The 57,671-nt window shown below is 63.4% G+C and carries 55 protein-coding genes (1 of these 55 running past the window's edge); 37 read left to right on the top strand and 18 right to left on the bottom strand.

The genetic code is table 11. The features are described 5' to 3' along the window. Positions 1-245: 245 nt before the first annotated feature. Genes CH302_RS27890 through CH302_RS27910 form a run of 5 tightly spaced genes read right to left on the bottom strand, consistent with a single transcriptional unit; the run spans position 246 to position 3,659 of the window. Entirely contained in the window at positions 246-1,067 is an 822-nt protein-coding gene (locus CH302_RS27890) for a cytochrome c biogenesis CcdA family protein (RefSeq protein WP_094610769.1), read from the bottom strand. Beyond that, positions 1,064-1,633: a TlpA disulfide reductase family protein gene (locus tag CH302_RS27895; RefSeq protein WP_094610768.1), complete on the bottom strand. Its 570-nt coding sequence runs from the start codon at positions 1,631-1,633 to the stop codon at positions 1,064-1,066. The genes CH302_RS27890 and CH302_RS27895 overlap by 4 nt, the downstream gene beginning before the upstream one ends. Positions 1,634-1,692: 59 nt before the next feature. Then, the gene (locus CH302_RS27900) at positions 1,693-2,322 is read right to left on the bottom strand and encodes a TlpA family protein disulfide reductase (protein ID WP_094610767.1); all 630 of its coding nucleotides are present in this window, start codon (positions 2,320-2,322) and stop codon (positions 1,693-1,695) included. Between the two features lie 55 nt (positions 2,323-2,377). Next, positions 2,378-3,025: a vitamin K epoxide reductase family protein gene (locus CH302_RS27905; protein WP_094610766.1), complete on the bottom strand. Its 648-nt coding sequence runs from the start codon at positions 3,023-3,025 to the stop codon at positions 2,378-2,380. Beyond that, positions 3,000-3,659, bottom strand: a complete 660-nt coding sequence (locus CH302_RS27910; protein WP_094610765.1) for a DsbA family protein — start codon at positions 3,657-3,659, stop codon at positions 3,000-3,002. The genes CH302_RS27905 and CH302_RS27910 overlap by 26 nt, the downstream gene beginning before the upstream one ends. A gap of 136 nt (positions 3,660-3,795) precedes the next feature. On the opposite strand from CH302_RS27910, the gene CH302_RS27915 reads away from it, so the two are divergent. From CH302_RS27915 to CH302_RS27925, 3 genes are read left to right on the top strand one after another with little or no spacing between them, the layout of a single operon-like run. Next, positions 3,796-4,194, top strand: coding sequence for an ArsR/SmtB family transcription factor (locus CH302_RS27915; RefSeq protein WP_094610764.1), 399 nt, complete (start codon positions 3,796-3,798; stop codon positions 4,192-4,194). Next, positions 4,187-6,394 (top strand): heavy metal translocating P-type ATPase, encoded by a 2,208-nt coding sequence (locus CH302_RS27920; protein WP_094610763.1) that lies wholly within the window; start codon positions 4,187-4,189, stop codon positions 6,392-6,394. The genes CH302_RS27915 and CH302_RS27920 overlap by 8 nt, the downstream gene beginning before the upstream one ends. A 48-nt stretch (positions 6,395-6,442) precedes the next feature. After that, the gene (locus CH302_RS27925) at positions 6,443-6,742 is read left to right on the top strand and encodes a DUF3703 domain-containing protein (protein ID WP_094610762.1); all 300 of its coding nucleotides are present in this window, start codon (positions 6,443-6,445) and stop codon (positions 6,740-6,742) included. 9 nt (positions 6,743-6,751) lie between these two features. Here the strand turns inward: CH302_RS27925 and ccsB are convergent, their stop codons facing one another. From ccsB to lnt, 3 genes are read right to left on the bottom strand one after another with little or no spacing between them, the layout of a single operon-like run. Next, positions 6,752-7,714 carry a c-type cytochrome biogenesis protein CcsB gene (ccsB, locus tag CH302_RS27930; protein ID WP_094610761.1) on the bottom strand — a complete coding sequence of 321 codons (963 nt, stop codon included), beginning with the start codon at positions 7,712-7,714 and terminating at the stop codon, positions 6,752-6,754. A gap of 4 nt (positions 7,715-7,718) precedes the next feature. Next, entirely contained in the window at positions 7,719-9,344 is a 1,626-nt protein-coding gene (resB, locus tag CH302_RS27935; protein ID WP_051364853.1) for a cytochrome c biogenesis protein ResB, read from the bottom strand. Positions 9,345-9,371: 27 nt separating this feature from the next. Beyond that, positions 9,372-10,847 (bottom strand): apolipoprotein N-acyltransferase, encoded by a 1,476-nt coding sequence (gene lnt, locus CH302_RS27940; RefSeq protein ID WP_255139220.1) that lies wholly within the window; start codon positions 10,845-10,847, stop codon positions 9,372-9,374. 238 nt (positions 10,848-11,085) lie between these two features. Here lnt and lspA point away from each other — a divergent pair, with 238 nt between their 5' ends. After that, positions 11,086-11,652 carry a signal peptidase II gene (gene lspA, locus CH302_RS27945; protein ID WP_255139164.1) on the top strand — a complete coding sequence of 189 codons (567 nt, stop codon included), beginning with the start codon at positions 11,086-11,088 and terminating at the stop codon, positions 11,650-11,652. Positions 11,653-11,829: 177 nt separating this feature from the next. On the opposite strand, the gene CH302_RS27950 is transcribed toward lspA, so the two are convergent. Further along, positions 11,830-12,753 (bottom strand): cation diffusion facilitator family transporter, encoded by a 924-nt coding sequence (locus CH302_RS27950; protein WP_094610814.1) that lies wholly within the window; start codon positions 12,751-12,753, stop codon positions 11,830-11,832. 197 nt (positions 12,754-12,950) lie between these two features. Between CH302_RS27950 and CH302_RS27955 the strand changes: the two genes are divergently transcribed. From CH302_RS27955 to CH302_RS27990, 8 genes are all read left to right on the top strand, one after another. Then, positions 12,951-14,975, top strand: coding sequence for a cytochrome c oxidase assembly protein (locus tag CH302_RS27955; RefSeq protein WP_094610813.1), 2,025 nt, complete (start codon positions 12,951-12,953; stop codon positions 14,973-14,975). Positions 14,976-15,626: 651 nt separating this feature from the next. Next, positions 15,627-16,289 (top strand): M23 family metallopeptidase, encoded by a 663-nt coding sequence (locus CH302_RS30780; RefSeq protein ID WP_255139222.1) that lies wholly within the window; start codon positions 15,627-15,629, stop codon positions 16,287-16,289. Positions 16,290-16,314: 25 nt separating this feature from the next. Further along, positions 16,315-16,668, top strand: a complete 354-nt coding sequence (locus CH302_RS27965; RefSeq protein WP_032370891.1) for a BlaI/MecI/CopY family transcriptional regulator — start codon at positions 16,315-16,317, stop codon at positions 16,666-16,668. Beyond that, positions 16,665-17,621 carry a M56 family metallopeptidase gene (locus tag CH302_RS27970; RefSeq protein WP_094610759.1) on the top strand — a complete coding sequence of 319 codons (957 nt, stop codon included), beginning with the start codon at positions 16,665-16,667 and terminating at the stop codon, positions 17,619-17,621. The genes CH302_RS27965 and CH302_RS27970 overlap by 4 nt, the downstream gene beginning before the upstream one ends. An 86-nt stretch (positions 17,622-17,707) precedes the next feature. Then, on the top strand, positions 17,708-19,480 hold the full coding sequence (gene ctaD, locus CH302_RS27975) for an aa3-type cytochrome oxidase subunit I (RefSeq protein ID WP_094650285.1): 1,773 nt from the start codon (positions 17,708-17,710) through the stop codon (positions 19,478-19,480). A gap of 91 nt (positions 19,481-19,571) precedes the next feature. After that, the gene (locus tag CH302_RS27980) at positions 19,572-20,171 is read left to right on the top strand and encodes a copper resistance CopC family protein (protein ID WP_141215893.1); all 600 of its coding nucleotides are present in this window, start codon (positions 19,572-19,574) and stop codon (positions 20,169-20,171) included. Positions 20,172-20,181: 10 nt separating this feature from the next. Next, a complete protein-coding gene (locus CH302_RS27985) occupies positions 20,182-21,144 on the top strand; it encodes a cytochrome c oxidase assembly protein (RefSeq protein ID WP_032370888.1) in 963 nt (320 codons plus the stop codon). 32 nt (positions 21,145-21,176) lie between these two features. Then, positions 21,177-21,467 (top strand): DUF4229 domain-containing protein, encoded by a 291-nt coding sequence (locus CH302_RS27990; RefSeq protein ID WP_052053811.1) that lies wholly within the window; start codon positions 21,177-21,179, stop codon positions 21,465-21,467. Between the two features lie 72 nt (positions 21,468-21,539). On the opposite strand, the gene CH302_RS27995 is transcribed toward CH302_RS27990, so the two are convergent. After that, positions 21,540-21,959, bottom strand: a complete 420-nt coding sequence (locus CH302_RS27995; RefSeq protein WP_094650287.1) for a hypothetical protein — start codon at positions 21,957-21,959, stop codon at positions 21,540-21,542. Between the two features lie 117 nt (positions 21,960-22,076). Then, positions 22,077-22,253: a hypothetical protein gene (locus tag CH302_RS30370; RefSeq protein WP_155288467.1), complete on the bottom strand. Its 177-nt coding sequence runs from the start codon at positions 22,251-22,253 to the stop codon at positions 22,077-22,079. Between the two features lie 57 nt (positions 22,254-22,310). On the opposite strand from CH302_RS30370, the gene CH302_RS28000 reads away from it, so the two are divergent. From CH302_RS28000 to tcmP, 5 genes are all read left to right on the top strand, one after another. After that, complete coding sequence (locus CH302_RS28000; protein WP_230598328.1) at positions 22,311-22,778, top strand: TniB family NTP-binding protein; 468 nt, start codon at positions 22,311-22,313, stop codon at positions 22,776-22,778. Between the two features lie 1,534 nt (positions 22,779-24,312). Then, positions 24,313-25,002 carry a ParA family protein gene (locus CH302_RS28005; RefSeq protein ID WP_032370995.1) on the top strand — a complete coding sequence of 230 codons (690 nt, stop codon included), beginning with the start codon at positions 24,313-24,315 and terminating at the stop codon, positions 25,000-25,002. Between the two features lie 225 nt (positions 25,003-25,227). Continuing rightward, positions 25,228-25,881: a ParB/RepB/Spo0J family partition protein gene (locus CH302_RS28010; protein ID WP_329946442.1), complete on the top strand. Its 654-nt coding sequence runs from the start codon at positions 25,228-25,230 to the stop codon at positions 25,879-25,881. A gap of 320 nt (positions 25,882-26,201) precedes the next feature. Continuing rightward, positions 26,202-27,365 (top strand): site-specific integrase, encoded by a 1,164-nt coding sequence (locus CH302_RS28015; protein WP_094610756.1) that lies wholly within the window; start codon positions 26,202-26,204, stop codon positions 27,363-27,365. Positions 27,366-27,710: 345 nt separating this feature from the next. After that, complete coding sequence (tcmP, locus tag CH302_RS28020; RefSeq protein WP_176458350.1) at positions 27,711-28,859, top strand: three-Cys-motif partner protein TcmP; 1,149 nt, start codon at positions 27,711-27,713, stop codon at positions 28,857-28,859. On the opposite strand, the gene CH302_RS28025 is transcribed toward tcmP, so the two are convergent. After that, positions 28,856-29,608 carry a DUF5131 family protein gene (locus tag CH302_RS28025; protein WP_094610811.1) on the bottom strand — a complete coding sequence of 251 codons (753 nt, stop codon included), beginning with the start codon at positions 29,606-29,608 and terminating at the stop codon, positions 28,856-28,858. The two genes, tcmP and CH302_RS28025, sit on opposite strands and share 4 nt — an antisense overlap. Before the next feature lie 1,628 nt (positions 29,609-31,236). On the opposite strand from CH302_RS28025, the gene CH302_RS28035 reads away from it, so the two are divergent. From CH302_RS28035 to rraA, 12 genes are all read left to right on the top strand, one after another. Then, positions 31,237-32,415, top strand: a complete 1,179-nt coding sequence (locus CH302_RS28035; protein WP_176458349.1) for an ABC transporter substrate-binding protein — start codon at positions 31,237-31,239, stop codon at positions 32,413-32,415. A 20-nt stretch (positions 32,416-32,435) separates the two neighbouring features. Next, on the top strand, positions 32,436-34,217 hold the full coding sequence (locus CH302_RS28040; protein WP_094610752.1) for an ABC transporter permease: 1,782 nt from the start codon (positions 32,436-32,438) through the stop codon (positions 34,215-34,217). Then, a complete protein-coding gene (locus CH302_RS28045) occupies positions 34,210-35,310 on the top strand; it encodes an ABC transporter ATP-binding protein (RefSeq protein WP_094610751.1) in 1,101 nt (366 codons plus the stop codon). The genes CH302_RS28040 and CH302_RS28045 overlap by 8 nt, the downstream gene beginning before the upstream one ends. A 74-nt stretch (positions 35,311-35,384) precedes the next feature. After that, a complete protein-coding gene (locus tag CH302_RS28050) occupies positions 35,385-36,464 on the top strand; it encodes an isocitrate/isopropylmalate dehydrogenase family protein (protein ID WP_094610810.1) in 1,080 nt (359 codons plus the stop codon). 38 nt (positions 36,465-36,502) lie between these two features. Then, a complete protein-coding gene (locus CH302_RS28055; protein ID WP_094610750.1) occupies positions 36,503-37,189 on the top strand; it encodes a hypothetical protein in 687 nt (228 codons plus the stop codon). After that, positions 37,186-38,451, top strand: coding sequence for a 3-oxo-tetronate kinase (gene otnK, locus CH302_RS28060; RefSeq protein ID WP_094610749.1), 1,266 nt, complete (start codon positions 37,186-37,188; stop codon positions 38,449-38,451). Before CH302_RS28055 ends, otnK begins: the two co-directional genes overlap by 4 nt. Beyond that, positions 38,448-39,071 (top strand): 3-oxo-tetronate 4-phosphate decarboxylase, encoded by a 624-nt coding sequence (gene otnC, locus CH302_RS28065; protein ID WP_094610748.1) that lies wholly within the window; start codon positions 38,448-38,450, stop codon positions 39,069-39,071. The genes otnK and otnC overlap by 4 nt, the downstream gene beginning before the upstream one ends. Next, positions 39,071-40,141 (top strand): Ldh family oxidoreductase, encoded by a 1,071-nt coding sequence (locus tag CH302_RS28070; RefSeq protein ID WP_094610747.1) that lies wholly within the window; start codon positions 39,071-39,073, stop codon positions 40,139-40,141. The genes otnC and CH302_RS28070 overlap by 1 nt, the downstream gene beginning before the upstream one ends. An 8-nt stretch (positions 40,142-40,149) precedes the next feature. Then, positions 40,150-40,470 carry a putative quinol monooxygenase gene (locus tag CH302_RS28075; protein ID WP_094610746.1) on the top strand — a complete coding sequence of 107 codons (321 nt, stop codon included), beginning with the start codon at positions 40,150-40,152 and terminating at the stop codon, positions 40,468-40,470. Between the two features lie 22 nt (positions 40,471-40,492). After that, complete coding sequence (locus tag CH302_RS28080) at positions 40,493-40,837, top strand: WhiB family transcriptional regulator (protein WP_094610809.1); 345 nt, start codon at positions 40,493-40,495, stop codon at positions 40,835-40,837. Next, positions 40,838-41,578 carry a FadR/GntR family transcriptional regulator gene (locus tag CH302_RS28085; protein WP_094610745.1) on the top strand — a complete coding sequence of 247 codons (741 nt, stop codon included), beginning with the start codon at positions 40,838-40,840 and terminating at the stop codon, positions 41,576-41,578. It abuts the gene before it with no gap. A 47-nt stretch (positions 41,579-41,625) separates the two neighbouring features. Further along, on the top strand, positions 41,626-42,126 hold the full coding sequence (rraA, locus tag CH302_RS28090; protein WP_094610744.1) for a ribonuclease E activity regulator RraA: 501 nt from the start codon (positions 41,626-41,628) through the stop codon (positions 42,124-42,126). A 15-nt stretch (positions 42,127-42,141) separates the two neighbouring features. Here rraA and CH302_RS28095 read toward each other — a convergent pair whose 3' ends face one another. Then, complete coding sequence (locus CH302_RS28095) at positions 42,142-42,594, bottom strand: Lrp/AsnC family transcriptional regulator (RefSeq protein ID WP_094610743.1); 453 nt, start codon at positions 42,592-42,594, stop codon at positions 42,142-42,144. 118 nt (positions 42,595-42,712) lie between these two features. On the opposite strand from CH302_RS28095, the gene CH302_RS28100 reads away from it, so the two are divergent. After that, entirely contained in the window at positions 42,713-43,327 is a 615-nt protein-coding gene (locus tag CH302_RS28100; RefSeq protein WP_094610742.1) for a LysE family translocator, read from the top strand. A 35-nt stretch (positions 43,328-43,362) separates the two neighbouring features. Next, on the top strand, positions 43,363-44,073 hold the full coding sequence (locus CH302_RS28105; protein WP_094610741.1) for an RraA family protein: 711 nt from the start codon (positions 43,363-43,365) through the stop codon (positions 44,071-44,073). 14 nt (positions 44,074-44,087) lie between these two features. Here CH302_RS28105 and acnA read toward each other — a convergent pair whose 3' ends face one another. Then, positions 44,088-46,700 carry an aconitate hydratase AcnA gene (gene acnA, locus CH302_RS28110; RefSeq protein ID WP_217902954.1) on the bottom strand — a complete coding sequence of 871 codons (2,613 nt, stop codon included), beginning with the start codon at positions 46,698-46,700 and terminating at the stop codon, positions 44,088-44,090. 86 nt (positions 46,701-46,786) lie between these two features. Here acnA and CH302_RS28115 point away from each other — a divergent pair, with 86 nt between their 5' ends. Next, entirely contained in the window at positions 46,787-47,464 is a 678-nt protein-coding gene (locus tag CH302_RS28115; protein WP_094610739.1) for a GntR family transcriptional regulator, read from the top strand. Positions 47,465-47,478: 14 nt separating this feature from the next. Here CH302_RS28115 and CH302_RS28120 read toward each other — a convergent pair whose 3' ends face one another. Genes CH302_RS28120 through CH302_RS28130 form a run of 3 tightly spaced genes read right to left on the bottom strand, consistent with a single transcriptional unit; the run spans position 47,479 to position 50,912 of the window. Further along, positions 47,479-48,465 (bottom strand): MBL fold metallo-hydrolase, encoded by a 987-nt coding sequence (locus CH302_RS28120; RefSeq protein WP_217902953.1) that lies wholly within the window; start codon positions 48,463-48,465, stop codon positions 47,479-47,481. A 3-nt stretch (positions 48,466-48,468) separates the two neighbouring features. After that, complete coding sequence (locus tag CH302_RS28125) at positions 48,469-49,251, bottom strand: enoyl-CoA hydratase/isomerase family protein (RefSeq protein ID WP_094610738.1); 783 nt, start codon at positions 49,249-49,251, stop codon at positions 48,469-48,471. An 8-nt stretch (positions 49,252-49,259) separates the two neighbouring features. Further along, on the bottom strand, positions 49,260-50,912 hold the full coding sequence (locus CH302_RS28130) for an AMP-binding protein (protein ID WP_094610807.1): 1,653 nt from the start codon (positions 50,910-50,912) through the stop codon (positions 49,260-49,262). A gap of 162 nt (positions 50,913-51,074) precedes the next feature. Between CH302_RS28130 and CH302_RS28135 the strand changes: the two genes are divergently transcribed. From CH302_RS28135 to CH302_RS28155, 5 genes are all read left to right on the top strand, one after another. Further along, entirely contained in the window at positions 51,075-51,935 is an 861-nt protein-coding gene (locus CH302_RS28135; protein WP_094610737.1) for a helix-turn-helix transcriptional regulator, read from the top strand. Between the two features lie 142 nt (positions 51,936-52,077). Next, complete coding sequence (locus tag CH302_RS28140; protein ID WP_176458348.1) at positions 52,078-53,424, top strand: MFS transporter; 1,347 nt, start codon at positions 52,078-52,080, stop codon at positions 53,422-53,424. Positions 53,425-53,472: 48 nt separating this feature from the next. Continuing rightward, positions 53,473-54,453: an NAD(P)H-dependent flavin oxidoreductase gene (locus tag CH302_RS28145; RefSeq protein WP_094610736.1), complete on the top strand. Its 981-nt coding sequence runs from the start codon at positions 53,473-53,475 to the stop codon at positions 54,451-54,453. 44 nt (positions 54,454-54,497) lie between these two features. Next, complete coding sequence (locus CH302_RS28150; protein WP_094610735.1) at positions 54,498-55,721, top strand: acetyl-CoA C-acyltransferase; 1,224 nt, start codon at positions 54,498-54,500, stop codon at positions 55,719-55,721. Positions 55,722-56,015: 294 nt separating this feature from the next. Beyond that, the gene (locus CH302_RS28155; protein ID WP_094610734.1) at positions 56,016-57,008 is read left to right on the top strand and encodes a hypothetical protein; all 993 of its coding nucleotides are present in this window, start codon (positions 56,016-56,018) and stop codon (positions 57,006-57,008) included. A 138-nt stretch (positions 57,009-57,146) separates the two neighbouring features. Here CH302_RS28155 and CH302_RS28160 read toward each other — a convergent pair whose 3' ends face one another. Further along, on the bottom strand, positions 57,147-57,671 hold the 3' end of the coding sequence (locus CH302_RS28160) for a hypothetical protein (RefSeq protein WP_094610733.1). The gene runs 1,305 nt beyond the window's last position; 525 of the gene's 1,830 nt are visible here — the last part of the coding sequence; the start codon falls outside the window, past its right edge; its stop codon occupies positions 57,147-57,149.

The following is a 57,671-nucleotide window of genomic DNA, read 5'->3' on the forward strand; positions in this document are numbered from 1 at the left end:
TCGAAGGACCCTGACCCGTCGAGCTGCCACACCGATCAACACGGCCCCGGAAACATGCCCTCCCCTGCTGATGCACCCGCCTGCGGGGTCCTTGGGACACGCAGATCCGCGGGAGGAACAGGGCTCTCGGATCGAGTCATCGCGGCCCGGCGGGGGCGCGCCGTCGACAGAGAGTGGGTTCGATACCACCGGCACGGGCAGTTGGGGAGGCGTGATCTTGCACGTGCGGCTGCTCGGCTTCCTTCTCAGATGGGTAACACAACCGAACTGACGAATTCATTGCGTATCCAGGCAATGAACAGACCCCACACCCCCGTCAGCAGGGCGACACCGACGGCGATCATGATCACTCCGCCTGCCACTTTGATTCTCTGCGAGTTCCGCCGTAGCCAGCCGACACCGCGCATCGCCGAACTCGAGCCGAACGCAAGGACCACGAACGGTAGACCGAGTCCCAGACAGTAGGCGACGATGAGAGTGACGCCGCGCGCTGCGGTTGCGCCTTCAGTGCCAGCGGCAACGGACAACACCCCGGCGAGCGTGGGGCCAAGGCACGGCGTCCAGCCGAGCGCGAACACGCCACCGAGCAGCGGCGCTCCAGCAAGAGACGAGATGGTTTGCGGCGCGAATCGAGTGTCGCGTTGGAATGCGGGAATGAACCCGATGAACGTCAAGCCCATGATGATCGTGATGGCACCGCCGACCTGCTGAAGCACCTGTTCGTTGATGCGCAGGGTGCCGATGACCCCGAAAATCGAGGCGGTGGCGAGGACGAAGACGATGGTGAAGCCGGCGACGAACAACCCCGCTGCACCTGCCACGCGCCAGCGGCTTGCCAGCTTCGACGGTGCTTCACCAGTCGAGGCGGCGGCGATCGGCGGCGCGTCGGCACCTGCGATGCCCGCCAGGTACGACAGGTAGCCCGGCACCAGGGGCACCACGCACGGTGATGCGAACGAGACCAGCCCGGCGAGCATGCATGCGGCGATCGCCAGCACCAGAGGTCCGCTCGATGCCAAATTTTGGAACGTCGAGCCAACGCCGCCTTGGGCAAGAAGAACAGTCATTCGTCTGCTATCCGTTCGACGACAGGGAGGAGGTCTTCGGTGAGAAGGGCACGCATGAACACTGCCGCCACCCGGTGCTCTCGATCGAGTACCAGCGTCGAGGGAATCACGCTGGTCGGGTAGTTCCCGCCGAGGGCGATCAGCGTCCGCATCGAGGGGTCGTAGATCGAGGGGTAGGAGACATTGTTGTCGACAACGAAGTCCTGCGCTTTGTCCTTCTGCGGATCTCGAACGTTGATACCGAGGAACTGCACACCGCGCTCGCGGGTTGCTACGTAGACCTCTTCGAGGTCGTCGGCTTCGCCGCGGCAGGGGCCGCACCATTGGCCCCAGAGATTGATGACGACGACCTCGCCGTCGTAGTCCGACAGTGCCGTGTTCTTCCCCTCCTCCATCAGATCGGGGCCGGCGAGTTCGCCTATGGTTCCGCGTGTTTCGGGGGGATCGTAGACGATGTCGGTTCGACCGCCGGGGGCGACGAAGTCGAAGCTGCCTCCCGGGGGCGCAGCCTGTGCGCCGTCGGAGCATCCGGAGATCAGTAGTACGAGGGCAAGAATCGATCCCATTGCCGCGGTGGGCGTGCTGCCCTGACGGCGCGCACCGACCCACGCAGGGAGAAAACGTGTCATGAGGTGAAATCCTTTACTGCAGTGCGGATCTGGTCTGTCGTCTCGAACACCGTCGGGTCGGTGACGCGCTCGACCGTTCCGTCCGGGCGGAGGAGAAAGCTCAAGGGAAGGACCGGCGGTGCCGAGAGCGCGTCCAGGACGCTGCCGCCGTCGATGTAGTTCGGATAGCGGACGCCCAGTTGCGTGAGCAGCGCGGCCGCGTCCGCGGGCCGGTCCTCGACGTCGATTCCGATGACTGGGATCGCGTCGAGTTCTCCGGCGTAGGCATCGAGTACCGGCATCTCGGTGCGGCACGGGCCGCACCAGGATGCCCACAGGTTGATCAGCGTCACCTCGCTTCCGAGAACGTCGGCGAGATCGACATCGTCGGCGCTGCCGATGCAGCGTGCTATCACTCCCGCCAGCGGACCGCCTTCGCGCGGTACCGGCGGCGGACACAGCGGTAGCGCTGTTGCTCGTGCCGCGTCATCCGGCGGGCGGGACAATGTGAGTTCGGGTCCGACCGGCGCGACATTGTTGGCAATGGCCTCGGACGGGCCGCCCTCGACGCCACCGGAGCGGGGCCACAGTGCGACGATCGATGCAACGACAACGACGAGCATGACGATCGACCAGCCGCGCGTCATCGCCGTGACCTTCTTTCTCGAGAGAGCGGCAGAGGGGCGAACGGTACGTCGCGGATCATAGGAGCGTGGACCAGTACGACCAGAAACGCTGCGCGATCAGGGCGATGAGGACGAGAAACCACACGGTCAGCGGAATCGAGTGATTGCGAATCAGCGAGTCAAGCCGTAGCCGAAACCATTGCCCAAGAGCGGATTTCGACCTGGCGCGGTCGAGGTTGCGCAGCGTGACGTACCAGAAGATCGGTACGGTGACCGCCCACACCGCCATGCAGTACGGGCACAGGGCGCCGATCTCGTACAGGCTCTGCGCGATCAGCCAGTGCACGAAGACTGCGGCAGCAGTGACACCGACCTGCATCGCACCCCAGAACCACTGTGCGAACACCGCACCGGCGAGAAGGGCGGCACCCACTGCCGCCACCACTGCGAAGCCTGCGATCCCGAGAAGGGAATTGGGAAATCCGAACGCAGACGCCTGCAGGGTGTCCATCACCGATCCGCAGTTGAGCACCGGATTGATGCTGCAGGTCGGGGCGTAGGCGGGATCGAGCGCCAGAGCGAACTTTTCCACCGTGAGCACGAACGCGGCGGTCAGGCCGATCAGGCCGCCCACCAACAGCAGCCAGGGCAGGCCCCGGGCGAACGATCCACCGGGTCGGGTCTCGGCCGCTGGGAGGTCAGCCGAGTGCAGCGTCGAGGGCATCGGCCAGGTCTCCGTACGTGGTGGGTTCGATCTTGGTGCCGTTGAGGAAGAACGTCGGGGTGCCCTGCACGCCGAGCGCGATCCCGTCCGCGACGTCGGCCTCGATGCGCGCGAGCGTCGCAGGGTCGGTGTAGGCGGCATCGAAGGCGCTCATGTCGAGCCCTTGCTCGACGGCGAAGCTGCGGAACAACTCGTCCTGCGGAACCTGCTGTTCGCCCCACTGCGCCTGCGTTTCGTACATGCGCTGATACATGGCCTCGAATCCGCCCTGCTGGGCCGCGGCTTCGACTGCGCGTGCGGCTCGTTCGGCATTGAAGTGGGAGGCGATCGGAAAGTAGCGGGCCACGAAGCTCACCCGGTCGCCGTACTCTTCACGCAATTGCTCGATCGCCGGGTAGGCCGATCGGCAGGCCTCGCACTCGAAGTCGAGGAACTCCACGAACGTGACCCGGCCGTCGGGCACCGAGTTCAACCGATGACTGTTCTCGCGCACCGCAATCGAGGCAGGGTCGGTCGCGGCCTGCTCGGCGGCGGCAGCATCCGGAGACCCCGATCGATCCATCACCAGAAATACAGCCAACGCGGCGGCGAACACGATCACCAGGGACAAGGAAATCTTCAACGCTCGGCTCATACAACTACCTTCTCGATTCGTTCGGACTGATCAATGGGTCCGATATGGGCGTTTCGACTCGTTATGACACTAACAATCGTACGAACGTTGACCGAGAGGCCTTCCTTAACGATCGCATGATTGTTAGATTGTGCGCATGGCCTTGGAACCTCTGGACTCGTGCGATCTGTTGTGTATGGACCTCCCTCACGCCGAGAGGGTTCGCGCTACTCTGCCCGCGCTCGGCGATATCGAACCGGTCGCCGACGCTGCCCGAGCATTCGGCGACCCCACCCGACTGACCATCGCGCTCGCGTTGAACGCCGGCGGGCAGATGTGTGGCTGCGACATCGCGTGGATCGTGGGACAGAGCCAGAAGCTGGTCTCCCACCATCTCCGCAAACTCAAAGCCGCGGACGCGGTCACATCGAACAGAGACGGAAAGTTGGTCATGTATTCGCTCACCGACCGCGGCACCCGACTGCTCGCGACACTGGCCGAGGTACTGCCCACCGCCTCGGCCACCGCTGAAGTCACCGGGGTCGATCATGGCTGACGCGTGCTGCGGACCTACCCCGGCAGCGCCGACCACCGAATCCACTGCTGACGGTGCGGGCACGGGAGGTCTGGCTCCGACCGATGCACTCCCGAGGTTGTGGCAGGTCCGCGAGCTGCAACTCGCCTCGGCCGCCGCGATCGTCCTGGGCGCATCGTGGTTGCTCGGTCGAACGGGTGCCGATGCGGTTGCGACCGTCGGCGCTCTGATCGCTGCCGCGATCGCCGCCGTCACCTTCGTTCCCGCGACGGTGAGAAATCTGCGACACGGACGCATCGGTGTCGGCACGCTGATGACGATCGCGCTCCTCGGTGCCATCGCATTGGGCCAGATCCCCGAGGCCGCGATGCTCGGTATCTTGTTCTCCGTCGCCGAGGGGCTCGAGGAATACGCGGTCACCAAGACCCGCCGCGGACTGCGCGCACTCCTGTCGTTGGTGCCGCCGACGGTATCTGTCCTGCGCGGTGGAACCGAGCAGGCCCTGTCCCCCGACGATGTCGTGATCGGGGACATCATGGTGCTGCGGCCGGGTGAGCGAGCTGCCACGGACGGCACCATCGCTCGCGGTTCGACGAATCTGGACGTGTCTGCGATCACCGGCGAGTCCGTGCCCATCGAAGCCGGTGTCGGTGACGAGGTGCATGCCGGTGCCATCAACGGCGGCGGGGCCATCGAGGTCACCGTCACCGCGCCGGCATCGGAGAGTTCGCTTGCTCGCATCGTCCGCATCGTCGAACAGGCCCAGGACCGCAAAGGGGCCGGCCAACGGCTGGCGGACCGTATCGCACGTCCGCTCGTGCCCTCGATCATGATTCTCGCCGTACTCGTCGCCGGCGTCGGTGCGGTGCTCGGTGACCCCATGTTGTGGCTCGAACGCGCACTGGTGGTCCTGGTCGCGGCATCACCGTGCGCGTTGGCCATCTCGGTGCCGCTGTCGGTGGTGGCGGCGATCGGGGCTGCGAGCCGCAACGGGGCATTGATCAAAGGCGGTGCAGCAGTGGAAGAGCTGGGCTGCATTCGCGTCGTCGCCTTGGACAAGACCGGCACCCTCACTGCAGGACGACCGGAGGTCGTCGACGTCGTCACCGCTGCGGGAATCAGCCGCGACGCCGCGCTGGCCGTTGCTGCTGCGCTCGAAGCGCGCAGCGAGCATCCACTCGCCCGCGCCGTACTGGCCTCCGTATCGACCGTCGCGGCAGCCGATGATGTCACTGCCATCGCCGGGCACGGCCTGACCGGCACCCTCGACGGAGCCGCGATCAGGCTCGGGAAACCGAGCTGGTTCGACACACACCCCAGCTCCGAGGAGTTCCGCGCCGACGTCGCTCGTCTGCAGAGCGGCGGTGCCACAGTCGTTCTCGTCGAACGCGCCGGAGTTCTGATCGCTGCGATCGCCGTCCGCGACGAACTGCGGCCCGAGGCCGCCGAGGCTGTCCGGCAACTCACCGCGCTCGGTATCGACACTGCGATGCTCACCGGCGACAACGCGCTCACTGCGCAGGCTCTGGCGACCCAGGCGGGCATCACCGCCGTCCACGCCGAACTACTGCCCGAGGACAAAGCGGCCCTGCTGACCGACATCGCGGCCGGACGCAAGATTGCGATGGTCGGCGACGGCATCAACGACGCTCCCGCCTTGGCGACCGCAGATGTCGGTATCGCCATGGGCGCGATGGGAACCGACGTTGCCATCGAGACCGCCGATGTTGCCCTCATGGGGGAAGACCTCCGGCATCTACCGCAGGTGCTGGCCCACGCTCGACGCGCCCGGCGCATCATGATCGAGAACATCGCCTTGTCGATTGCCATCATCGGCGTGCTCGTCCCACTGGCTGCTACCGGTGTCCTGGGCTTGGCCACTGTGGTGCTCGTCCACGAACTCGCCGAAGTCCTGGTCATTGCCAATGCGATTCGCGCCGCCCGCACCACGCCCTTGGACGGTTTCGTGCCCCCGCCCGCGGCGTCCGGTGCCCTCAACGTCACGATCGCGCCCGCAGCGGCCTTCGAGGATGCCTGCTGTGCTCCGGCTCCGACGCCGAGGAACATCTCACCTCTCGCATCTGGGAACCTACTGGCCTCCACCACCGCACCGTCACCGTCGGCGATCGGAGCAGACGATGGCAGCTCCGGGTGCTCGGATGGATGTACCTGCTGCACATCGACTCCCGCGTACGGCGAACTCTTCCGCGGAAAGAGGTAGAGACCTGTGCGCGGTGATCGAACTGCACGCAGGCTCTACGGGATCGACATGACCGCAGCCGCTGGGGCATCGACAACAGAGGTGCGCTGGTACCACCTCGAACGAGCACACATCCTCTCGCAGCCCTATCCGTGGTTGCATACTCGCAACCACGGCGCGATGTTGAAAGCTGCGGTGACAGAACACGATCGGCGCGAATCCTGGGGCCAGTTGATTCGGATCGTGGTCGCTGCTCCAGGATCGTGGTCGGGGCGATACCCGGCCGGTAACACCGGCCGGGTCGAGGCGGGACTGATGTCGCCGATGCCCATTCCGCGGGACCTTGCGGACGCGCTGGGGGGCACGTAGCGGGAGTCATCAGTTCAGGCCTGCGTAGGAGTGTAGGCCTGAGACGACCATGTTGATGATGAACAGGTTGAACAGCATCGCCACGAATCCGGCGATGTTGATCCATGCTGCGCGGGTGTTGCGCCATCCGCTGGTGGCGCGGGCGTGCAGGTAGGAGGCGTAGACGATCCAGGTGATGAAGGAGACCGTTTCTTTCGGGTCCCAGCCCCAGAATCGGCCCCATGCGGCTTCGGCCCAAATGGCGCCGAGGATGACGCCGACGCCGAAGAGTGGAAATGCGAAGATCGTGGTCTTGTACGCCAGGATGTCCAGTGTCTGCGCGGAGGGCAGACGGGCGACGATTCGGCTCATTCTGCTCCCCGAGGCCTCGGGATGCTTCATGCGGATCAGGAACAGCGCGCTTGCAACCCCGGAGATCAAGAACACCCCGCTGCCGAGCGAGACGATCGAGACGTGCACCGGCAGCCAGTACGACTGCAGTGCCGGTACCACCGGTGCTGCGTCGGCGTACAGCACGGTGCCGGCGACGAACAGGAGGATCAACGTCGGTACCAGGACGAACAACCACAGGGTGCGCAGCTGCTTGGAGCGCAGCACCACCAGTGCAGCCAGTACACCGGCCGCGCAGGTGACCGAGACGAATTCGTACATGTTGCCCCACGGCGGCCTGCCGGCGGCGATCCCGCGAAGAACGATCGACCCGACATGCAACGTCAGCGCCACCATCACCAGCCCGGCTCCGGTACGGCCCAGACGTTCGGACGGAACCCGCCGGGGTGCGTCGGGAATGCGTCCGGGCGTCGTCGATGTCGCTGCGATCACCCGCGTGCGCAGTCGCTCCATATTGTGCAGCGCCGCGCTACGGGTCGTCGCGAGCTGACCGAGGAATGCGATTGCGGCGAGGAGATAGACCACGAAGGCGGTCTCGAAGCTGATGTCGCTCCAACGGGCGAGGGTGTCGTCGATCGGCATGGTGCTACACCGTTTCTCTGTCGTGGGTCTCGGAGTCGCTCGGGGCTATCTGCGGCCAGATCTGTGACCGGAGGGTCTGGAATTCGGGTCCCCAGCCGGCGTGATCGGTGCGAGCCAGGCCGCCCATGTCCACTCGCGAGAGGCCGTGTTCGCCAAGGTGGGCCCGGAACCAGACGCGGCGGCGTGTGATCACCAGGGAGATCAGTAGTCCGGTCATCATCGTGATGGCGAACACGAGGACCCACCGCTGCGCGGGGTCGTATCCGACCTGCAGGTTCGCGAATTCCTTGGCACCGTCGAACCGGACGAGAGTGCCGTCGGAGAGGGTTGTCGATTCTCCGGGCCGCAGGTTGACCCGGTCCTGCTTGACCAGCCGGCCCTGGTTGATCATCTCCTGGTCCAGGGAGAAGATCGACTGCGGGATGCCGGTGTCGAGACCGGTGTCGCCCTTGTAGATGTCCACTGCCACAGCGGGATCGACCAATTCCGGGAAGCGGGAGGAGAGCAGATTTCCGTTGAATTGCGCGGTGGGCGCGAAGAGTCCTTCGATGGCGATCTGCCCGCGGCGGCGTTCGTCGGCGGTGGGGTAGGTCCCCCCGGGTGGGTCGAATCGCAGCGCGCCGCTGCTGAGGAACGTGGTGGCGTCGTCGGGGCGGAACTGCAGGGCTTCGGTGCGGGTCTGGCCGTCGGGGAAGGTGACGGTGAACTCGGGGGCATAGCCGTGTCCGGTGAGGTAGATGCGTTCGTCGCCGAGCCGGAGGGGTTCGTTGACTTTGAGCTGATAATCGCGCCAGGTGTCGGCGGCGATGTCGTCGGCGCTCTGGTAGGAGATGTTCGAGGTGAACATCTCGGCCTGACCGTTCTCGAGATAATCGGCGGTGAAGTCCTTGACCCGGATACAGAACGGCTCGAGTCCGGTGCCGTCGGTGCTGTTGCCGGCGCGGAAGGAGTCGTAGACGGCGGGAGAGGTGTTGCAGAAACCGGGTCCGTTGTCGGCGATGACGATGACCGAGCCTTCGTAGCCGAACAGTTTGCCGATGGCGATAGCGGCGAGCAGACCGATCAGCGAGAAGTGGAAGAGCAAGTTCCCGGCCTCGCGGGTATAGCCCTTCTCGGCCGAGAGAGTCAGTGCCCCATCGGGCTCGGGTCGAACGACGGTACGCCACCCTTTCAAGTGCGGCGCGATGTCGGCAAGCACCTTCTCGGGGTCACCGGCGAGGGTGCCCGAATGATGCAACGGTAGTCGAGTGAGATTTCGGGGTACTCGAACAGGTTGTGCGCGAAGAGCTTTGCCGTGCTCGATCAACCGGGGAGTCAGACAGCCGATCAGAGACACGAACAGCAGGACGTAGATCGCGGTGAACCAGGAACTTGCGAACACGTCGAACAATTCCAGTGTGTCCATCACCGGCCCGAGAGCCGGGCGCGCGGCGATGTAGGCATCGACGGCCTGGGTATTGAGATTGCGCTGCGGCAGCAATGCGCCGGGGATTGCTGCGGCGGCGAGGAAAAACAGCAGCACCAGCGCTGTACGCATCGACGTCAGTTGTCGCCACCGGTTGCGCAGCATCGCCACCGTTCTGCGCACCAGTCCCGGCGAGTGCACACCGGGGTGTTCCTCGATCGTCATCTCCGCACGCCCGTCACCGACCACCATCTAAATACTACGCGACATAGTAGTTGATGGGTTCGGTGTGGTGGAGCGTGGTCGGCGCAGCAGCGAGAACGCCAGTGCCGCAACAGCGCCGGTGGCGGCAATCCATTCCGGAACGCTGCCGGTGATCGTCGCCGGGGTGAGCGTGGTGCTCAGTGACACCTCGGTGACGACAGCTGCGGGGGTGAACAGCTCCGTGCGCTCGACGACCTCCCCGCGTGCATCGATGACGGCGCTGACGCCGCTGGTGGCCGAAACGACGACGCTGCGCCCGTGTTCGACCGCTCGTACCCGCGACATGGCGAGTTGTTGGTAGGTCATGTTCGTGCGTCCGAAGGTGGCGTTGTTGGTCGGCACTGCGATCAGCTGGGCACCGGCGCGAACGGAGTCGGTGAGCAATGCATCGAAGGCGACCTCGTAGCAGGTGGCCACCGCGACGGGCACTCCGGCGAGGTCGAGGACGCCGTTGCCCTGACCCGGAACGAAGCGTCCTGCTTGGGCGGCGTAGGGAGAGAGTGCGGTGACGATCGTGCGCATCGGCAGGTATTCGCCGAACGGCACCAGTCGACGTTTGTCGTGCATCTGCCCTGGGCCGGTGACAGGATCCCACACGATCGAGGTGTTGCTCGTGGTGCCATCGTCTCGGCGCAGTACTGTGCCGACGAGTACGGGGACTCCGACGGCGCGGGCTGCGGCGTCGATTCGTGCGGCGGCATCGGGGTTGCGCAGGGGATCGATGTCGGAGGAGTTCTCCGGCCAGACGACCAGATCGGGTGCGCGCACGCGGCCGGAGTCGATGTCGTCGGCGAGCTCGATGGTGCGCTGAACGTGATTGTCGAGCACTGCTCGTCGTTGGGCGTTGAAGTCGAGACCGAGCCGCGGGACGTTGCCTTGCACCAAGGCGACGGTGACCGTGTCCTGCGGCGGCGGAGCGAACAGTGGAGCTACCACCGTGAGCGCCCCTACAGCAGTGGCCGCACCGATGCACGACGCTGCTGCAGTTCTGCGGGTGATGCGATCGGAAGCGATGGCACCGGCCAGAGCGGACCCGATCAGCACCACGACGAACGACAACCCCGGCGCGCCGATCAACGCAGCCAGAGGCAGCAGCGGACCGTCGGATTGACCGAATGCGATGCGGCCCCAGGGGAATCCGCCGAACGGGACACGTGAGCGCGCAGCTTCGATCGCCACCCAGGCGCTCGCCACCCAGACCGGCGCCCACGGCAGTCGGGACATCCGATCCGCTACCGCGCCGAACATCGCCACGAAGAGGGCTTGAACGACGGCCAGCGCCAGCCACGGCACCGATCCGACGTACTCCCCCACCCACGGCAGCAGAGGCACGAAGAACGCCGAGCCGGCGACGAAGCCGGCCCCCGCACGCGTCCCTCGCCCACGCACAGCCAACAGCAGCATTGCAATTGCTACCGGAGCGAGAAACCACAGATCGATGGGAGGGAACGTGGCGTACAACATCAGCCCGGACCACGCGGCGGCGAAGAGCCGGATCCAGGCGCGGACTCCGTTGCTGCCGGTCACCCACCGCGCCCGGCTCGGGTCGTAGACGAGAGGTCGAGGTCCGGGTTCGATGTCGGGAGCCGCCCTCATGACGGCACGCGCGTGCAGCCGGTACCGGAGCAGTCTCTGCCGTTCATCAATTACTATGTTGCATAGTATTTAAAGCTATGGCAACTCTGCGGTGGAGACCGATCCCATGCCGTCGACGCGCAACACCCGTCCGAGGTACACCCGAGAACGAGGATCCGTGAACCGCTCCCCCACCACGTCTCCCACGCGAGTGCGTGCTTACACAGTGACTCTCGTGCTGACATTGGTCGCTACCGCGCTGACCGTCGACTACTGGGCGCAACAAGCGTTGCCCGGCTCTCCGATCGCACTACCGGTCATCGAACTGCGACTCGCCTTCAACCGCGGAATGGCCTTCAGCCTGGGCGATTCGCTGCCTCTATGGGTGATCGTGTCGGTCACGGCGACGATCACCGCCGGGGTCGCGGCCTACGGATGGCACAGCGCTCGGCACGGGGAGCAGTGGACAACGGCAGCGCTGGCACTGATCCTCGCCGGTGCCCTGTCCAACGTTCTCGACCGGCTTGTCGATGGTGCGGTCACGGACTACTTCCACACTGGATGGTGGCCGACGTTCAACCTCGCCGATGTCTACATCACCAGCGGTGTCGTAGTGCTGATCGGTGCGTCGGTGTTCGTGCGGGATACAGCCGAGAGGCAGCCCGGTTCCGATTCGGCGGCCGCGCACACCTGACCGTGGACCTCACCGTCTGCGGCTCCTTCGCCGTGTCGCCGGTGCAGTGCTCCCTACGGACGTCCCTGTGGACCACCGACCGCGCCGCGCAGATCCATCTCACGACCCCGCGTGACCCGAGCCGGCGGGTTCGCACGACCCCGCCTCACCCACTTCGAAGACCTCGACTGCTCCCTGTCACCACGCCACTTCCCGACATCGACCCTCACCACGTCGAGGTTCGACCTGCAGCGTGGCGTGTTCGAGACTGTACTGATCGAGAAGGACCTGTTGAGCGGCAGCGAGCACCGGCGGTGAGGCGGTACCCGGGGTCACGGTCAAATGCGCCGACGCGACCTCCATCCCGGACGTCAGGGTCCAGATGTGCAGGTCGTGCACGTCCTCGACACCCTCGACGGCGGCCAACGACTTCTCGACCGCTGCCACGTCGATGCCCGACGGGGCGTGCTGCAGCAGTATCCGCACGGCGTGACGGCCCAGGTTGAACGCGCGCGGCAGGACGAACACTCCGATGGCGACCGCGATGACCGGATCGGCGTACCGCCATCCGAACAGAACGGTGACCAGCCCGCTGACGAGTACGCCGATCGAGCCGAGCATGTCCGCCATCACCTCGAGATACGCACCCCGAACGTTGAGGCTGTCCTTGGCACCGCTGCGCAGCAGGACGAACGCGATGAGGTTCATCACGAGCCCGAGGGTGGCCACCGCCATCACCGGGACGCCGGGGACCTCGGGCGGATTCGAGATGCGTTGCGCTGCTTCGTAAAGAATCCAACCGGCCACACCGAACAGCAGAAGTGCATTGAACAATGCGGCGAACACCTCGGCTCGGTAGAGCCCGAACGTGCGGGCAGCCTTGGTCGATTGTCGCTGCGCGAGTGTGATCGCCACGATCGCCATCAGTATCCCGAACACGTCGGTGAACACGTGTGCGGAATCGGAGAGCAGGGCCAGCGACGAGGTGGACAGGCCGACCACGACCTGCGTCACGAGGGTGACCGCCCCCAGGCCGACAGCGATCCACAGTCGGCCCAGGTGTTTTCCGGACGCGCTGGCCGGTGAACCCGGCTCGATCCCATGGCCGTGTCCGTGCCCCATCGTTGCTCCTTCGTCGTGTCCGGTCCGTAGAACGACAACATATTGCGATATGCGCATATGTGCAAGTGTTGAAGGATCGTCCGGCGGCGGCTGCCCGGACCCGTACAACTATCATTCGTAGTAGTTCATTGTCGGCGCAGGTCGGACTGCCTCGCGCCCATGCCGGAAACACGATCCACCGGGAAGAGGCGGACACCATGGCCACCGAAGCGGCCCGCTCGACCCGCGGCGCAGTGGATCGACGCTCCGGATCGCAGGTGATGTTGCTGTGCGCGGTGATTGCCGCGGTGGTCGCTGCACTGCTCGCCGCGATGTCGACGTCCCAAGCGCTCGTCCTGTTGGGTCTGCCCGATCCCGGCCCGGTCACCACGTTCGGGATCCCGGCACTGACCGCGATCGGCGAGGTGGCTGCCGTCGTGGCGGCGGGGTCGCTGCTCCTCGCGGCATTTCTCGTTCCGCCTCAGAGGTCGGGTGTGCTCGACATCGACGGGTACGTAGCCGTCCGCACCGCGGCGAAGGCCTCCGCAGTGTGGGCGGCGTGCGCGGCGGCGTTGGTGCCGCTGACGCTCTCGGACGCGTCGGGTCAACCTGTCGGATCCGTTGCGGCGCAACCGGTGCAGTTCCTCGGTGCGATCGGCGATGTCGAAGCCTCCACTGCATGGGCCATCACCTCTGCGGTCGCGGCGATCACCGCCGCAGCATGCGCGGCGGTGTTGCGGCATCGGTGGACCCCCGCCTTGTTCGCCCTGTCGATGCTCGCGTTGATCCCGCGCGCGGTCACCGGCCACTCCTCGACCGGCGGCAATCACGACATCGCGACGAACTCGTTGATTCTGCACATCCTCGCTGCCGCACTGTGGGTGGGCGGACTCCTCGCACTTCTCGCTCATACGCTGCGCGGGGGTGGACACCTTGCCGTCGCGACCCGCCGCTACTCGACGCTCGCTCTGGTTGCGTTCGTGATCATGGCGGTCTCCGGAGTGGTCAACGCTGCCGTGCGAGTACCCGTGACGTCGCTGTGGGATTCGACGTACGGCGCTCTGATACTGGCGAAGATCGCAGCCCTGGCGATCGTGGGGACCCTCGGGTGGATACAGCGACGACGAACGGTCGGCGCTCTGGCTCACGATCCCGAGAACCGCAGATCCCTGATCACGTTGTCGATGATCGAGACCCTCGTTCTCGTCACCACAGTGGGCCTGGCGGTCGCACTCGGCCGCACTCCCCCGCCCCCGCCGCAGGACGCCTCGCTACCTCAGGCGCACGAAGAGGCCTTGGGCTACGTGTTGGACGGCCCGCCCACCGCTGCGCGGTTGGCGTTCGAGTGGCGTTTCGACCTGGTGTTCGGCTCCGCGGCGGTGATCGCGGCCGTCCTCTACCTGGTGGCCGTGCGGCGCCGCCGGCGAGCAGGCCTGCCATGGCGGAGGCGGTGGACAGCGAGCTGGTTGACGGGCACTGCGGTGCTGCTCGTGGCGACCTCGTCCGGGGTCGGGCTCTACAGCCCGGCGATGTTCAGCGTGCACATGGCGGGACTGACCGCGGTCGCCATCGCCGTGCCGCTGCTGTTGGTCCTCGGCCGACCGGCCACCTTGGTCGCCTCGGTCCTGCCGACCGCGCCGGCAGCCGAGGTACCGGGTTCGCGCGAATGGCTCCGGGCTGCATGGCACAGCCGAGCAGCCCGGATCGCGATCCACCCGTGGGTCAGCACCACGGTGTTCCTGAGCAGCTTCTACCTGCTCTACCCCGGCGGAGTGTTCGACACCGTCGCCGACTCGCATGTGGCACACATGGTGATGAAGGGCTGGTTCCTGACCGTCGGGATGGTGATGTTCTGGGGCACGGTCGGCGAAGACCCGGTACCGAGACCGATCGCGGGACTGACGAAGTTGCTCGCGAGTATCACCGCGTTGGCCGGGTTCGCATTCTTCCTCGTCGTGACGATCGATCTCGAGACCGCGCTCGGAGCGAGCTTCTACAGCGGACTGCGTCTGGACTGGAACGCAGACCTGCTGGCCGACCAGCGGCGCGGCGGCACTCTGGCGTGGGGTATCGGCGAGTTGCCGTTGCTCGCTGCCGCGGTTCTCGCCGCGGTCCGGTGGTCGACGGCCGACGAGAGCGCGGCACGGCAACGAGATCGCCGAGTCGACGATCAAGGTGATACCGAACTCGAGGCGTACAACACCATGCTCGGTGGCCTGTCCTCTCGGCGGGACCACCCCTGATACCCGAGGAATCCGTTCTCGGTCAGGGTCGCCGTTGCCCGCGGGATGTCCTCCGAGGACCGTGACCAGCGTTATGGGTGAATCCGGGTCGAGTGGGATGGAAAAACTATGCTTGATAGTAGTAACCTGTGGCCTGACCGTCACCATTTCGTTATCTCGAGCGAGGCCTCGGCCTCGTAGCCACCAAGGATTGTGATCTTGGCCCGACACCGCACACCCGATCCGATCGACGACGACTGCGCAGCGCCGGCGCGCGGCGGCGTGATCTCGATGCCCGTCGGCACCAGGACGCTGGCGCTCACCGATCGCCCCCGTCATCGACGGGCCGAGTTCGCACCCTCGCGTTTCGTGACCGAGTCGCCCGCCGATGCCGGGTACTCCGATAACCGGTCGGAGGACGAGCGCACGCCCTCGGCGCAGACGCCCGCACCGGATGGACCTGCTCACGCGGTCAGCGCCGCCTGGGACACCGCGGGCGCGGACACTACCGCGTCGATGTGGGCGGCGCACGTGGCCGGTCCGGACGAGACGACGCACGGCGAGGGTGACCGCGATGTAGTCCAGCCCGTGTCGCGAAGTGCTCGCCGCGGACTTCGAAGTGCTCGCCGCGGACTTCATCGCCGCCGGGTGCCGAAGCCGGGTGGCCGCGCCATCGCTGCGTCGGTCGCGGTCGGTGCCTTTCTTTCCGCGGCAGCGACGTCTCCGAATACCGGGTCGCAGGACAGTGTGGCACTCAGCGCTGCGAGTATCGATCGACCTCCCGCCGGCGTCCTGCCGCCGAGCCCGGTCGTTGCCTCACCCCCGCAGGTGTTGCAGTTGCCCGATCTCGACGTCGGTCGGGTCGCGCAGCGCATGACCGAGCAACTCGCCGAGGGGGGAGTTCGGGCGGCGGAGCGCGCTGCACGCGATGCCGAGGCGCGGCGCCCGCTCTCGGTGGTGCCGGTGTCGGGAACATTGACCTCCAGTTCTGGGCCACGTTGGGGGACAACGCATTACGGACTCGACATCGCCAATACGATCGGGACGCCGATCGTATCGGTGACCGACGGTGAGGTCATCGAAGCAGGGCCGGCGCAAGGGTTCGGCCTGTGGGTTCGTATTCGTCAGGACGACGGCACGATCGGGGTGTACGGCCACATAGACCAGGCGCTCGTCACCGCCGGTCAACGCGTGAAAGCCGGCGAGCTCATTGCTACGGTAGGCAACCGAGGCCAATCCACCGGACCCCACCTGCATTACGAAGTGTGGCAACCCGACGGTGCCAAGTCCGACCCGGCGGCGTGGCTGTCGGCACGCGGAGTCGATATCACCTGACACGACGAGGAAAGAAGAACTGGCGATGAAAAGGCTCGGTGATCTCGAAGCGGAGGTGATGAACGTGCTCTGGGAATGTGATCGACCGCAGTCGGTCCACGACCTGCGCGAGCGCATGGCCGGCAGAAACCCCGCCTACACCACGATCCTGACCGTCGTGACCCATCTCCACGAGAAAGGGTGGGTCGAGCGGACCAAGCAGTCACGCGCGTACCTCTACTCCCCGGTGCAGTCGCGCGCGGAGGCCACCTCGCAAGCGCTGCGCGAAATCCTCGACACCAGCACCGACTCGGCCGCCGTGCTGATGCATTTCGCGAAAACCGTCACCGACGACGAACTCGACGCCCTGCGGGGGAACCTGCCGGACGTGAACCGGTGATCGTCGCGCTGGTGTTGCTCCTCGCGGCGATCATCGCGGCCGTCGCCCTGCCGCAGCCGCTGACCTCACTCACCCGCACCGTGAGCCCCACTCTCGCCTTGACCGCATGGATCGGCAGCATCGCCGGGGTGCTGTTCCTCGTGGGATCCGCGGTGACCGTGTTGCTCTGGCCCGGCCATGCGCCCGCCGAGGGCATGGTCGAACTTGCCGTCCGCTGCCTGGGATCGCTGCAACACGCGGCCCAGCCGTGGATCGGCGAAGCGGTCGCCGGAGCATCGGTCGTCCTCGCGGTATCGGCGTCGGCGCGCGTCCTGCGCTCGACTCGCCGTCAGCTTCGAGCCCGGTCCAAAGTCCGCGACTATCACCGCGATGTCATCGCCGTCGTGGCGCGCACGGACCCCGGACCCGAACCGATCATGTGGCTCGACCACCCGCTCCCGCTGGCCTACAGCATCGACGGTCGCCCGGGTTACGTCGTGGCCACCGAAGGCCTGCTCGCCCATCTCGATCCCGATCAACAGCGGGCAGTGATCGCACACGAACGTGCCCACTTGCGCGGGCACCACCACCGCATCGTCAACATCTGCGAGATCCTGGCTAAAGCACTTCCTCGCGTTCCTCTGTTCGCCGCAGCACCTGCAGCGGTGCGGGTTCTGGTCGAGGTCGCCGCGGACCGGTCCGCGGCCGCGGTCACCAGCGCCGACACCGTGCGTTCGGCCTTGTCGACGGTCTCGCAGGCGCATTCGGCGCGTCCACTGTGGGCGTTGGGCCTGATCGGGGAATCGACCGCCGAGCGGTTGCATCACCTCGACACGAGCGCGCACACGCCGAGCCGAACCGGGGCAGGCGCGTACGCTGCCGCCGCCGTGCTGCCGCTCGTGGTGCCGGCCGCCATGGCAATCCTCACCCTCAGTGCGGTCTCCGCCGCAGCGTGCGCGGTTCTGCTGACTTGAACCACCCCTAAATACTATGCTGCATAGTATTTAGGCTAAGCTGACGGACGCGTCCTGTAATTCGCGTGCGACACGAAGGTGGTTCCATGACGGCGCTGACATCTCCTCCGGCTGCGCCGGCGGTCCGCCCCTATCCACCCCGCGGGGCCCGCAAGGGATCATTCCTGCGCACCATGGTCACCACCACCGATCCGAAGGTCATCGGACTGATGTACCTGGTGACCTCGTTCGGGTTCTTTCTCGTCGGTGGCCTGATGGCGTTGATCATGCGCTCCGAGCTCGCGGTCCCGGGAATGCAGTTCCTCTCCAACGAGCAGTACAACCAGCTCTTCACCATGCACGGCACGATCATGCTGCTGCTCTACGCCACCCCGATCGTCTTCGGCTTCGGCAACTACATCCTGCCGCTGCAGATCGGCGCACCCGATGTCGCCTTCCCCCGGCTCAATGCCTTCAGCTACTGGCTGTACCTGTTCGGTGCACTGGTCACCACCGCAGGGTTCATCAGCCCCGGCGGTGCCGCAGACTTCGGCTGGACCGCGTATACCCCGTTGAGCAGCGCCGTCTACTCCCCCGGTATCGGATCCGACCTGTGGATCGTGGGTCTGCTCATCGCGGGCCTGGGCACCATCCTGGGCGGGGTCAACATGGTCACCACCGTGGTGTGCCTGCGCGCACCGGGAATGACGATGTTCCGGCTACCGATCTTCACCTGGAACATACTGGTGACCTCGATCCTGATCCTGCTGGCGTTCCCACTGCTGACCGCAGCACTGATGGGCCTGCTCGCCGACCGCAAACTCGGCACCCACATCTTCGATCCCGCCAACGGCGGAGCGTTGCTCTGGCAGCACCTGTTCTGGTTCTTCGGACACCCCGAGGTCTACATCATCGCGCTACCGTTCTTCGGAATCGTCTCGGAGATCTTCCCGGTCTTCTCCCGCAAACCCATCTTCGGGTACAAGGGCCTGATCTACGCCACCGTCGGCATCGCCGCCTTGTCCATCGCGGTGTGGGCGCACCACATGTACGCCACCGGTGCCGTGCTGCTGCCGTTCTTCTCGTTCATGACCTTCCTCATCGCCGTGCCGACCGGCGTGAAGATCTTCAACTGGATCGGCACCATGTGGCGCGGCCAGGTCACCCTCGAATCCCCCATGCTCTTCTCTATCGGATTCCTGATCACGTTCGTCTTCGGTGGACTGTCCGGGGTGCTGCTGGCGAGCCCGCCCATCGACTTCAACGTCACCGACACCTACTTCGTCGTCGCGCACTTCCACTACGTTGTGTTCGGAACGGTCGCGTTCGCGACCTACGCCGGCATCTACTTCTGGTTCCCCAAGATGACCGGCCGCATGCTCGACGAACGACTGGGCAAGTGGCACTTCTGGATGACGTTCCTCGGATTCCACGCCACCTTCCTCGTCCAGCACTGGCTCGGAGCGCAAGGAATGCCGCGCCGCTACGCCGACTACCTCCCCTCCGACGGATTCACCACCCTCAACCAGATCTCGACCGTGGGATCGTTCGTCCTCGGGGCCTCGACACTTCCGTTCATCTGGAACGTCTTCAAGAGCTACCGCTACGGCGAAGTGGTCACCGTCGACGACCCCTGGGGATTCGGTAACTCCCTCGAGTGGGCGACCAGTTGCCCACCACCGCGGCACAACTTCACCGAGATGCCCCGGATCCGCTCCGAGCGGCCGGCATTCGAGCTGCACTATCCGCACATGGTCGAACGCATCCGCGCCGAGCAGCACGTCGGTGGCCCGCACGCCGATTCGATCGCGCCTTCGGAAGTGATCACCGAAGCCATCGCCGGGCCGGATATATCGAAACGGCCGGACGTCGACAAGTAACACGGTCGACCGATCCCCGTAGGCTCACACCCCCTTACTACTATTGCGCATAGTAGTAAAGAGAATCAGTACGACCAGAGGAGAACCGAACGTGAAACGATGGATGCTGATCGCCGTGCTCATGTGCGGCACAGCACTGTTCGGGGCGGCCCCGGCGTCGGCGCACAGTGAACTGGTCAGCTCCGACCCGCCCGCCGATGCCACCCTCGACTTCGCGCCTATCGGTGTGGGTCTGGTGTTCAACCAGGACATCAACGAATCGTTCGCGACCATCAGCGTGGTAGGTCCTGGCGATACTCAGTGGACGCAGGGTACGGCCACGGTCGAGGGCCCCGACGTATCGGTCCTGCTCGAGGACGGCCTACCCAACGGGCAGTACACCGTCGGCTACCGCGTCACCTCCGCGGACGGGCACCCGATCACCGGGTCGTACGGCTTTTCGGTCGACGTCGCAGAGACCGCCACCCGCCCGGACGCTGCTGCACAGCAATCGCAGAGCGCTGCACGTTCGACCTCGCCGGCTCCCTCGACCACGCCGACGCAGGCCTACGATCCGAACAACCCGTCCGCCAGCGAAGACCGGCCACCGAAACAGAACACCATGATGCTGCTCTCCATCGTGGGCCTGACTGTCCTCGGTCTCGCTGCCATCGCCCTGACGTTGGTGATCCGAGGCAAGGACAAGCAATGACAGGGTCCCGATGAACATCGCCGCAGTAACTCCCCCGGAAGGCCCGCCGACGCTGGCAGCGTTGCTGAGCTTCGATGTACCGCCGCTCCCGATCCTGCCGATCGCCGGCATCGTCATGGCCGGGCTGTACTGCTGGGGGCTCTACCGGGTCCGCGGTCGAGGTATCGCGTGGTCACGGTGGCGGAGTGCGAGTTTTCTGCTCGGCTGCGCGGCGCTGGTCCTGGTGACCGGACTGCAGGTCGAACGCTACGGTTACAGCCTGTTCAGCGTCTTCATGTTCCAGCATCTGACGTTGTCGATGACCATCCCACCGTTGTTGGTGGTGGGTTCGCCCGGACGACTTTTGTTGCGTGCCACCGCTCATCACGGAACCGGGCGGTGGGTACTGATCGCGGCGCTGACGGGGTTGCGTAGCCGCGCCGGGCGCATCGCGCTTCACCCCGGGCTGACGATTCCGTTGTTCCTCTTCAGCTATTACGGTCTGTATCTGTCGTCGATCTTCGATGTTCTCGCCGTCAGCGAGATCGGGCACGTATCGATGGAGATCTTCTTCTTCGCCAGCGGGCTGCTGTTCATCATCCCTGTGCTCGCCGTCGGCCCCCTCCCTGTTCGGCAGAGCAATCTGGGCCGTATGTTCGACCTGTTCGTCGAGATGCCGCTGCATGTGTTCTTCGGTGTCATCCTGATGATGTCGAGCACCCCCATGCTCGCCACGTTCGCCTCCCCTCCCCCGCAGTGGGGTGTCGATCCGATAGCTGATCAGAAACTCGCCGGGGCGCTGGCATGGTCCTACGGTGAGCCGGTGGCCCTGCTGGTGGTGCTCATCTTCTGCATTCGATGGAACCGAGACGAAAAAGAGGAATCGGCCGTCGCGGATCGCCACGCCGAAGAAGACGGATACAGCGAACTGAACGCCTACAACGATTTCCTCAAGCAGATCGGCACCGAAACCCGGCCCCGCACCCTACGGTGACGCCCGCACAACTACGCACGACAGGACGGCCGATGCCACTGATCCGCACACCCGCAACCCCCCAGGGGCAGCTCGTCTTTCATGTGCTGGCCTACAACGGCGTACGGCTGATACTCGTGTGCGTCGCTGCAGGCGTGATCTTGGCCGTCGACGCGCTGACGACCCTCGACATTCCCTTCGTATTGGTACTACTCGCCGCACTTGCCGCAAGCCTGCCGCTGTCGGCACTGACTCTGAGGAAACGTCGCCGAACCATCAACGCGGACATCGAAGCTGTCGATCGCGCGCGCTCGATCAAGAAGCGAGGTCCCGCGGCGGGATGACCCCGTAGCAGAACTCTCTGACGCCGGCGTACGCATTCACGGCATGGCCGTATCGTTCTTGTCGATCACTGTTCACCCGACCCACTCGATGTGTGGTTGCGCTTCTGGTTTCGGCGCGCCATCGAGCAGTTCGAGGGTGCGTTGCAACAGATTCTCGATCCGATGCTCGAGATCATCGGTTATGTCGGACACATCGGCCAGATCGGTGTGGGCACGGCGGCGGGCATCGATACCGATTCGGTAGTAGTCCGAGTCCAGTGCAGCTGCAACGGGTTGCGGCGGCGAGCCGGTCATGTCCGCTTCCAGCGCGCGATCACCGAGGAGCAGCGACCGAGGCGGTCGTGGGTCGTGTCGAGGCGGCTGCCCAGTGCGATGGGCATCGACGATCCATCCGACCCCTGCCGGGGACATCGACTGTGCGGGGAACGGCATGTGGCCCCACCGGTCGATCGGCACGGCGACGGGACCTGGGTGCACCGACCATCTGGTCATGTCGGGAAAAGCGTTCGCCTGCAAGTGCTCTGAGAAGAACCTGGCCTTCCCGCTGCCCCCAACAGTACGGCATGAAGCGCATTACAGTACACCCGAAATCGGTTATCTCACTGACTATTACGCGACCGATACCTGGATACCGGCGAGGGTGGCGCGCACCATCTCGTGGCCACACGGGGTGTCGTGGCCGAGCCCGCGGTGGGACGAGAGGGCCTCACCTGGCAGTGGCTGCGGATGCAGCGGCCACGGGCGAACGTACGCATCATCGGGCATCGCCGCGAGCCGCGCGTTCACGCGAGGTGGCGCTCGAACTGGCGGCGCCGCTCGGTGGGACCGAGGTACAGAGTGCGCGTGAGCACCGATGAGGTGATCGCCACGGTCATCGACCATCTGGAGACGTTGCTGTCGTGGCCGGACCGACAGCGTATGCCGAACCTACTGTTGCTCGGTCCGACGAACAACGGCAAGTCGATGATCATCGAAAAGTTCCGGCGCACTCATCCGCCGATCAGCTTGTCCGACCGCGAGCAGATACCGGTGTTGTGCATGCAGATGCCCCCGGACCCGTCACCCGGCCGGTTCTACCTCGCACTGCTCACAGCGTTGGGAACACCGACCAGGCCCCGCAATCGGGTCCACGAACTCGAACAGCAAGCATTGATGCTGCTCCGCGCCACCGGCGTGAAGATGTTCGTTCGTCCAGACCCTGACACACCTTCATCCGTTCCCTCCTACGAAGCGCTTCTCCTTAGAGGACACAGAGCCTGGACCATTGGTGCCAGCCCACGATTCGACTCACCTGTTGCCCCAATCCCATAGGAGCGCGATTATGTTCGCTCCATCGATGTCAGGATGCAGCCTTGCCAGCGTCGCACTCGGCCTGAGCGAGGCATAGCACTGAAGCCTGCCTCGAAGGGCGCGCTCGAACGGCAACACGAAGAGAGCTCGACGCAAGGGTGCAGCTCTGTACCACTCCAAGGTCAAATTCAATCTTTACCGCGGTAAAGGTCGCCAAGATATGGAACGGGTCACCCGGACTCCAGGCTCTGCAGGCCCCGGTCCCCCAGCGCATCAAGCGCATCCACGATTTAACTCAAGCAAATGCACTCAACAGGAAGTTCCCCAGCACACGCCAGCCTCGTTAAAGCGGATTCGATTGAATATTGTCTATCAAAGGCCCGCCGCCACCTTCGGCCGGCCTTCGAATGCGCACCGCCAAAAAACCCGGAACTTCGACTGCAAATCGGGCAGATCCCGACGCTTGTGGGTGCGACGCTTTTCGTCACAGTGACGAAATTGGGTGGGGTCGCGACATCCTGCCCCCCGGTCTTACTTCGGCGCGAACTATCGCGATTCACCCTACGTAAATCCGCCGCAAGGCGTTGCCGGCCAAACCAAGGTCCTACGAGATGGCTGAAACTAACTGCCGACAAGAAATGAAACTCAAGGCCTCACTGGAGCCCACATCACCCCACCACCCACTCGCATTTACTGAATCATCACCTTGCGGTGAGAGATCAGCCTTTACCGCGGTAAAGACGCGACAACGCCAAGGCTCAGGACCTAGCGCCTTGACAGTCCGCCGGAATTGGGCGAAACGACCAAACTGGGGCCTGCCCGAAAACCCTAACGAAAACTGTTGCACCCTCACTACGATATCGGCCGGCCGATTGCATCAGAAGAGCCTGGTCGCGCATGATTGCAGTGCACTGCAACAGCAAGCAACTAGCGCGTACTTCGAAGTGCAACGACTGTTGCAGAACCAACGCCAGGTCGCGCCCAGAAATCTTAGTACGACGCGCCTCAGCGGGCCTTAAAGACATCCGACGGGCGTGGTGCCGGCACTTCGTGTATCACCATACCTAGCAAGCCTCCCGACTAACTGCTGTCGACCAGCGAACCAGCCAACGTTGGGGACGGCTGCCGTCCGCAGCCCTGCTCGCTGCTTCAATGACACAGTCCTCGCACGAATCTGCAACGGTGTAGCTCCCACACCCTCGGGTCAGAAGTCTGAATACCAGTAGTTGATGGTGCGACAGGCGGACTTAAGCACTGCCCACCTTCACTGATTTGACGTTTACCGCGGTAAAGATTTAGCCGGTAAGTACCACAGCGCGTGGACGAGCCAGTGAGCGCCGAGGTCCAGCGGGGGAGTCTGCCATCGGATCACAGACATGACCCGGCGAGTCGAAGCTACAACCGAACACTCTGGAGGCATAGTGATGTACATTTCGAGGGCGCAAGCAACTCCAGCGCTGCGCGTTCTCGCGGATCTTTACCGCGGTAAAGATCATCGCCAGAACACCACACCGAAGTAGCCGCACCGCGGTGAAGCAAACGGAAGGTGGGCTCAATGCCCGTACACGTAATAATCAGCCAAAAGGGCGGAGTGGGGAAGAGTACCCTCACGATGAACCTGGCGGCAGTCAAGAATGACGTCTTGACTCGCTCCGGAGCCAAGCAGAGCGAATCGCCAGTACTGGCAGCTTCGATCGACCCTCAGGGCTCGGCAGTGTGGTGGGCCGAAAGAGTGCAGGACCTTCCCTTCCGGGTCACTCAGATCGACGACCCGGAAATGCTCCGCCATCTGCCAAACCTGGATGGAATCAAACACGTTTACGTCGATACGCCGGGCTGGATCGGCGATCGTCCTGGGGCTGTAGATAACGGCACTTCAGGACAAGCGCTCGACACTGTACTTTCGGTGACCGATCTCGCGATCGTCCCGATCGTCCCGGAGCCACTCAGCTTCGACCCGACGGCCCGCACAATCTCCAAAGTGCTTGAGCCGAAGGGAATCCCATTCATTGTCGTCATCAACAACTGGGATCCAAGAGACGGCCGAGTCGACCTGGAACAGACCGAAGCATTCGTCCAAGCGCAAGGTTGGCCACTCGCCAACACCGTTGTTCGGCACTACAAGGTGCACAGTCGAGCCGCAGCTCAGGGGCAAGTGGTTACCGAGTACCCGCCAAATCGGGCATCGCTGCAGGCACGTGAGGACTTCCAACGCTTGTGCCTTGAGCTGGAAGTAGGTAAGTAAATGGCAACATCACAGAAGTCCCGGGGCGGTCGGGTCGATTTTTCTAGTCTGGTTGGTTCAGTGGGGGACAAGTCGCCCGTGGATGCATCCATCCCTGTGGATGGCCAATTTAGACCAGATGTGCCTCTGTCCGAACTAGTGGCCAACCCTCGGAATCCGCGCTCAGCGGTCGGGGATCTCGCCGATCTGGCTACAATCGCGGAGCGGCAGCTTCAACCTGGGACAGTGGTTACGAGCGCACGGTGGCTCGAACTTTGGCCAGAGGACGTCGCCAGAATCGGTTCCGCACGTTGGGTTGTGGTCAACGGCTGCCGAAGGCTTGCTGCGAGCGAGAAGTATGGCCGCAAGGGAATGGATGTGGTCGTTCAGGACAGCCTTGCAACATCCAAAGAGGCCATCCTGTGGGCATCAATAGTCGAAAACCTGGACCGGCAAGACTTCGACGTTGTCGAAGAGGCAGAAGCTGTCAACCTTCTTGTTACTGAACTCGGAAGCGCCACCAAGGCCGCTCAAAAATTGGGGCGATCAGAAGGCTGGATCTCGCAGCGGCGCGCATTGCTCAAGCTAGAGCCTGAGTTGCGGGAGAAACTACGTTCAGGCGATCTCGCGATCCGAGACGCTCGGGCGCTGGCGCAGATTCCGTCTGCGGAGCAGGTCGCTGAGTGGTCTTCACGCCAGCAGAACCCACCATCGCCGAAAGCAAACGAGAAGAAACCACGCCGACCCTCCGATGCTGACAAGCAGATCGCATCACGCAGCGCCGCAATCCGGGCGCTGATGAAGCTGAAAAGCGATCCCCACTCTGTGGCAGTCGCGATCAGGGAAGCGCTCAACGAGGAGGACATACGTGAGCTGGTGAAGACGCTTCGAGGCATCTGACACAGCTCATCCAACCAAGAAGGCCTCGGCGGAAAGCACATCCGCCGAGGCCTTGCTGCTGAGCCTCCGATTCGGACCAGTGGGGAAGTGGAGCGGAGGCTTAAGCCCAGGTAGCCGGTCTGTGTCAGAAGCGCGACCCACCACTTCGCCAGCTCTGATCGGTCGCCAATGGCACTCTTGCAGATAGAGCTTCCTACTCACCCTTACTTATTCAGATTAGACCAACGTAAATTGCATTTTCCGCATCGTCACTGCCAAAACGCCAGTTCAGCACAGTTTTGCTCTGCAGACGTCTCGGTGACCTGCGCTAGGCTGCACGTATGGACCTCTGGCCTGCCCGAACACCTGCGGAGGGCACTCTTGTAAACGTCGGGGCAGTGGCTGTTGAGCCTGAGATTCCGCCAGCCGTCGCGAAACGAATCGCGGCCGCCGTGCAGTCCTCACGCTCCGAGGGAACCCGCAAGACCTACGCGGCCGCATGGAGACGGTTCACCCAGTGGTGCGAGTCGAATGATCACGTGACGCTTCCGGCGCACCCGATCACCGTCGCCGCCTACCTAGTCGACGCCGCCGACACCCGCACCGAAACAGGAGAGCGGGCCTACGCTGTTGCCACCTTCGGCACCTGGATCGCGGCGATCAACCACCAACACCGCACCACAGGACATCTTTCCCCGTCAGCGCACGAACTCGTCACCGCGACCTTGTCGGGAATCCGGCGCGAGTACGCCGCAGCGGGGGACCGACCCCGCACCCCGCGAGACCCATTGTTGGTCGACGACATCAAACTCCTCGTACAGACTGCACGGGAACGGTGCCAAGGATGGGCCGACGAGGTCTTGGAGCGCCGCGACTCGGCGATACTGCTCCTCGGGTTCGCCGGTGCCTACCGACGTAGCGAATTGTCGGAGCTATTGTGCGGTGATGTCACCGTGCACCGGAATGACGGCCTCCACGTACGTCTACGTAGATCGAAGACCGACCAAGAGGGCAGGGGAGCGGTGAAAGCCCTGCCGTACACCGACTCTCCCGAGACCTGCCCACCCTGCGCCTATGTGCGCTGGGTGCAGGTGGTCGCCGCATTCGACATCGGCGGACGTCCGTCCGTGATCCGCCTACTCCGCAAGCGAGAACCGTTCATCGAGCATGTGTGCCGTGGGGGAGTACCCCGCACCTCGTCCCGCTCACCGCTGCTCCGAGCCGTTGCCAAGAACGGCAACCTTGGCACCGCAGCGTTGTCCGGTGCTGCGATCCATCAGACCGTCCGTCGCCGCGCGCAGCATGCCGGCTACGACCCCACCGTGGTTGCCAAGCTCGGTGGGCACTCGCTCCGCGCCGGCTTCGTCACCCAAGGCACACGGAACGGAGCCGACGGCTCCGCCATCGCCCGCCAGACCGGACACGCCAGCTTGGACTCCGTCGAGGTCTACCGTCGCGAACATGCCCCCCTGGCCGGAAACGCAGTGGCTGACATCGGGCTCTAAGTCACTCAAGTTTCAGAATGCCGCAGCCGTTTGTGTTGACGCCCTCTGGTGAAGCAGACGTGTGCGGATCCGCTGTGGCTTCGGAAAGTTCATGTAGCACTGGTGGCTGACGCCCGCATCTTCTTTACTTTCTTTGGCAGGAGCACCGACGGCACTCGATTCCAGAAAGCACAGTCAGCAACCCAGGGCATTGGCTCGATCGGCCTCAGATCCCAGACTCTGCCGCCCCCGCCGATAAGATTCCAGCGGAGGATGCACGCCTTTCCAGCGGTGCGATCGGGTAGCAGACACGACCGCGCAACGGCAACAGTTGGCCCGGCGGCAAACGCGACTAACGGAGTAGTGATGGCGACTGGGACCGACGGTGGGTTATTGGACAACCCGAAGCCACAGTCCGTGTACAAACACGGAATTCTCGACCAATACGTCATCCAATTCGCGACGATGACTGCCAGTCCGCTGTCTCCGAAGCGCTGCTTACTCGTCGATGGTTTCGCGGGGCGAGGCCGCTTCGACACGAAGCAACCAGGGTCCGCCGAGTACATGATGCTCGCTGCACAGAAGGCCAAGGCAACAACCACGATCGACCTTTTCCTGGTGGAGAAGGCCCCCGCCGACTACGCCTCGCTCGACGCGGTCGCCGACGAGTACCGCAACCGCGGCATCCGCATTGACAGTTACCACGGGGAGTGCGAGACATACTTCGGGGAGGCGCTCACGCTGGCCGCCGGGGCTAGCCTATTCGTCTTTCTTGATCCGTGCGGAGCGGTGCTCCCAATGGCCTCCATCAGGAAGATCCTCCAGCAGAGGGGGACGTGGCCTCGTACCGAGGTGCTGCTCAACTTCAACGCCGATCTGATTCGCCGCGCTGGTGGGCAGCTGAAAAAGGGCCAGCTCGAACTAGGCGGCGTCGCACAGGCGGATGAGGTGTGCGGCGGCGTTTGGTGGCGGGACGTGGCCCTGCAGGCGCACTACGCGTCCGGTGGACAGACCTGGGAGGCGGCCGCCGACGCGGTATCTATCGAGTATGCCAAGCGCCTCACGGACGGCACGCCCTACGGATCCGTCGTCGCGCCAGTACGACGACAAGTCCATCACCAACCCGTCTACTACCTGATCTTCCTCACCTCCCAGCCTCATGGAATCTGGGTGTTCGGTGTCTCCGCTGCCAAGGCGCGCGAAAAATGGATCGACTTCCTAGGTCCTGACCCCGACGAACGCGAGAACATGCTGTGGGACACCGTCGCCGACCAACTCGCGCGTGAGCACGCCAAAGCTATTGACCACATCACCGGGAATTTGCGCGCGCTGACCGCTGACGGCCAGCCCAAGAAGGCGGTGGACCACGTCAGGCCCATCTTCGGTGATCTCTATGGCGAAGCGAAGGAGACTGCGTTCACCGCGGCGCTGCGAACGCTCGTGAAGTCGGGCGAACTCGAATATGTGGCGAAGGGCAAAAAGCCGCGTGATTTCGTCTTCCGCCGGGCTTGCTAAGCCGAAGCTGCTGCCAGCTCCGGCATGTCGTCCCAGGTGCGACCATCGAGTTCCCGGCCGTTCGCTTTCGGCGTCCGCCCGCCCCACTGTTTGAAGAAGAACGCTACGTCAGCCTGGACGCACTGGTCGCGGATGTCTTCGACCCACGCCGGGTCCATCGGTCGTGCTCGTGGACCTGATTCGCCGCCGGCGATGACCCAGTCGATTCCGTCGAGCTCCAAGTGAGGCAGAGCCGTGAGGAGCGGTTCGCATGATAGGAATCGTGTCTCGGCTGGGACAGCGCGTAGATAGTCGATCCGGTCGACTACGTCGTCCGATTCGACCGAGACACCCATCCATAGGTTGTCGGGCCAGTCGAGTTTGTCGGCAATCCTCGCTGTCCGATGGGCCCGCTTCGTGAGCACCTGATAGGTGTGCTGCGGCGTCTCGCGAATCACGTCGAAGACGTCACGGATGAAGTCAATCGGGACCTTTGCGTGAAAGAGGTCGCTCATCGAGTTCACGAAGACCACCTTGGGAGCACGCCAGCGGTACGGCTGCGCCAAGGACCCTGGATGGAGCGTCACGCCGAAGCCTGGTCCGGATGTACGGGGATCGCCGTCCTTCTGGTACTTCTCAGCGCCCATGGCCTTTAGCCGCTTGGCCAGGGCCAGCGCGTAGCAGTTGTCACAGCCTGCGGCAACACGATCGCACCCGGTCACGGGGTTCCAGGTGACCTCGGTCCATTCGATTGCACTGTTCGTGGCCATCGACATCACCCCTTCCTTCGTCGAACGTATCTGCGATCGTCAGGGTAGCCGCTCGCACGTCTCAGCAGGGGTCGGGCGTCCCTGCGGTTCCCTGTCCGTAAATAATGATGCATGCCCGTTCTGGTTACTGTCGCCCTCCTCTGTACGGGGCTCGTGACCCAGCTGCTGGGCATCGCTCTCGTTGTCGCCGATATACGTCGCGACCGTCGCCTCAGTAGAGACTTTGAACGTAGGATTCAATTAGCACACGAAGCCGAACAAGGAACGGAGCTGCAGCGTTCGAGCCCAGACCTGCCATTTGACGAAGACATGAAACTTCTGGGCGCAGCCATAGAGGCGTGGGCTCCTGTCTATGACCCAGACTTTCAACTCCAACGCACAGCCGGTTTTCGCGCTGGCTGGACAGGTGTCGTTCTGCTGACGCTCGGGACCGTAGTGAACTTCGCAGCGTCAGTTGGACCTCTTGTTTGAGCTTTCGCGAAGTGTGCTGTCGGTGGGCCGAGCGGAGATTCTCAACTGTCCTTGCTGCGGTTGTCGCTCTGCGCTGCCGCAGTCGGCTGGACCCCCGAATCGCCTTCTCTACACTGGTGTACAACATTCACCAGACATGGAACTCCGATCGACCCCCGGGATGCGCCCTGGATCATGCACTCGGTCGCGGCGGGCCCTGCCGCGACCGTATCCGTTCGCGAGGTGCGGACGCTTCCCGAAGTCATTCACGTCACGCATATTTGCGCGCTTTCAAAATCACCGGGTACCCGGTGCCGCCACGAGTACGATAAAGTCGAGATGTTCTTAAACTTTGCCGATTGTTCTGTGCGACTGTGGTTTAATTCCTGGTCAGCTGGACCTTGAATTGTGCGGCCTCCTTGTGCGACGGACCTCAAAAGAGGCAATCGGCACGCTCGATAGTTCGAGCTATCGTCGCCGTAAAGCTCGAAACCGATTGATAGTTTGGCGATGATTCAAAACGGTGCAGTGACGGGCCAATTTGCACTTTGTTCGACTGGGGCATCAATCCAGCAGTAGCCCAGCTGAGCCCGTGTGAGAAGCCAGAACACACGGGTTAGGCGAGCAGCATCGATCCACCGTCGTCAGAAAGATCGTCGATGCTTCTGAGTATCGGTGTGTAGTCAGGGAACTTGCATCTACCTCGCGACGAGCCTGAATCGGCGATTATTTTCTTGATTCCTGGCTCGTGATCGAAAGCATGTCGACACTCCTCAGACAGCATGAACTGGACGGCCTTTTTGTTTGTGTCATCGATATGAACGCCGATAAGACAATGCAAGCGCATATTTGGGTCGTCGGCTTCTACAGCCACACTGGCGGTGGCGCTGGACTCAAGAGCAGCTCGTAGCAACCGAAAATGGCGCATAAAAATGTGTCCCGGTGTTAAGGATTCCCCTCAGCCCCGCGGCATAGTCCACCGCGACCTTCAAGCGCCTCGTAGCGATCGTGCCCACGGACAGATCTAGCAGCTGTCACCGGGCCCACCTCCAAGATGGCCGCCCATTTGGGAGACAGGTTGACAGGGCGACCAATTTTCAACTAGCTTCACTTCCCAGGTCATACGTGAGCTACTTCACACGGGCCGGCAAACTTACCGAGGAGGCGATTTTTCAATCGTGTCGAACCAATCAGGCGGGACGTCCCGCAACGCCACGGCCCCTGTGCGCCGTCGAGGCCTACGGTTCGTGGGCGCAGTGGGGGCGACCGCGCTAGCGGTCGGGCTTGCGAGCGGTTGCGGAGCCAGTGAGGACTACACCGATTACGCGGTCGAGCTCCCCGATTACTACCCGGCCGACTACTCGGACATCGTGACCGCCTCCAAGGCCGAGGGCGGGTCGTTGACGATCTACTCGAACACCGACCAACAGAGCTGGGCACCGATCTTCAAAGCGTTCCAAGCGAAGTTCCCGTGGGTGGGCAGTATCAACGCGACCAACCTCGACAGCGACGAGGTCTTCCAGCGGGTACTCAGCGAGCAGGCCACCGGCCAAGCCTCGGCCGATGTCGTGGTCAGCAACGCGGCAGACGCATGGGCGGATTTCGCCGAACGCGAGGGCACCGTGGCGCAGTACACCTCACCCGAACTGTCCCAGCTGCCGGAGTTCGCCGAAGCGCTACCGTCGGTGTACTCGATGTCGGTCGACCCGATCTCGTTGATCTACAACACCGAGTTGCTCGATGAGAGTCAGTTCCCGACGAGCATCGAGGATCTGGCGACCAAAGTGCAGGCCGACCCGGATTCGTTCGACGGCATGATTGCCGTACGTAATCCCAAGGGCGCGTTCGGGTTCACCGTGACGCGGGCTTTCGTCGAGAACGACGACGCGGCGTGGGACGAGCTCGCGGACATCCTCCCGTATTCCAAGAACGAGACGTCGACGGGATCGATGGTCGAGAAGGTCACTGCCGGCGAGTATTCCGTCGGATTCTTCATGGGTGCTCCGGCCCTGACCGCCGAACAGCGCACGGGCGGTCTCATCAAGGCCGTGTTCCCCTCTGACGGCACCCCACTTCTGCGACGCGGCATCTCGATCGCCGACGGTGCGCCGCACGAAGCAACCGCCAAGCTGTTCACCGACTTCGTGATGTCCGAGGACGGACAGACGGCTGTGGCCGAAGGAGGCCTTACCGCCTACCGCGACGGCGTCGAGAAGCCAGAAGACGGTGTGGCGACCTATTCCGACGTGGTGGATTCCGTGGGCGAAGAAAACACAGTCCTTGTTCCTTACATCAAAGCTACCGACGAGGAGATCGAGCAGTTTTCGGACCGCTGGACCTCGTTGCAGACCGGCTGAGCCGAAAGAAGCGATACGCCATGACACTGACTACACCCCCCGAAGCGCAGGGCACCGAGTTCGTGCCCCTCAAGCCAGGTGAGCTGGGAAGCCCGAAGTACCGCAAGTTCAGGGGCATCGGACGCGACCAGGTCATTCAATACGCAGTGCTGCTGTTTCTCGCGGCTCTCGTTCTCGCACCGGTCATTCCGACTCTCTATCAGTCGTTCGTCGACAGGCCTCTCTACGAGGCCGGCGGAATCCTCGGATTCGAGAACTACCTGAAGTTGTTCACCGATGCAGGCTTCGGCCAGGTCATCCTCGACACCGTTCTGTTCGCCGGACTGACCACGATCCTCGCCCAGGTCTTTGCGGTCCCGATGGCCGTGGTGGTAACCCGCACCAAGCTGCCGTTCGGAAAATTCATCGCCGGATCGATGCGCTGGCCGTTCTACATCTCCTCGCTGCTGCTCGGCTTCGGCTGGATCATCCTCTACGGACCGGCCGGATTCGCCAGCGTGCAAATGCGTGAAGCACTCGGCTTCGTTCCGTGGAACCTCTACTCCATTCCCGGGATGGCGCTGACCGAGGCGGTCGCGCTTGCACCGATCGCGTTCACGTTCTGTGTCGGCGCACTGCGCCAGGCGGATGCCTCGCTCGAATCGGCGGCCCAGGTCTGCGGCGCCGGGCCACTGCGAATCCTGCGCTCCGTCGTCATCCCGATGCTCCGACCGCCGATCGTCTACAGCTCCGTGTTGATCGTGAGCATGTCGCTCGAAACCCTCTCGGTCCCACTGCTGTACGGACAGCCCGTCGACATCACGGTGTTCTCGACATTCCTCTACACCAACGGACTTCAGGCCATCGATCCCGACTACGGTGTTCTCGGCGCTGCGTCGGTGCTGATCCTCGTCGTGACCATCGGACTGGTCGGAGTTCAAGCGAAGCTGCTCAAGAATTCGCAGCGATTCGTCTCGGTTCGTGGCAAGGCGACTCGCCCCCGCACATTCGATCTCGGTTGGATCAAGTGGGTCTCGGCCGCGTTCATCGCCATCTACCTCATCTTCGGTGCCCTCCTACCCATCGGTGCGCTGATCTTCCGATCGTTCACCCTTGTACTGACACCGCTGAAGTCCCCGTTCTCGACTCTGACGTTCGAGAACTACGTCCCGATCTTCAGCTACGAGTCGTACTACATGTCGATTGTCAACAGCATTGTCATCGCGGTCGTCGGCGCGATCGTGGTCAGCGTGCTCGGAACGATGGCTGTGCTCGTCTCTCGCCGATCGAATATGAAGGCCAACCGGCTGGTCGAGTACTTCGCCCTCGCACCGCAGGCCATGCCCGGTCTGATCGTCGGTATCGGATTCTTCTGGGCGCTCGCCTTTGCTCCCGGGTGGATCTCGGGACTCCTGAGCGGCACCATCTGGATTCTGGTGATTGCCTTCGGAATGCGCGCACTTCCCACTGCATACGGCAACATCTCGCCCCTGCTGATGCAGATCGGTGAAGAGCTCGACAACGCGGCCCGCGTCAGTGGTGCCGACTGGTTCAAAACGTTCACTCGGGTGCTCGGAAAGCTCGTACTGCCGGCCTTCGCCGGAGCACTGATCCTCGTATTCGTCACGATGATCAAGGAGTACTCACCGGCTGTGTTCCTGGCCAACTCGCAGACGAACGTCATCGGTACCACCGCACTTCAACTCTGGGCCGAAGGGAACGCCGGATCGGTTGCCGCGTTGGCGACCATCCAGATCATCATCACCGTTGTATTCGTAACCATCGCCACCCGACTGTTGAGAGGCCCGAAGACCGATGCCTGAATTACGCGTCAGCAACGTCAACAAGACGTTCAACGGAAACAAAGTACTGCACGACATCAACTTCGAGGTCCACGACGGTGAGTTCTTCACACTCCTGGGTCCCAGTGGTTGTGGAAAGTCGACGACCCTGTCGTGCATCGCCGGACTGGACAAGCCCGACGACGGCACCATCGAGCTCGACGACGTGGTCTTCTTCAGCGGTAAGAACAACCTGTTCGTGCCGCCCGAGGGACGAAACCTCGGCATGGTGTTCCAGTCGTACGCGTTGTGGCCTCACATGACCATCGCCGACAACCTCGCTCTGCCGTTGTCTCTGCGCAAGGTTCCCAAGGCTCGCCGAAACGAGTTGATCGACGACGCACTGGAGAAGGTCGACCTGCTCCATCTGCGCAGTCGCTACCCGCACGAAATGTCCGGTGGACAGCAGCAGCGTGTGGCATTGGCGCGAGCACTGGTGTACTCCCCACGTGTTCTGCTCCTCGACGAGCCGCTGTCGAATCTCGACGCGAAACTGCGCGAGCAGGCACGTGCATGGCTCAAGGCGCTGCAGGCCAGCGTCGGCATCACCACCATCTACGTCACGCACGATCAAGAAGAAGCTCTGGCCATGAGCGACCGAATCGCGGTGATGTCGAAAGGTCGTATGGTGCAGATCGCTTCACCTACCGAGATCTACGAGCAGCCTGCGGCCCGTGAGGTTGCGGCGTTCGTCGGAAGTTGCAACTTCCTCGACGGCAAGGTTGTCGAGGCGTCGGCCAACGATGCTCATGTGCAGCTCGATTCCACCGGGCAGGTCGTGCACGCAACGGGACGAATGAACGTCCAGTCGGGCGATCTGGTGTCCGTCGCCGTTCGTCCCGAACGCGTCACGATCGCCGACGCGGGCAACACTGTCGAATCCGGTCTCAATGTCGTTCGGGCGCACGTCGACAGCGTGTCCTACGTCGGGTCACGCTACGAGTACCTGCTGTCGGTGGGCACGTCGGAGATCAGTGCCGACTGCCTGAAGCCGAACCACACCGGTGAGGTCGACCTCGTGATCAACCCGGAGAACATGTTCCTGTACCCCCAGAAGCAGGCCGTGTCCGCCTAGCTCTACGCGCGCTGATCTGCAGTGCCGGAGCATATTTCACTTCACAATCCCCGAATACAGAAAGTGTGAACATCATGGCTACCAACTCCTTGCGTCTCGGTCTTCTCGAAGGAGACGGAATCGGGCCGGAGATCGTCCCCGCTTCGGTGTCCGCCGTCGACGCCGCCCTTCGCGCTGCCGGCGCTCCCGCCGCAGAGTGGGTCACCTTCCCCCTCGGTCGTAAGGCAATCGACACTCACGGAAGCCCCATCCCGCAGGAAACCCTCGACGGTCTCGCAGGAACCGACGCATGGCTGCTCGGACCCCACGACAGTGCGGCCTACCCCGAACCGTTCAAGTCTCAGCTCAACCCGAGCGGCACGATCCGTAAGCACTTCGGTCTCTTCGCAAACATCCGTCCCGCCAAGGCATTCGACGGAGCCAACGCGATCGTGCCGGGAACCGACCTGGTGATCGTGCGAGAGAACACCCAGGGCTTCTACGCCGACCGCAACACCTACGCAGGTACCGGCGAATTCATGCCCGACGAGAACACTGCGATCGCCATGGGCATCATCACCCGCTCGGCCGTGGAGAAGATCGCCAAGGTCGCCTTCGAGCTCGCCCAGACCCGCTCTCGTAAACTCACCATCGTGCACAAGGCGAACGTCCTTCGCCTTACGACCGGCCTGTTCAAGGACGTCTGCCTCGAGATCGGCAAGGACTACCCCGATGTGGAGATCAACGACTTCCACATCGACGCCATGACAGTGCACCTGGTGCGCCGCGCCAACCTGTTCGACGTCATCGTCACCGAGAACATGTTCGGCGACATCCTGTCCGACCTCGCCGGCGAGATCGCCGGGTCGCTCGGCATTGCCCCGTCGATCAACGCTTCACTCGATCGCGCGATGGCGCAGGCCTCGCACGGTTCTGCCCCCGACATCGCCGGACGCAACATCGCCAACCCGATCGCGATGATCAACTCCTCGGCGATGCTGCTGCACTGGCTCGGGGCCCGCAACAACGACGCGTCGCTCGTCAAGGCCGCCGAACTCATCGGCCAGGGTGTGGACGCCACCGTCAAGGCGGGCACCGTCACGCCCGACATGGGCGGCACGACCGGTACGAGCGAGTTCGGTGTAGCAGTCGCGGACGCCATCGAACAGGGCTGAGCCCGGCGACCTTCTCCCACTATTCGAGGACATCAGACGTGAGCGATGAACCCCTGATCGCTGTCGTGCATTCGACGACAGCATCCATTTCACCCACTGCGGCAGCGTTCGCCGCAGAATTCCCGGGTGCCCGGTTGTGGAACCTGCTCGACGACCGACTCGGGTCCGACGCCGAAACACTAGGCGGTGTGACACCACCGCTGCGTGATCGGATGCTCGGCCTCGTCCGCCACGGGATCGACGGGGGAGCGGACGCGGTGCTGATGGTGTGCTCGATGTACGGAGATACGGTCGAGGTGGCGGACAAGCTGTTTCTCGCGCCGGTGACGAGTTCGGACGCCGACATGATGGACGAAATCGTCCGCCTGGCTCCGCGACGTGTTGCAGTGCTGGCTTCGTTGCACGCTTCGGCGGCAGATTCGACGAACAGATTGCACGAGCACCTGGCCGCCAACGGTGCTGGGATCGAGGTGGTTCCGGTCTTCTGTGATGGCGCGGCGGCTGCCGCGGCGGCACAGGACCGCCCGGGTCTGGTCGCTGCATTGGCGGCGGGCGTCGCAGGCGCAGGCGGGGAGTTCGATCTGCTCTGCATCGCGCAGTACTCGCTCAGCCCGGTGCACGACGAGTTGGCGGCGGCGACCGGTGTCGCCGTCGTCAGCCCGCCGCGGTTCGCGGCGCGTTCGGTTGCGTCGAAGATCGCAGCATCGAACGAAGGCCGAAGATGAGTACCCCGAAGATCGGGTGCATAGCCGACGACTACACCGGCGGCACCGATGTCGCAGCGGCACTGCGTCGCCACGGGTTACGAACGGTATTGCTGTTCGGTCTCCCCGAGGAATCCGTCGATGTCGGGTCGTGTGATGCCGTGGTCGTGGCGCTCAAGACGCGGTCGCTCGATGCCGAGGCGGCAGTGAAAATGTCTCTGGCAGCGCATCATTGGTTGGCCGGCGAGGTCGGAATACCGCGCACGTACTTCAAGTACTGCTCGACCTTCGACTCGACCGACGACGGCAACATCGGACCGGTGGCCGACGCACTGCTGGAGGCGACCGGCGATTCACTCACGGTCAGTTGTCCTGCCGCACCCGAGCACGGACGCACGGTCTATCAGGGGCACCTGTTCGTGGGCGATCGTCTGCTGTCGGAATCCTCGATGCGGTACCACCCGCTGACACCGATGACCGACTCGGACATCGTCGCCGTCCTCGGCCGACAGACCACCTACCCGGTATCACTGGTGGACTTGGCCGCTGTTCACCGCGGTCCGGACTCGATCGGCCAGGCGCTGGCGTCAGCGGGGAACAGCGGTGTCAGACATGTCGTGATCGACGCGGTCGAGGATGCGGATCTGATGTCCGTAGCCGAAGCTGTGGGTGAGTTCGCGCTCGTTGCGGGATCCGCGGGACTGGCAGGGGCCTTGGGTAAGGTCCTGCACGACCGGGACACCGCCTCGGTCGAACCGGCACCTCGATCCGCACCGACCGGGCCCACCGTGATCTTCGCGGGGAGTTGCTCGCAGGCGACGCTCGGTCAAGTGGCACAGGCGAAGTCGTCGTTCGCGCACTATCGTCTGGACCCGCGCACGGTGGCGTCACCGGAAGAACTGTTACCCGATGCATTGGAATGGATGCAGTCGCACATCGGTGGCGACCCGATTCTGATGTATTCGTCGGCCTCGGCGGACGATCGGGGGCCGTTCGATCCGGCCGTGGCGAACGAGTTGGAACGCATGATCGGCGCACTGGCCAAGGCGGCTGTCGACTCTGGGGCCGAGCGGATCGTGGTTGCCGGCGGTGAGACCTCGGGTGCAGTCGTCGACGCCCTGGGCGTCAAGGCAGTCGTGGTCGATGCAGAAATGGATCGGGGCGTTCCCTGGTGCAGCACAACCGATGACAACTCCGAACACGTGACGCTTCTGTTGAAGTCGGGCAATTTCGGACAGCCGGACCTGTTGGTCCGTGCAGCAACCATAGGAGTACTCGGATGAGCGTTAGTGGCCAGATGGTTGCACTGGGAGCGTCGTTCTTCACCAGAAGCCTGACCTTCGGCAGGACCGGAAACCTCAGTGCCATCGATGACGACGGCACCATCTTGATGACACCGACAGGCGTCTCGCTCGGTGAGCTCACGGTGGAGGGCCTCGCGCGAGTCGACATGGAGGGCAACCACCTGGCGGGTGGTAAACCGACGAAGGAAGCGTTCCTTCATCTGGTGATGTACCGCGCACGGCCAGCGGCGCGCGCCGTCGTCCACACCCACAGTACGTATTCCGTGGCGGTGTCGTGTCTCGCAGATACCAGCCCGCACAACGCAATTGCACCACTGACTGCCTACTACGCAATGCGCGTAGGGGAATTGCCACTGCTGCCATACCACGCGCCGGGCGATGCGGCCCTCGGGCCACTCGCGGAGAAGGCAGCTGTGGATCATCACGCATTGCTGCTGGCGAACCACGGACCCGTCGTCGCCGGTTCCGACCTGGCTTCCGCCGCGGACGCACTCGAGGAACTCGAAGAGACGGCGAAATTGCATCTGCTTCTCCACGGACGAGAAACCTCGCCGGTGACGCAGGACGAAGTAGCGCGACTACGCGGAATCTACGCGTGATGTCCGAGGCCAGAACCGAGGTATCCACAGGCGAAGTGCATACGTTCGACGCAGCGGAGGTAGCCGATCACGGAGCTCGGATCCTCGAAGCACTCGGGGTTCCCACCGCGCATGCATCGTTGGTAGCGGAATCACTTGTCACATCGGATATGTGGGGACATCCGTCCCACGGCATGCTGCGCTTGCCGTGGTACACCGCCCGGCTGCAGAGTGGTGTGATGGAGCCGGTGACCGACACCGAGATCGTCAGTACCTTCGGTGCGGTCACAGTGCTCGACGGCCGAGAAGGTATCGGCCAAGTAGTGACGGACACAGCGATCCAGTTGGCAGGCGATGCCGCCAAAATTCATGGCGTCGGTGTCGTCGCGGTGCGCAACAGCAACCATTTCGGTACCGCGGCGTACTGGACCAGGCGGCTGGCCGAGCGCGGATGCGTCGGAATCCTCACCACGAACGGGAGCCCCGCGATGGCACCGTGGGGAAGCAAGGACAAGATGATCGGCGCCAATCCATGGTCGATCGCTGTTCCGAGCGGTTCCTATGGCTCTGTGGTGCTCGACATCGCAAATACCGGGGTCGCACGTGGCAAGGTTTATGCTGCGCGCGAACGAGGCCAGAGGCTTCCCGACGGCTGGGCCATCGACGCGGACGGCTTGCCCACCAACGATCCACAGGCTGCCATCGATGGAATCATCTTGCCGATGGCCGGCCACAAGGGCTACGCAATCTCGTTCATGATGGACGTCCTGTCGGGGGTGCTGACCGGCAGTAGCTACGCAACCGGGATCGTCGGGCCGTTCGTACCCGACAGACGCAGTGGCTGCGGTCATCTTGTTCTCGCGATCGACATAGAAGCAATCGCTCCTCGGGAAGAATTCGACGCCAGGATGGACGACCTCATCGAGGCGGTGCACAGATCGAACCCGATACCGGGTGGCCGCATCTTCGTGCCGGGAGAAATCGAGAACGAGGCTGTCGAGAAATCCGGCGGATCGATCACACTACCTGCGCAGACTGTCGCGGAATTGGCGACGCTCGCGGCCTCGCTCGGCGTCGACGGATTGAAGTAGGGGACCAGATGCCGTTCACAGTGTTCGTCACCCTCGACGTCCGACCCGAACACCTCGAGAAGTTCGTGGAGGCAGTCACGGTCAACGCCCGAGCATCGTTGCAGGACGAGTCTGGTTGTCTCACTTTCGACGTCCACCGCGACGCAGCGATCGACACCAGATTCCACCTCTACGAAATATATGCCGACGAACACGCATTCCGAGTCACGCATCGCAGCGCACCGCACTACGCGCGATGGCAAGAAGCAGCGGCGAAATACGTTGTGGCCGGCGGACATCGAAATACATTCGCGGTTCCGATGTTGCTCGGCACCATCGAGACGCACTGAAAGGAGAGCCCCTATGGCACAGATGACCGATCGTGCCCGCATCGCGAAATACGCAGCTACGCCGCCCGTACTACCCCCGGCCCGGACAGAGGAATGGGAGTGGCAACTGCTCGGACGCTGCCGAGGAACCTCGTCGGCGACGTTCTTTGCACCGAACGGCCTGCGTGGTCGCAGTAGAACCGAACGGGAGCAGGAAGCGAAAGAGATCTGTGCGCAGTGCCCGGTCGTGAGCCGATGTCGCGAGTACGCATTGCAAGCCGGCGAGCCCTATGGAGTGTGGGGTGGATTGACCGCAACCGAACGTGCCCGACTGACCCACCGTGCGTCGAGCCAGCGTAGCGATGATGACATACGCTACAGTGGTTGAGTGGGCGACCAATTTGCACGTATCACGCAGACTCCGCGCGAACCTCTGTCTGCAGAGGTCGCCAAAGCGTTGCTGGAAGCGGTGTTCTCCGGCCAGATGACACCCGGTTCGAGGATGCCGTCCGAGCGTCAGTTGGCAGAATCGTTCGGAGTCGGACGGTTCGTCGTCCGTGAGGCGTTGAAGTCACTGGGCCTGCTCGGGCTCCTCGAGGTCAGGCAAGGTGACGGCACCTACGTGCGATCACCGGACTCGAGCCTTCTTCCGCGCGTGGTGGAGTGGGGCTTACTGGTCGGAGAGCAGAGAACGTCCGATCTCGTGGAAACGCGGCAACACCTCGAGATCCTCACCTCGCGACTGGCCGCCGAGCGCAGGTCCGAAGAGGATCTGGCCGAGATCAAAGGCCACCTCGAGGACATGCGCCGTGCCAAGACCACCGCAGAATTCGTCGACGCGGACGTCGCTTTCCATCTGAGTATCGCCAGATCGACCGGAAACACAGTGCTGTCGAGCATGCTCGGCAGTATCGGCACACTTCTCGACGTGTGGATCCGACGCGTCATGGACGCCGCGGACTCCCACGAGCCGTCGTACCTCGAGCACGTTCCCGTTTTCGAGGGCATCGCCGCGCAGAACGGCGACGCCTCGTCTGCGGCCATGACGGTGCATATGGAACGAGCAACCAAGCGCCTCAACGAGGCGCTCGCCGAGAGTCGAATCGAACAAAAGGCAGAGCCGGCGTAGTCCTCCATCGCTGGCCCACCGAACATCGACCGAAATGGAGTACACGCATGTCCGTAGCCGAGCAGTTCAGCGCCGGTGAGGTATCGACGAACGACTTGGCCGACGACATCGGCCCGACTGTCCGTTCGTGCGACACCCAGTTCCGATCTTTCGGGTCCGTGGACCGGTTCAGCGGAAAGATCCGCACGGTCCGCTGCCTTGAGGACAACTTCCTGATGAGGGGCTTGCTGGAATCGCCGGGCAACGGAGACGTCCTCGTCGTCGACGGTGGGGGTTCGGTGCACGTTGCACTGATGGGCGACCACATGGCCGAGCTGGCCGTCGAGAACGGATGGGCTGGACTCGTCGTCAACGCCGCAGTGCGTGACTCCGCAGAGCTCGACCGCCTACCGATCGGGATCAAAGCGTTGGGAACGAACCCGAGAAAGAGTTCCAAGACCGGCGTCGGTGAAGTCGCAGTCACCGTCTCTTTCGGTCGGGTCGACTTCGAGCCGGGGGACTACCTGTATTCCGACGTGGACGGCATTGTGGTTGTCGCGCAGCAGTAACAGGCCGCGATCGGTTCACAACGGCAGGGAGCGGTCGAGTACGACGTTCTTCATGACCAGGGTCGACACAAGTCGTTGAACGCCAGGCAGTGTCGCGAGACTGTGATCGTAGAGTTGCTGGAATGCGGACCTGTCGCGGGCGATGACTCGCATCAGGTAGTCGGGGTCGCCGAACAATCGCTGCACTTGAAGAATGTTCGGGACCTTTGCCACGGCGTCTTCGAATGCTGCGATGGTCGATCGGTCGGCGGTGTGCATGCTGACGAAAATGAGGGCCTCGAACGTCAGGCCCAGCACCTCGGCATCGAGCAACGCTCGATAGCTACTGATGGCCCCGGAAGCCTCCAATGCCTTCACTCGGCGATGGCACGGTGAGACGCTCAGGCTCACTCGCTCGGCGAGTTCGGTCACCGACAGGCGGCCATCCTGCTGCAGCTCCGCAAGAATCTTCTTATCGATTCGATCCACAGGGTCGAATCTACCAACCGCGAGACTGAAAGCAGCAATCTATAGGTAAAAATACCTGCTGATCCTATCTATCATTGCCCGAGGGGAGTCAATGCCGCGAGGATCGGAGTTCGAGTAGATGACACTGGGAAGTATCGCCGCCTTCTGGGCGGTGTCCGCGTTGTTCGTCCTGACACCGGGCGCGGACTGGGCCTACGCGATCTCTGCGGGCCTGCGCCAGCGGTCGGTCCTACCTGCCGTCGGTGGAATGCTGACGGGGCATCTCATCGCGACCCTGGTTGTCGCAGCGGGCGTGGCGGCTCTGGTCGCCGAATCACCGAACGTCATGACCGGGCTGACGGTCGTCGGTGCGCTCTATCTGGCGTGGCTCGGCATCGGTGCAGTGCGCAATCCCCCTGCCCCACGGGCGGATATGGATGCGGCATCGACATCCGGGGTGCGACAGGCGTTCACGGGAGTGGGCGTCAGTGTTCTCAATCCGAAAGTCTTCCTCCTGTTCTTGGCTCTGTTACCGCAGTTCACCTCCCGCGCTGCAGGACTTCCTGTTTCGGCTCAGATCGTCGTTCTCGGGCTGGTCCACATTGCCAGTTGCGCCGTTGTCTATGTAGGTGTCGCACTCGGAGCGCGACGGGTGCTCAGTGCACGGCCGCAAGCGGCTCGTGTCGTGACCCGACTATCCGGCATCGCGATGATCGGCATCGGAGCAGTCCTGCTCATCGAGCAAATTCGTTGACTACCCAAATCGGTTCGAGCAGAAAGAGATTTAACGTGAACAACAGTGCACTGCAGTGGGGGTACCTCGACCTCGCCACCGCTCACGTCGCGGACGCATGTATGCGCCTGGGCGTTCCGGTTCGATGTGCACCGAAGCACTTGAGGCCACTGTGGGACGGCATCCATCTCGTCGGTCGCGTTCACCCCGTGATTCACCGCGGTAGCGTCGATGTGTTCTTGGACGCGCTCGATCGTTCGGAGCGAGGTGAGGTACTCGTCGTCGACAACGGCGGCCGCGACGACGAAGCCTGTATCGGTGACCTTGTCGCGCTCGAGACGGCACAGGCAGGGTTGTCGGGCATCGTTGTCTGGGGATTGCATCGAGATACCCGGCAGCTCACAACAATTCGTATGCCGATTTTCAGTGCCGGTGCGCTTGCGGTCGGACCGGATCGCGCCGACGAAGGCGGTCCGGATATGGCGGTATCGGAAGCGTCGTGTGGCTCTCACGTCGTGACTGCTGCAGATTTCGTCCTGGCCGATGACGACGGGGTCTTGTTCGTACCGATCGACCGAGCCGCCGAAGTAGCAGTACAGGCGGCATCGATCCGCGATACCGAACGCACTCAGGCCGCGAGGATGACGGCTGGATCGACCTTTCGCGAACAGTCACAGTTCGAGGCCTACCGCGCCGCGAGGCAGGCCGACCCCCGCGTCACGTTCAGGACCCACCTCCGCTCCATCGGCGCGGCAGTCGAAGAATAGCGCGGAGTTCGCGACTAACCAGCAGCAGTACGGTCCAGAATCGCGGGAATGACGCCCCCGCGCCGCAGGAGTTGCTCGTCCTGTTCGGTCTCGGCCGCAACGACCGTGATGAACACCAGTTCGGTGCCGTCTCTGCGTAACAGAGTCACCGTCACCTCACGGGTATGGAGGTCGTGCGGTAGCGCGGCGACCCTAATACGGTCCCCGGGAACGCACAGTGCGAGCGCATCGGCGGCGTCGGATGGAACGATGAGTGGCAGGACACCGACTCCGATGAGGTTGGAGCGATGGATGCGCTCGAAACTGCGCGCGAGGACGGCGCGCACCCCGAGCAACCGGACGGCCTTCGCGGCCCAGTCGCGTGAGGAACCCATCCCGTAACGCTCGCCGGCGACGATGACCAGGGAGTTCCCGTCAGCGCTGTATCGTCGGGCTGCGGTCAGCAGCGGCATGACGTCGCCACTGGGGCTGTGCACGGTGTGCGCGATCGGCGCGTCGGGGGCCAGTGCGTTGCGGACGCTGCGGTTGTGAAATGCGCCGCGTACCATGAGCTCCCAATTTCCGCGACGCGATGCGAAGACGTTGAGGTCATCGCGGGAGACTCCCCGCTCGACCAGGTAATCCGCGGCGGAACTGTGTTTGGGTATGGCGCTGGCAGGGGAGATGTGGTCGGTGGTGATGTCGTCGCCGAGCACCAGCAACGGATAAGCGGTGAAGTCCCCCAGAACATTGTCCGCGAACTCCCGGTCGGCGAAGGGCGATGGACGCAGGGCCGTCGAGTCGGGATCCCAAGGAAACATTGGACCGGTCGGAGCCTCGATTGCGTCCCAGGCAGTGTTCGCCGACGCCGACGCGAAATCGTCGAGGACGTCCTGGGGTCGTCGTGCCGCAGCGAGGATGCGGTCGATCTCGGTGGCGTCAGGCCAGATATCCGACAGGTGAACCGGATTGCCCTCGGTGTCGACGCCCAGAGGCTCGGTGGTCAGATCGATCGAGGCGTCGCCGGCCAAGGCGTAGGCGATCACCAGTGGCGGCGACATCAGCAACCCCAACTCGAGATCGGGGTGCACCCGACCGGGGAAGTTGCGGTTGCCCGAGAGCACAGCGACCGGGGTACGGACGCCGGTGTCCACGGCGCGAGCAACGGCGTCTAGCAGGCCGCCGGAATTACCGATACACGTTGCGCAGCCGTAGCCGACGATGTCGAAACCGACTGCGGCGAGATCGTCGATCAGCTCTGCGCGGTCGAGAATGCTTGCGGCGGAGGGTGATCCGGGTGCCAGGGAGGTCTTGACCCACGACGGTGTGGTGAGTCCGCGCTGGCGTGCTCTTCTGGCCAACAGGCCGGCGGCTATCAGAAGTCGCGGATCGGAGGTGTTGGTGCAGCTGGTGATCGATGCAATGGCGACCGGGAAGTCCGGCAGAGGGCCGCCGTCGTTCGTCGGGGGCGCTCCATCCCGCGTTATGGCATCTCGTGCGGCCGAAAGCGGCATCAGGTCTTGTGGGCGGCGCGGTCCGGCGACGGAGGTCTCGATGAGCGAGAGATCGATGGTGATGGATCGGGTGTAGTCCGGAATTGCATCGGGGTCGAACCACAGCCCGGACCGCCGGACGACGGTATCGACAAGAAGGCAATGACGCTCGGTTCGTCCTGTGTCGGACAGGTATTCGAGAGCATGCTCGTCCACCGGGAAGTAGCCGGTGGTGGCACCGTACTCGGGTGCCATGTTCGCAACGACCGAGCGGTCTCCGACGGTCAACGACGACACCCCGGGCCCGTAGAACTCGACGAATTCACCCGTGACTCCGATCTCGCGCAGTCGGTGGGTCACCGTCAGGGCGAGGTCGGTCGCCATGACCCCGGGCGGCATGGTGCCGGTCAACCGGACGCCGACGACGTCGGGAATCTGCAGCGTGGTGGGCATGCCGAACATGACAGATTGGGCTTCGAGCCCTCCGATTCCCCAGGCCAAGACGCCGAGTCCGTTGATCATCGGGGTGTGAGAGTCGGTTCCGAGCATCATGTCCGGCACTGCCCAGTCGACACCGTGTCGATGTTCGACGGTGACCACTGTGGCGAGTTGTTCGAGATTGATCGTGTGCATGATGCCGGTGCCTGGCCGGCTGATGTGCACCGTCTTCATTGCCTTCGATGCCCAGGCGAGAAAGCGATAGCGCTCGCCGTTGCGACGCATGTCGTGGGCGAGATTGATGCCGGCGGCGTCGCCCTGCGCGAAGGCTTCCACGGCGAGGGAATGATCGACCGACACCTCGACGGGGAGGACCGGAGTCAGCGACGTCGGGTCACCGCCGCGGGCGGCCACGACGTCACGCATCGCGGCGATGTCCACCAGCGCCGGCGTGCTCGTGGTGTCGTGCATCATCAGACGGCCCGGCAGGAACGGGATTTCGGCGGTGCTGGAGCGGTTTTCGAGCCAGGACTGTAGGTCGCGAAGCGCACGTGCGCCGACCTCGGGTGATCCGGTCCGAAGGACGTTTTCGGCGAGCAGGCGTAGAACTACCGGCCACCTGCGGTAGACCTCCGTCCCGACCGTGGCTTCGACGTCGACGATGGTCAAAACTCGGCCGTCGTCATCGGTGATCGTCGCCGTCGAATAAGAGGTCATCATCTCACTATAGGTTATAACCTATAGCCTCAGTGTTAGAGTCCGAGTCGACGGTTGTTCACCTGTGCCGAGGGAAGGCCCGCAGAATGGTTTATCCCGATACCGCGTTCACCAAGACCGATTACGCGTACGCGCAGCTGCGGACTCAAATCCTCACCGGAGATCTCGAGGCGGGATCGGTCATCGGCCAGGCGAAATTGGCCGCAGAACTGGGGGTGAGCACGACACCGCTGCGAGAAGCGATCCGACGGCTCGCAGCGGAGGGAATGATTTCACTCGAAGCGCACCGCGACGCGCGGGTAACCCCGGTCTCCGCCGAGGAGGCTCGCCATCTCTACCAGGTCCGCGAGAGCCTCGACCCGCTCGCGACATCGTTGGCGGCGCAAAATCGAACGAACTCCGACATCTCGAACATCGAGCTCGCGCTCGGCAGGCTCGAGCCCATTACCGATGCGGGGGATCTCGACGCACTCCTGCGTCACCGTGAGTTCCATCGCGCCGTCTACCGAGCGTCCGCAAACCCGGTTCTGATCGACATTCTCGAGCGGCTGTGGGACAAGGCCGACCGCTACCGGCTCGTCGGCCTTCGGCACGGCGGAGATTCCACCCGTGATCGCGCACGGGTCGAAGCCGAGCACCGTGCGATCTACGAAGCCGTCGCCGCCGGAAATGCTGATGTTGCAGCGAAATCGATGACCGAGCACATCCGTCGCAGCCTCGGTAGGCGAGCAATCGTCGCGCTCGCAGACGTGCCCTCGCCGTGAGGTCCAGGACGGGTTCATGCCCGCGCGGCGACCGCTGGCCACTCACGCGGAAATGGCACCACGTCGAGTGCTCGTTGCGACACCGCTGTGTGCGCTGCTGCCGCGTGCAGGATCCCGGACCGTACGACGACGGCTTTGCTTCGAACCATAGATTCGACCAACTCGCTTGACAGCGATTCAGGGGAGGTACGCAGCAGGCGCGCAGCGTCTGTCAACCACATCCGTCGATTCAGGTACTCGTCGACGTCGGCGACGGTGATCCCGCCGCGAATCATCAACGCAAAAGCGAATATTCGGCGTATTCCGTACCAGACCGCACCGTCCGGATCGTCGACGAGGCGATCGGCCCGGCGTAGTGCGTTGTCGAACGCGGCGACGGGATCAACCGGAATGCAGCCGTGCGCAGGAATCACGGTCCGCGGCATCAGCTGCGCGAGTCTCCGGAGCGAGGATGCTGCCACTGCAGCGACGTCCGGTCCGTCCTGGGCCCGATCGACCCATCCGACGTCGTAGTCCGACAGTGCATCTCCCACGATCAGCACTCGCTCGTCCGGTTGCCACAGGGCGATATGTCCGGCGGTGTGACCGGGGGTGAGCACCACCTGCCAATCGGTATCGCCGAGGCGTAGGACGGTCTCGCCCGTCAGCGGCTCGTCCACGGTGTACGGCGCAACGGGCTGATCGAGGTATTCGGCGGAGCAGCATCCCGGGTCCCTGCGCGCGAGCGCGTCGGCATCCGGGACGCTGGCCGCAATACCTGCGCCCCTCGCCTGCAAGAGCCCGTTGGCCCCCACATGGTCGGAATGCCAATGTGTGTTCACCACGCGGTGCAGGTGCCGGGTGTGCTCCTGTACCAATGCGGCGGTGTCTTCTGCATGCGCGACGAACCCACTGTCGACGAGTGCGGGCGTCGCCCCGTCGATCAGCAGTAGGTTCGAGTCGGGGAACGGACGCTGGTGCCAGATCAGCCAGTCCGGCAGCAGGCCTTGATCATTCGCCACGACTCACCACTCGGCGGGCCTGCCCTTGAGCTGTTCCCAGTAGCGACGATGCGCGCGGCGGGACCCCTCGCTGGTCATGCCGGCCGCAAGTTCGGCTACGTCGAGTGGATCCGACAGTGCGGCGATATCGCGCAGAGCGGGTGCTTGCAGGGCGCGCTTGGTGTACGCGTAGTTGCCGATGCAGTCCTCGGGAGTCGATTCGGCAATGGTCACCGCCCGGTCGACAAGCTCGTCTGCCGCGGCCAGTTCGTGGACGAAACCCAAACGAAGCGCGTCGTCGGTTCCGTATATCTCTCCCTGCAGACACGCCCGTGACGCGACGGGCTCACCCCACGCGTAGGCGAGCATTCGGAGGTACACCGCGGGCATCGGGATTCCGATTGGGACCTCGTTGATTCCGAATTTGGCACCCTCGTTGACTGCCACTCGCCGGTCACACACAGCAGCGGTGATCAAACCGCCTGCGAACGCATGGCCGTTGACCGCTGCCACGGTGGGGCGCGGATAGGTGAAGAGCCGCATGTTCGTGGCGCGGTAGTCCTGGAACCAAGAGGCGACGGTGTCGGTGTCGCCCGCGAACAGAGGGAAGTGCTCACCGAGGTCGAGTCCTGCCGAGAACCGGGTGCCGGTGCCGGTCAATACGACGGGAGAGTCGGTGTGCTCGCGTTCGAGCTCGTCGAACGCGTCGTGCAGGTCGGCGAAGAATGCTCTGTTCTGTGCGTTGACGGGGTTGGTGTTCATGGTGACTACGGCAACGCGTCCACGTCGTTCGATGGTCCAGCTCATGTCGTTTCCTATCCGATTGCTGCAGTGTGGGGATCGGTAGTGGTGGCGATGCCGAGAATGTCGCGAGCACGCTCGCGCATCTCGGCCTTGCGAACTTTGCCGCTGACGGTCATGGGGAATTCCTCGACGCAGTGCACGAACCGAGGGATCTTGTACCTTGCGAGTTTGCCCGTGCAGAACGCGCGCAGGTCCTCGGCATCGATCGGTGCCGCACCGGCCCTCAGACGAAGCCACACCATCAGTTCCTCGCCAAACTTGTCGTCCGGAACTCCGATGACCTGGGCGTCGAGAATGTCGGGGTGGGTGTAGAGAAACTCCTCGATCTCTCGGGGATAGACGTTCTCCCCGCCGCGAATGACCAAGTCCTTGATACGCCCCGTGATAGAGACGAAGTGGTCGTCGTCCATCACAGCAAGGTCCCCGGTATGAATCCACCCGTCGGCGTCGATGGTTTCGGCTGTCTTGTCGGGTTGGTTCCAATAGCCCAGCATCACGGAGTAGCCCCGTACACAGAGCTCGCCGGGCTCGCCGCACGGCACCGTGTCGCCGCTGACCGGATCGATGATCCTAAGCTTCACGTGAGGGTGCGCGCGTCCGACCGTGGACACCCTGCGCTCGAGGGGATCGTCGGCCGCCGTCTGTGTCGACGCGGGTGAGGTTTCGGTCATGCCGTAGGCGATCGCGACTTCGGGCATCCATCGGCAGATCTGCTTCATGACCTCGACCGGGCACGGTGAGCCGGCCATGATGCCGGTTCGGATCGCAGAGAGATCGAAGGTATCGAACCCGGGTACCTCCAGCAGGGCTATGAACATGGTCGGCACGCCGTACAGGGAGGTGCACCGCTCCTGCTGACATGCCTTCAAGGTTGCGGTCGGATCGAACGCGGGAGCGGGGATGACGACGCACGCACCGTGCGCTATCGCGCCGAGATTGCCCATCACCATTCCGAAGCAATGGTAGAAGGGCACCGGCACGCAGATCCGGTCCTGCTCGGTATAGCCGACCATGTTGCCGACGAAGTATCCGTTGTTGAGGATATTGCGGTGAGAGAGCGTGACGCCTTTCGGGAATCCGGTTGTCCCCGAAGTGTATTGAATGTTGATGGGGTCGCTCGCGTCGAGAGCGCCTTGTCTGATCGCCAACAGCTGCGCCGGGAGGTGGCTTCCGTGTGTCAGGAGGTCCGCCCACTGATCCGTTCCGAAGTACACCACCTGTTCGAGGGCCGGGGACTTCGGTGCGGCCGAGGCGAGCATCGCGGCGTAGTCGGACGACTTGAACGACGGCAACGCGAACATCGTGCTGATGCCGGATTGGGACAGTACGTATTCGAGTTCATGGGTCCGGTAGGCGGGGTTGATCGCCACCAATATCGCACCCGCTTTGGCTGCGGCAATCTGCACGATCGTCCATTCAGGGCAGTTCGGTGCCCAGATGCCGACCCGATCGCCTGCCTGAACACCGAGATCGATCATCGCCGACGCCAGTGCATCGACATCGGAACCCAATGTTGCGTACGTCCAGCGGCGACCGGACTGCACATCCACCACAGCTTCTCGATCAGGGAAGGACGTCACGGTGCGGTCGAACGCGTCTCCGATGGTGTCGTCGAGCAGGGGCGTGTCGGTCGGTCCAGCGGCATAGCTCGGTTGCGTGGTCATGTGTGCTCCTCCGTTCACACGATCAAATGTGACCCAGAGAACTGCCATGCGGCACCCCCGAAGGGAGGTCTGCCGCCCGCACCCCCTTTCGGAGGTACAGGATTGCCCCACTGTGACCGTACTCACTACTGTCGGAAACAGAACCCCCGAGGAGGTGAACGAATGGACAGCCCGTTCGAGCCTGCACTGCCGATCGAGCGGCGGATTCTTGCCCGGTCGCTCGAACAACTCCGCCGTCAGGCAGGAATGGATATGGTCTTCGGGGGTCCGGTGCACCGGGGTGCAACGGCGATGGAGATCACCGATCTTGCCGGAGTGCGTACCCGGTCTGCCGTCAATCTCGTTGTGCGAAACGGCGAGGGTCTCGGCGGCAAAGCGCTACGGCTTGCGCGTCCGGTCTCGGTCGCAAACTACTTCTCCGCGCAGGGAATCACCCACGTCTACGACCACGCGGTGCGGCCGGAGGCAATCGAAACTCTCGCTGCGCTACCGATCGTCGTCGATCGCACTCCGCGCATCCTGGTATACCTCGCCGCTCGTACTCACGTGCCGCTGGGGGATCGATGGTTCGACAGCTTCACACCGTTGATCAGACGCATCGAGCGCGACATCGCCGTCGAAGACGAAGTCAATCGCCGGATGGCTCTTCTCAGGACCCGTGCTCAGCCGGACCAGGCGACCCTCAGTCGCGCCGATATGTTCGACATAGCGCAAGAGCTCACCAATCTTGCGGTCGCCGTCGATGACGCCACCTTGCGTATGCGATTAGAGGCCATCGGTAGCCGCTTCGCACCGATCTTGGTACCCGCCCCGTCCTCGACGCCCGCGGTGTCGTTGCGGCCTCGCGAAGTCGACGTCCTCACCGAGATCGCCCGCGGCTCCAGCAACAAGGACGTCGGGGAGACTCTGGGTCTGCTTCCCAACACCGTCAAGTCCTACCTCAAGAGTGCGATGCGCAAGCTTCACGCCGGCAACCGCATGCAGGCCGTGCTGATAGCCCGCGAGCGTGGTCTCATCCGCTGACACAAACTACCCCCGAAAGGGGTTACGAGAGAGCGCGACCCACTTTGGGGGGTTCTCGACGGATGTAATGACGCTCACACTTCTCCTCGTACACAGCCCGCCGGTCATCGGACTGCCAGGGCCCGTCGAGCAGGAGATTTTCATGTCCAGAATGATCGACCCGGTAGGCGTGCCCCCTGCCACCCCCATGCGCCGCGTCGCGATAGCGAGCTGCACCGGAACCACGATCGAGTTCTACGACTTCTTCATCTACGGCACGGCCGCGGCCCTGGTGTTCCCGAAAGTCTTCTTTCCTGCACTCGGCACTGCGGCCGGCACGGTCGCCTCTTTTGCGACCTTCGCGGTCGCGTTCATTGCACGCCCACTCGGCGCGGCTATATTCGGACATTTCGGTGACCGAATCGGCCGAAAGAAGACTCTGATCAGCACCCTGTTGCTGATGGGTATCGCCACCGTTCTCATCGGTTGTATCCCCAGCGCGTCCTCGATCGGGATCGCAGCACCGATCATTCTGGTTGTACTCCGCGTCGCGCAAGGTCTTGCGGTCGGTGGTGAGTGGGCCGGCGCAACCCTGTTGGCCACCGAGTACGCCCCGAAAGGGAAACGGGGGCTCTACGCGTTGTTCCCGCAACTCGGTCCATCGCTTGCTTTCGTCCTCTCCAGCGGAACCTTTCTGATCGTGAACCTGTTCGTCGGAGAGACCTCGAGTGCTTTCCTCGATTACGGCTGGCGAATCCCCTTCCTGGCCAGCGCACTTCTCGTCCTCATCGGGCTCTACGTCCGCTTGAAGGTCGAAGAAACCCCCATGTTTGCTCGCCAGGCTCCGCGCCAGGGATCGGCGACCGGGCCACTGATCGGGGTGTTCAAGAATCAACCGCGCGAACTGTTGCTCGCCGCGGGTGCGCTGTCGATGATGTTTGCCTTCTTCTACATCGGTACCGCCTACCTCACGTCATACGGCACCGCCACCCTTGGCCTGAGCCGCACCGCCGTCCTGTCTCTGGGGCTGCTCGCCGCTCTCGTATTCGCAGCTGCCACAGCGCTTGCGGCCACGTACTCGGATCGGGTCGGGCGTCGCAGGATGGTGTTGGGATCGTGCCTGCTGTCGATCCCTGGGGGCCTGTTGTTGTTCCCGCTCATCGACATCGGCTCACCCTTGGCGTTCTTCGCCGGTCTCACTCTGGCCTTGATCATCATGGGAATCTCCTACGGCCCCGCCGGTGCTCTGCTGCCGGAGATGTTCAAGACCGAGTATCGCTACACGGGTGCGGGCATGGCGTACGCCATCGCTGGCGTCGTCGGCGGCGGAACCGCCCCGACACTTGCTGCAGAGCTGGCCAGTCGATACGGCAGTCACGCTGTGGGATGGATGCTGACCGGCTTCGGCGTCTTGAGCCTGATCTGCGCGTCGTTTCTCCCCGAAACACGCCACCGCCCAATGGAACAGAGCGGAAACGAAGCAGCGCCTTCACGATCTGCACAGGTTTAGACCACACCCTTACTGCACAGAGGCCTGTGACGAGCCAAAGGAAAGTACTTGTTCGACAACGCATTCACCCGAACCTTCGGCATCGAGCACCCCATTGTCTGCGGTGGTATGACGGCAGTCGGCAACGCCGATCTGATCGGCGCTGTGGCAAATACCGGTGCCCTTGGATTCATCACCGCCCTGACTCAGCCTTCGCCGGAGGCCTTGGTCAAGGAAATTATGCGGTGCCGGGACATGACCGACCGGCCCTTCGGCGTCAACCTGACGATTTTGCCCACCATCACCCCCGTTCCGTACGACGAGTACCGGGACGCCATCATCGCCGCCGGGATCACCATCGTCGAAACCGCGGGCGGAAACCCGCAACCTCACCTACCAGCATTCAGAGCAGCCGGCATAAAGGTCATCCACAAAGCAGTCTCGGTTCGACACGCAATCAAAGCCGAACAAGTCGGCGTCGACGCCGTCAGCATCGACGGCTTCGAATGCGCTGGCCATCCAGGCGCAGACGACATACCCGGCCTCGTCCTCATCCCAGCTGCCGCCCATGCCTTGACAATTCCCATCATCGCAAGCGGCGGAATCGCGACCGGCTCGGGCCTCGTGGCCGCGCTCGCTCTGGGCGCTTCGGCAGTCAATATGGGAACGCGGTTCATGGCCACCACCGAAGCCCCGATCCACGACAACGTGAAAAACCAGATCGTTCGAAACACCGAACGTGACACGGTGCTCGTGTTTCGCGAATTCGACAACACAGCACGCGTGGCACGAAACGCTGTGTCCGAAAAAATTGCCGATATATCCAAACGTACCGGAGCAACTTTCGCGGACGTCGCAGCTCTGGCTAGCGGTGCACGCGGCCGCGAACAGGTATATGGCAACGGGAACATCGACGACGGGCTGTGGTGGGCCAGCCAAGCTCAAGGATTGATTCGTGAGGTCGCAAGCTGCGCAGAGGTAGTGCAAACAATTCTCGATGAGGCGCACAACATCATCGTCCAGACGCTCCCCGACCAGATCAGCCACTGACCCACCCACACGCAACAGCAGTCCACCTACGAAGGAACCGAACTATGACCAACACCGTCCTGGTGGCCGGGGCTCGTACTCCGATAGGCAAGCTCGCGGGTGCGTTGTCTTCGCTGAGCGCCGTCGACCTCGGTGCGCACGCAATCCGAAGCGCCCTGGGTAAAGCCAAAATCGATGCGTCCATGGTCGATGCAGTCATCATGGGCAACGTCGTGCAGGCGGGCGTCGGTCCGAATCCCGCCCGACTGGCCGCAGCTGTTGCGGGTATCCCGTTGTCCAGTCCGGCCGTCACGATCAACAACCTGTGCTTGTCCGGGCTGCAGGCGATCATCGACGCGAACCGACTCATCGAGTCGGGCGATGCAGACATCGTCGTCGCGGGCGGCATGGAGTCCATGACCAATGCACCGTATCTCGCGCGCGGTGCACGCACCGGATTCCGTTACGGTAGTGCATGTCTCGATGACGCGCTCGATCGCGACGCCCTTACCTGCGGGTTCGACGAGGTCTCCATGGGTGAAGCTACCGACCGCTACATGCAAGGCACCGATCTCGATCGTGCGAATCAGGACTCCTTCGCCGTTCGGTCACACACGCTCGCTGCCACAGCCACGAAGAACGGATCTTTCGGCGACGAGATCGTGCCAGTCGAGATCAAGTCCCGACGCGGTCCGACAACCGTCACTGACGACGAGGGCATCCGCGGCGGAACCACAGTTGAAGCGCTGAGCACGCTTCGACCCGCATTCCTGAAGGACGGAGTCATCACCGCTGGTTCTTCGTCGCAGCTGTCCGACGGCGCGGCCGCGGTCGTGTTGATGAGCAAAACCAAGGCTCAGAAGCTCGGGATCGATTCGCTCGCTGAGCTCGGTGCGTCTGCATTCGTCGCAGGCCCCGACACCTCGCTGCTTTATCAGCCCGCACAGGCGATCACCAAGGCCCTCCAAAAAGACGGCCTGAAGATCGGTGACTTGGATCAGGTGGAAATCAATGAAGCGTTCGCAGGCGTCGTCCTCGCTTCGGTGCGACAGCTAGGACTCGACATGAATCGAGTAAACATCAATGGCGGGGCGATCGCACTCGGACACCCTGTCGGGATGTCCGGTGCACGACTCGCTTTGTCGCTGGCCCACTCACTGAATCGTCGCGGTGGAGGCACCGGCGCTGCCGCCTTGTGCGGCGGCGGGGGGCAGGGGAACGCGCTACTGGTCCGCGCGCCAACGGACGGCGCGCGCCACGTATCCTCTGCGAGCCTGGGGGTTTACTGAAGATCTCAACGTCGCGGTCGGCATGCATCCACGGCTGAAATGCTGGGCGTCAACCCTTCTTGACGGTGCGATAACTGCACTCGGCGGCCTACCACATCCCGGCGTAAGGCGTCCCCCGCCGCACCGTCAATTTCTACTGACGGTGCGGTAACTGCTGCCGAGGCGATTGGCAGACTTCGCATCCCGATGGGTTCTGGTCAGGATCGTTGTAGTCGTCCGCTCCGGGTGTCCCGATCCGCCTGTGTCGGCCCAGGCCGGTACCGTCGCGCAGGTGGCACCGAGCCAGAGCACCGCGTGAGCGGGTACCGCTACCAGTGGGCGCTGTTCGCCGACTGGTGCGCTGCCGCCGACGTCGAGCCCCTACCCGCGACGCCAACCACATTGGCGGAGTTTCTCGACGGGAACCCTGCTGGCGAGACGGTGCAGTTGCGACGGGTCTCCGCCATCAACCACGTCCACCTCGATGCCGGCCACCCCGCGCCGGGTCGCGCGACTTCGCTCCGGTTGGCATTGGATTCTGCCCGCAGCGCAAGAACCACCAGATGCGCCGTGCAGTATCAGGTGATCGCGGCCGGACTACCGACCGATGGATCGACGGCGGCATTGTTCGGACGCCGTGACGCCGTACTACTTCTCTTGGCCGGAGCTGGTCTGTCGCACAGGGCGATTGCATCTCTAGACCGCGGCGAGATCACCATCGACGGGGAGAGTGTCTGGATCAGCGGCCACCACCGCATTCGTATCAACGCCCACGGCGTCACCGACTTCAAGCCGGTCGAAGTGTGGGAGCGGTGGCGCACGGTCTTGCAGTTTTCCGACCGATACCCCTCGACAACTCTGCTCGCAGAGCATTTGCAGGACAACAGGTTTCCCGAAATGTCTGCGTGGCCGATCCGATCGGGCCCGATCGCGGTCCCGATCGATCGATGGGGGCACATGCCCCTACCCGTCGCCGCGATGACTGCCGCCGAAATCGGATCGGTACTTGCCATGCACCGCGCCGGGAACGCACCGCTACACAACTCGCGCCTCCATCGCGTCGTCACCTCGCAGAATCGCTGGGACACCGAACAACCCCAGGTCGTCGACCCTACCGAGTTGGAGCGCTCAGTCGAGTTGGAGCGCTCAGTGGAACTCGATCCCGGGTACTACCGCTCAGGCGTCGATGCACGACGCCGCGCACATACCGCTTTGGCCGGCGTTCCCGACATGGTCGACGACGTCGAAGACCGTATCGAAATGCTCCTACAGCGCACACTCGACCTACTCGGTAACGAAACACTCTGAAAACCCTGGATGTCCGCGTAGGGATGAAGGCGAGCAACAACACTACCTATCGTCAAGAAAAGTTGACGACCACCTGATCCCGACAAACGACGAAGACGATATTCACGTCTGGCCGAGGTACGTGACCGGCACGGTGTCTTAGAACGGGTCAGGTGGACCGGTGTTCATCACCGCCATGATGTAGTCGCGGTCGGGTGGATCGGCAGGGTGTTTGTCGGCGATCGCGAACAACGACCGGTCAGGTTCGGGCGGGGTGCGTGCCTCGTCTCGGGCTGCGAGCCATTCTCGCCAGACGATGCGTTCGGCGCGGTGGCGCACGATGCGGGCGCGGATGGCCGACGTGAGGCCGTGACGATGGCCGATATCGTCGAGTTCGACCGGCCCCACACCGACGTGGGCGTTCTCGACCGTGAGCAGACCGGCAACGCGCAGATCGAGCAAGGCCTCGTACCCGCTGGTACGTCCGACCCCGACGGCTGTGAACAACTCGTCCGGGGTCAGAGGTTCTGCTGAGCTGGCCACTGCGTCGTAAAGGACGCGGTGACGCCATCCAATGACACTCCATGCCGGGTGTACCGATTCGACCTCTGCTAACCCTGTCGAAGTGTCGATGCCTGTCGCTCGTCCCGCGTGTGTGGGCACCAGCGCGTACCGGTCGGGGTT

It is taken from the genome of Rhodococcus sp. 15-2388-1-1a, from assembly GCF_002259145.1.
In the GTDB taxonomy this organism is placed as follows: Bacteria; Actinomycetota; Actinomycetes; order Mycobacteriales; family Mycobacteriaceae; genus Rhodococcoides.

What these genes read in the sequence shown, in the direction of transcription:
- CH302_RS27890 (WP_094610769.1), bottom strand. Translation starts at nt 1,067, where the DNA reads ATGACTGTTCTTCTTGCCCAAGGCGGCGTTGGCTCGACGTTCCAAAAT.
- CH302_RS27895 (WP_094610768.1), bottom strand. Translation starts at nt 1,633, where the DNA reads ATGGGATCGATTCTTGCCCTCGTACTACTGATCTCCGGATGCTCCGAC.
- CH302_RS27900 (WP_094610767.1), bottom strand. Translation starts at nt 2,322, where the DNA reads ATGACGCGCGGCTGGTCGATCGTCATGCTCGTCGTTGTCGTTGCATCG.
- CH302_RS27905 (WP_094610766.1), bottom strand. Translation starts at nt 3,025, where the DNA reads ATGCCCTCGACGCTGCACTCGGCTGACCTCCCAGCGGCCGAGACCCGA.
- CH302_RS27910 (WP_094610765.1), bottom strand. Translation starts at nt 3,659, where the DNA reads ATGAGCCGAGCGTTGAAGATTTCCTTGTCCCTGGTGATCGTGTTCGCC.
- CH302_RS27915 (WP_094610764.1), top strand. Translation starts at nt 3,796, where the DNA reads ATGGCCTTGGAACCTCTGGACTCGTGCGATCTGTTGTGTATGGACCTC.
- CH302_RS27920 (WP_094610763.1), top strand. Translation starts at nt 4,187, where the DNA reads ATGGCTGACGCGTGCTGCGGACCTACCCCGGCAGCGCCGACCACCGAA.
- CH302_RS27925 (WP_094610762.1), top strand. Translation starts at nt 6,443, where the DNA reads ATGACCGCAGCCGCTGGGGCATCGACAACAGAGGTGCGCTGGTACCAC.
- ccsB (WP_094610761.1), bottom strand. Translation starts at nt 7,714, where the DNA reads ATGCCGATCGACGACACCCTCGCCCGTTGGAGCGACATCAGCTTCGAG.
- resB (WP_051364853.1), bottom strand. Translation starts at nt 9,344, where the DNA reads ATGACGATCGAGGAACACCCCGGTGTGCACTCGCCGGGACTGGTGCGC.
- lnt (WP_255139220.1), bottom strand. Translation starts at nt 10,847, where the DNA reads ATGTTGTACGCCACGTTCCCTCCCATCGATCTGTGGTTTCTCGCTCCG.
- lspA (WP_255139164.1), top strand. Translation starts at nt 11,086, where the DNA reads ATGCCGTCGACGCGCAACACCCGTCCGAGGTACACCCGAGAACGAGGA.
- CH302_RS27950 (WP_094610814.1), bottom strand. Translation starts at nt 12,753, where the DNA reads ATGGGGCACGGACACGGCCATGGGATCGAGCCGGGTTCACCGGCCAGC.
- CH302_RS27955 (WP_094610813.1), top strand. Translation starts at nt 12,951, where the DNA reads ATGGCCACCGAAGCGGCCCGCTCGACCCGCGGCGCAGTGGATCGACGC.
- CH302_RS27965 (WP_032370891.1), top strand. Translation starts at nt 16,315, where the DNA reads ATGAAAAGGCTCGGTGATCTCGAAGCGGAGGTGATGAACGTGCTCTGG.
- ctaD (WP_094650285.1), top strand. Translation starts at nt 17,708, where the DNA reads ATGACGGCGCTGACATCTCCTCCGGCTGCGCCGGCGGTCCGCCCCTAT.
- CH302_RS27985 (WP_032370888.1), top strand. Translation starts at nt 20,182, where the DNA reads ATGAACATCGCCGCAGTAACTCCCCCGGAAGGCCCGCCGACGCTGGCA.
- CH302_RS27990 (WP_052053811.1), top strand. Translation starts at nt 21,177, where the DNA reads ATGCCACTGATCCGCACACCCGCAACCCCCCAGGGGCAGCTCGTCTTT.
- CH302_RS27995 (WP_094650287.1), bottom strand. Translation starts at nt 21,959, where the DNA reads ATGACCAGATGGTCGGTGCACCCAGGTCCCGTCGCCGTGCCGATCGAC.
- CH302_RS28005 (WP_032370995.1), top strand. Translation starts at nt 24,313, where the DNA reads ATGCCCGTACACGTAATAATCAGCCAAAAGGGCGGAGTGGGGAAGAGT.
- CH302_RS28015 (WP_094610756.1), top strand. Translation starts at nt 26,202, where the DNA reads ATGGACCTCTGGCCTGCCCGAACACCTGCGGAGGGCACTCTTGTAAAC.
- tcmP (WP_176458350.1), top strand. Translation starts at nt 27,711, where the DNA reads ATGGCGACTGGGACCGACGGTGGGTTATTGGACAACCCGAAGCCACAG.
- CH302_RS28025 (WP_094610811.1), bottom strand. Translation starts at nt 29,608, where the DNA reads ATGGCCACGAACAGTGCAATCGAATGGACCGAGGTCACCTGGAACCCC.
- CH302_RS28040 (WP_094610752.1), top strand. Translation starts at nt 32,436, where the DNA reads ATGACACTGACTACACCCCCCGAAGCGCAGGGCACCGAGTTCGTGCCC.
- CH302_RS28045 (WP_094610751.1), top strand. Translation starts at nt 34,210, where the DNA reads ATGCCTGAATTACGCGTCAGCAACGTCAACAAGACGTTCAACGGAAAC.
- CH302_RS28050 (WP_094610810.1), top strand. Translation starts at nt 35,385, where the DNA reads ATGGCTACCAACTCCTTGCGTCTCGGTCTTCTCGAAGGAGACGGAATC.
- otnK (WP_094610749.1), top strand. Translation starts at nt 37,186, where the DNA reads ATGAGTACCCCGAAGATCGGGTGCATAGCCGACGACTACACCGGCGGC.
- otnC (WP_094610748.1), top strand. Translation starts at nt 38,448, where the DNA reads ATGAGCGTTAGTGGCCAGATGGTTGCACTGGGAGCGTCGTTCTTCACC.
- CH302_RS28070 (WP_094610747.1), top strand. Translation starts at nt 39,071, where the DNA reads ATGTCCGAGGCCAGAACCGAGGTATCCACAGGCGAAGTGCATACGTTC.
- CH302_RS28075 (WP_094610746.1), top strand. Translation starts at nt 40,150, where the DNA reads ATGCCGTTCACAGTGTTCGTCACCCTCGACGTCCGACCCGAACACCTC.
- CH302_RS28080 (WP_094610809.1), top strand. Translation starts at nt 40,493, where the DNA reads ATGACCGATCGTGCCCGCATCGCGAAATACGCAGCTACGCCGCCCGTA.
- rraA (WP_094610744.1), top strand. Translation starts at nt 41,626, where the DNA reads ATGTCCGTAGCCGAGCAGTTCAGCGCCGGTGAGGTATCGACGAACGAC.
- CH302_RS28100 (WP_094610742.1), top strand. Translation starts at nt 42,713, where the DNA reads ATGACACTGGGAAGTATCGCCGCCTTCTGGGCGGTGTCCGCGTTGTTC.
- acnA (WP_217902954.1), bottom strand. Translation starts at nt 46,700, where the DNA reads ATGACCTCTTATTCGACGGCGACGATCACCGATGACGACGGCCGAGTT.
- CH302_RS28115 (WP_094610739.1), top strand. Translation starts at nt 46,787, where the DNA reads ATGGTTTATCCCGATACCGCGTTCACCAAGACCGATTACGCGTACGCG.
- CH302_RS28125 (WP_094610738.1), bottom strand. Translation starts at nt 49,251, where the DNA reads ATGAGCTGGACCATCGAACGACGTGGACGCGTTGCCGTAGTCACCATG.
- CH302_RS28130 (WP_094610807.1), bottom strand. Translation starts at nt 50,912, where the DNA reads ATGACCACGCAACCGAGCTATGCCGCTGGACCGACCGACACGCCCCTG.
- CH302_RS28135 (WP_094610737.1), top strand. Translation starts at nt 51,075, where the DNA reads ATGGACAGCCCGTTCGAGCCTGCACTGCCGATCGAGCGGCGGATTCTT.
- CH302_RS28140 (WP_176458348.1), top strand. Translation starts at nt 52,078, where the DNA reads ATGTCCAGAATGATCGACCCGGTAGGCGTGCCCCCTGCCACCCCCATG.
- CH302_RS28150 (WP_094610735.1), top strand. Translation starts at nt 54,498, where the DNA reads ATGACCAACACCGTCCTGGTGGCCGGGGCTCGTACTCCGATAGGCAAG.